This is a genomic window from Pseudomonas sp. GW821-FHT03C07, assembly GCF_059420925.1.
Genome location: NZ_JBWKUQ010000005.1, coordinates 113,422 through 170,705 on the forward strand (window position 1 = coordinate 113,422; position 57,284 = coordinate 170,705).

Consider the following 57,284-nt stretch of genomic DNA (forward strand, 5'->3'; position numbering starts at 1 on the left):
GATACCCATCCGCTACGTGAAGGCGTGCGCGACAACACCAACCACTACGTCACCGGCCGAGATGGGGGGCGCGATATCGACCTGCGCACTTTTGCTCGCGAAGGTATGGAATTATTTGGTCGTCTTGAGGGGTTGGAAGGCAATCGCTTGCAGTTTTCCTGCAACCTGGGCGAGAGCCTGGACAGCGCTGACGCGGTCTACAACCGGATCAACGCATCGATCGATAAATACATCGAGCAACACTCGATTGTCGCTCCAGCCGGTGAGCGTTATGAGCCGGTCTGGACGCCCGAGCAGGAGCGCAGTGAACTGGACCTGCAAGTGCAGGGCATCACCAGCATCATCTGGTGCATTGGCTTCACCCCAGATTTCACTTGGGTAGAAGCCCCTGTGTTCAACGGTCGTGGTCATCCGGGCCACCAGCGTGGGGTCACGGCGTAGACGGGTTTGTACTTCCTCGGGTTGCCGTGGCTGTACACCTGGGGCTCCGGGCGTTTTTCCGGGGTCGCGCGGGATGCGCAGTATCTGGTTGAGCATATTGTCGATTCTCGGGCTGAATTGACTGCGCAGTTGCGGCGCTCCGCTTCCAGGTAGGCGAACCTGATACGTGTGGCTATTTCTGATCGGAATAGTGATAAGTCAGGTGTTGCTTGCACCTGACTTATCAACTCTCAGCGCCTGTAAATGCTGATAAGAATGGCTACTGTGATTGGAGCATCAAAAGCGGGCTTTTACCTGTATCTGATATGTATTTTTTAACCCTATCTGACGCTGTTATGCAGCCCAGTTTTAGAGGATATTCTCCGATAAAGGAATGCCCTGCTCGAGAGGCGCGTATCGCTCGATCAGAAGCTTTGACCCGGGAAGGTCGAAACGACGCAGCCTATGGTGTGCCTCTCATGGGTTGTGATGAAGCAGTATTTCGCCACTTAACATCCCCTGTTCCTCGTGTGCATAACTTCAATAAACAGTATCCCGGTTGGGGGCCGATGGCACTGGTATTCCGGTGGCCGCTTTATCAGTCTGAGGATGTTCTATGTCAGCCCTAGAGGCGATTGATCTCGCCCGAATCCAATTCGCCTTTACCGTTTCCTTCCATATCATCTTTCCCGCCATCACTATTGGCCTGGCCAGTTATTTGGCGGTGCTCGAAGGCCTGTGGCTGAAGACTCGTGACGATACCTACCGTGACCTGTACCACTTCTGGTCGAAGATATTCGCGGTCAATTTCGGTATGGGCGTGGTCTCCGGCTTGGTCATGGCCTATCAGTTTGGTACCAACTGGAGTCGTTTCTCTGATTTTGCCGGTTCCATCACCGGGCCGTTGCTGACCTATGAGGTGCTGACCGCGTTCTTCCTGGAAGCAGGTTTCCTCGGGGTTATGCTGTTTGGTTGGAATCGTGTCGGGCGCAGGTTGCATTTTTTTGCCACGGTAATGGTGGCCATCGGTACCCTTATTTCAACTTTCTGGATCCTGGCTTCCAACAGCTGGATGCAGACACCGCAAGGTTATGAGGTGGTCAATGGCCAGGTGGTTCCGGTCGATTGGTTCGCTGTGATCTTCAATCCTTCATTTCCTTATCGTTTGATGCATATGGCGACAGCTGCATTTGTCGCTACAGCCTTTTTTGTGGGTGCCTCTGCTGCCTGGCATCTGCTGCGCGGACGAAACAATCCGGCGATCCGCAGAATGTTGTCGATGGCGATGTGGATGGCGCTGATCGTCGCGCCATTGCAGGTTGTGATTGGCGATATGCACGGACTCAATACCTTGAAGTATCAACCGGCGAAAATTGCCGCGATAGAAGGGCATTGGGAAAACGAAGGGAATGAACCAACGCCGCTGATCCTGTTCGGTCTGCCTGATATGAAAGCAGAAAAAACCCGTTTTGCGCTGGAAGTTCCTTACCTGGGTAGCTTGATTCTGACCCATAGCCTCGACAGACAAATCCCGGCATTGAAGTCATTCCCGCCTGAAGATCGTCCCAACGCCATGATCGTCTTCTGGACTTTCAGAGTGATGGCGGGTCTGGGAATGCTAATGATCGCAGTAGGCCTTTGGAGCCTGTGGCTGCGCAGCCGTGGCACGCTCTATCAGTGCCGCCCGTTCCTGTATCTGGCTTTGTGGATGGGGCCGTCGGGCTTGATCGCGTTGTTGGCAGGCTGGATCACCACTGAAGCGGGCCGTCAGCCGTGGGTGGTTTATGGCGTGATGCGTACCACCGATGCGGTCGCCATACACAGTGTCCAGCAACTGACTGCGACCCTGCTGATATTCGTGGTGGTTTATTTTGCGCTGTTCGGTACGGGGCTTGGCTACATGATGCGTCTGGTACGCAAAGGTCCTCAGGTTTATGCCGATCATGCGTCTCATGGAGGTCCAGGGCAGTCACAGACACCCGCTCGGCCGCTGTCTGCCGCCGATGAGGAGAACTGAGTCATGGGAATTGATCTACCGCTCATTTGGGCAATTATCATTATCTTCGGAATCATGATGTACGTGGTCATGGATGGTTTTGATCTGGGGATAGGGATTCTGTTTCCCTTTATCAAAAGCGAGAAAGACCGTGATGTCATGATGAACACGGTCGCCCCGGTATGGGACGGTAACGAGACCTGGCTGGTGCTCGGAGGTGCGGCGCTGTTTGGCGCCTTCCCACTGGCTTACGCGGTGGTTCTGTCGGCATTGTATCTGCCCTTGGTACTGATGCTGGTGGGCTTGATATTTCGTGGTGTCGCCTTTGAGTTTCGTTTCAAGGCACGTGCCGAAAAACGCCATATTTGGAACAAGGCTTTCATCGGCGGCTCGATGGTCGCGAGTTTTTTCCAAGGTGTCGCCCTGGGCGCCTTCATCGATGGTTTTCCGCTGATAAACCGCACATATGCTGGCGGTGAACTGGATTGGCTGACGCCATTCAGTCTGTTCTGTGGCTTGGGGCTGGTGGTGGCTTATGCATTGCTCGGGTGTACATGGCTGATCATGAAGACCGAAGGCCGGCTGCAAGAGCGCATGCAGATGCTGGCCCGCCCTTTGGTTCTGGTCCTGCTAGTAGTGATTGCTGTGGTGAGTATCTGGACGCCGTTAGTGCACAGTGAGATCGCAGGACGTTGGTTCTCGATGCCCAACCTGTTGTGGTTTGCACCGGTACCGATGCTGGTACTGGCGACGGTCGGCGTGCTTCTGCGCGCCGTATCTCGCAAAGCGCACTATGCACCGTTCCTCTTGACCCTGGCCCTGGTCTTCCTGGGCTATAGCGGATTGGGTATCAGCCTGTGGCCAAATATTATTCCGCCTTCTATCTCTATCGTTGAGGCCTCTGCACCCGCGCAAAGCCAAGGCTTTATGCTGGTGGGAGCGTTGTTCATCCTGCCATTCATTCTGGGATACACATTCTGGAGCTACTACGTATTCCGCGGCAAAGTCCGCCATGAGGATGGTTACCACTAAACCAAAAGTGCTCGGCGAACAGAGGTTCGGTGAGCTTGAAAAGGCTGTGATGAACAATCAAAACCGTTCGGTATCACGGCCATACAGGAGCAATAGTATGAAGACGAGTATTCTGCTGATCCATGGCGCCTGGCAGGGGGCCTGGGTCTGGGAAGAGGTAACGGGCCTGTTGGAGCGTCGAGGGATCCGAACGCGCGCACTTGATCTGCCCGGTAGCGGCAATGACCGAACCCCCATAACAGAGGTGACGCTCGCGGGCTATGCCGAAGCAATTGTCGCTGAGGCTCGAGCAATGCAGTCAGAAAGATTGGTATTGGTCGGGCATAGCATGGGTGGTGCTGCCATTACTGCCGCTGCGTCGCTTGCACCTGAGCTGTTCGCGCGGTTGATATATGTTTGTGCCTTCCTGCCGCGCTCCGGCGAGTCAGTGGCTACTTTGGCCTCTGAGGGTCATGTACCCAACGGCGGCGGTCCCCAAATGGAAATGGTTGACAACGGATTAGCATCCCGACTGATTCCGAGTAATATCGCAGATACCTTTCTGAATGATTGTACGCCGGACGTTATTCGCCAGGCCGTTCCGCGATTTCGTCCTCAGGCTCTCGAGCCGATCATCACCCCTGCGGCTTTGACAGCGGACTTCGAGCAGCTATCGAAGGACTATATCCAATGCCGCAAGGACCGGGTACTTCACCCTGAGCTTCAGGTTCTCATGGCCAAGCGTGCCGGAATCAGCAATGTCTTTTCCCTGGAGAGCGGCCACGAACCATTTCTTTCTGTGCCAGGGGAGCTCGTTGATTTGCTGGTGTTGAGGGCTGCTCCCGACGCGCACTAAGAGGGGCGACACTCCCAGACTGAGCACCTAGCTTATCTTGCGCTGCTCATGTGTAGATCGAGGTCTGGAAGGCGTGAAACCTATCGTGATGCAGGTTACTCAACTCTGGTGATTTGCCCCCAGCTTCTTGTACAGCGTGGTCCTGGAAATACCGAGTTGGCTGGCAGTTGCGGAGATATTTCCAGCATTGGCCTGCAGCGCTGATTCGACGGTGCGGCGCACGGTATCCTGCAAGTCGCACCGTCTTTGCTGCTTACCCTCGACTTGCATAGCGGCTGGCAGGTGTTCCAGCAGTATCATCGGCTCGTCACTGGCCAGCGCCGCCGCAAGGCGCAATGTCTGTTCCAGTTGACGAATATTCCCTGGCCAAGTCTGGCGGTGCAGAGCCAGTAACGCCTGGTGCTCCAGCGGTGGCGCAGCGTAGCGTTGACGCAGGCGGTCGATCAAAGTGTTCAGGTCCTGACGCTCACGCAAGGCCGGCAAACTGATTTGCAGGCCATTGAGGCGGTAATAGAGGTCTTCACGAAAACGCTGTTCAACTATGCATTGCTGCAGATCGCAATGGGTGGCACTGATCACCCGCACGTCCAAAGCGTGCCGTGTCGTACTGCCCAGACGAGTGATTTCGCGCTCTTGGAGCACCCGCAATAAACGGGTTTGCAGCGCTGCAGGCATATCACCGATTTCATCGAGTAACAGGGTTCCGCCATGTGCAGCTTCCAGCTGTCCACTGGCCCCACCTTTGCGCGCACCAGTGAAGGTGCCTTCCACATAACCGAAAAGCTCAGCCTCTATCAGGCTTTCCGGGATCGCCGAGCAGTTGATCGCAACGAAGGGCGCTTGGGCGTTCCATTGATCATGTAAAGCACGGGCGAATACCTCTTTACCGGTTCCCGTTTCACCCTGAAGCAAAATGGGAACGCCCGCAGCGAAGGCCTTGCGGGCGTTATCCAACTGACGATTGAGCTGAGGGTCGGCGCCCAGTACGGATACGGAAAGGAGCGGGGGGGAGATGTGTTGTGCAGTTGATTCTCGACGTTGCTCGATCACCTGTGCATACAACCGAGTGCCGTCGCTGAGGGTCAATTGCTGTGGTGTTCGGTGCAGATCGATTGCGCTGCTCTCTTCGAACAGGTGATCCAGGCGCTTGCCGACGGGTCGAAATTGTTCAAGTCCCAACAATCGCTGGGCAGCACGATTGGCGTTTTGAATGCAGCCTGTATGGTCAACTGCCAGGAGGCCTTGTAACGGCGTCCCCAACAGTCGTGGGTCATGCTGCAGCGATAGGATCCGGTAATCGCCCAGAGTGGTAAACAAGCGATTTTCGGCTGCCATCGCCGCGTGACTTAATTGTTCCAATACAGCACCGGCCTGACGGTCGCCGATCCCGGTGATGTCCAGCGCGCCAATCACTTTCCCCTGCAAACCCCGGATGGGCACGCTCACGCAAAAGAAATGCTCGAAATCGCTGAGATAATGCTGGTTGCCGATCAGTACCATCGGAACGCCTTCGGCCAATGTGCAGCTGGGCGCGGTGGTACCAATGTCGGCCTCCTGAATACGGCGTCCAATTTGCAACGGCAGCAGTGGCCCGCCGAGTGTGTGCGTCTGACGAGCATGGACGATGACACCTCGCGGGTTAACGCAGAAAATTGTCCATGAGGCGCCGCCGATCTGTTGCCAAAGTCGGTCGATTTCTGGTTGCACGCATTGCGCAAGTTGTTGGTCGGTCTCATCAAGCGGCAGCAGACTCTCATCCTGCTCTGCCAGCCAGGATTGCCAGGGCAGCAGGCCCGCTTCACGTGATCGTTCCCAGGAGTTAGCGATGGTGTTTGGCAGAAGATTGGAGGGCAGGGCGACACCTTCGACGAAACGCTGGCGGGCAATTACCAGGCGTTGTTGATCGTGCAGGGTGTGGGCATCCATCGAGACACCTTTTCATTGGTTGGAGTCGTGCCGTTGGTAGCTACAGGCTGGTCACGGCACACTCTGATCTATACCTTCGCTAAATCAACGTCAAGGTCAAAACAGCAGCAGTGCCCTCAGGTTGACGCCTACATCCTCCTGAAAACCGCCTACCACATTGATGTCATGGGTTAGCTGCGCACTGAGCTGCACAGTACGCCCGACCATTTGCTGGTACTCAGCGCGCACTTGCTGCACCTCGGTTTTTTGCCCGGTGTACTGACCATCCAGATACTGTTTGCCACCGGTACTGACGCTATAACCCAGGGCTATGCGTTGGGTCGGATTGAAGTCGTAGCGCAAGTTGCCTTGCAGCTGATAAGTGGGGTCTTGTTTGAGCGTCTGGTTGTCGGTGCCTGCATCATCGTTATGCCCATACGCCACGGCATCACCGTACAGCTCCATGGACACTTTACCCCACAGTGGCTCCACCCAACCCAACTGCAAATCGCCCTTAAAACGGTTCTCGCCAAGGTTCAGTGTGTCGTGTTTGTCATAGTGGCCCCAGGGCAGGTATAGCAGCGGGGTAATTCCGAAGTAGCGGCCACTAACCCCGGCGGCTGGCTGATTGACCAGCCAGAAGGTGGCGCCGATGATCGGGTCGGCCAGACCATTGGCGCTACCCAATGACTGGCCTGCAATGCGTGCGTCATACACATGGCCAAAGGGCAGCAGTATTTGCGGATCGATGGTCATACCGCCGATATCCATAAAGTGGATCAATCGCAGGATACTGATGTTCGACTTCAGACTGGTATCCCGCCGGTTATCGGGCGCACCATCAGCGTTGAAACGATCCGCATGGCTATATTGCTGATACCAGGCCGCGACATTCGTACCGGCGGGCAGGGCGGTGTAGTCGCCAGCATTAACGTCGACGGCCAGAGCTTTTGTCGAACTTAGCGCGAGCGCCAGCATACCCAAGGTCTTTGGGGAGAGGATACGCACGAAGAGATTCCTTTTTTTCTTGTTATTAGAGAAACCCCGGAGTGCCATGCGCTCCGGGGCTGTTACTCAGTTGCCGATGCGAATGATCGGTTTGAGAGTGATGCCTTTTTCGCTGTCTTCAGCCGCCTGGTTGATGTCTTTAAAACTGTAGAACTTCACCAGCTTGTCGAAAGGGAAACGCCCTTGCAGGTAAAGGGAGACGAGCTCGGGAATGAACTTCTGCGGCACACTGTCACCTTCAACGATGCCCCGAATTGTCTTGCCTCCCAAGAGCAGGTCATTGACGTCAAACTCCGCGGTGGTACCTAGCGCCGGTGCACCCACCACCCCCAGGCTACCGCGGCTACCCAGTGCATCGACGGCTTGGCGCAGTACTGTCGGGTGCCCCGTGGACTCAAGGGCGAAATTGACACCGCCACCGGTGACTTCGCGTATAAATGCCACCGGATCGGCGTCCTTGCTGTTGACCACGTGAGTCGCGCCTAACTCGGTAGCCAGCGCCAGACGCGAAGGGACGACATCGACCACAACGATCGTGGTGGCCCCCGCGACCCGGGCTGCCAACACTGCACTTAGTCCCACCGCGCCACCGCCGAAGACGGCGAAGCTGCTACCGGGAGTCACCTTGAGTGAGTTGATCACTGCTCCTGCCCCCGTCTGGATACCGCAGCCCAGTGGCCCCAGCAACTCCAACGGTGCTTCGCGGCTCACCTTAACTGCGTTGTTCTCCCGACTCAGGGCCAGCGTGGCGAAGGAGGACTGGGCAAAGAAGTGATCATTCAGGCGCGCTCCTTCCTTGTCCTGCAAGGCACTTTCACCCTGTGGATCGGCCCCGCTGAAATTACGCCCGAAAAAGTCCTGGCAATACGCGGTGTGGCCACTGCCACAGGACAAGCAATGGCCGCAATAACCATAACTCATCACCACGTGATCACCCACTTGAAGCCCCTTGACCAGTGGGCCGATGGCTTCCACGACTCCAGCGCCCTCATGGCCCAGTACTGCAGGCAGCGGCACCGGGTAGTATTGATCCCGGACGATCATATCGGTGTGGCACATGCCGGTGGCGACGATACGCACCAATACTTCATCGCCCCGTGGATTGCGGATCTGTGCAGGCTCCAGCGTGAAGGGGGCACCTTTTCCACGAGTGACCGCGGCGGTAATAGGACGGTAGACAGTTGTGCTCATTATTATTGTTCTCCAGGTTTTACAACGGGTAGGCTGGAGCTTCACCCTTGACGGTGAGCCATTGCCATTGTGTGAACTCTTCCCAGTTGGCTGCGCCGCCGATGCTGGTGCCATTGCCTGATGCGCCCACACCACCGAACGGATTGATGACTTCGTCGTTAACCGTCTGATCATTGATGTGCAGCAGCCCTACGCGCAGTTGTTCGCCGAGCTTGAGTGCGCGACCAACATCCCGGGACAGCACCGCGGCAGACAGGCCATATTCCGTGTCGTTGGCCAGAGCAACAGCCTCTTCGTCGGTATCGAAAGGCACGAGCACGGCAACAGGGCCAAAAATTTCGTCGTTGAAGGCCGGATTTTCACGGGTAACGCCGCCGAGCACAGTCGGCTCAAAAAACAGCCCTTCATAACCACCACCTGCTTCCAGCGTCGCACCGGCTTGTAGCGCGGCTTGTACTACGCGGTGAGCGTGATCACGCTGCTGGGCGTTGATCAGCGGCCCCAGGTGTACTTCGCTGGTGGCGGGGTCGCCGACCGTCAGGCTCTTGGCCTTGACCACCAGGCGTTCGAGGAAGTGGTCATAGATGCCACGTTGTACAAGCAGCCGACCGGTGGACATGCAAATTTGTCCTTGGTGCAGGTAAACGCCCCACGTGGCGTTGGCCAGGGCCAGATCGATATCGGCGTCATCAAGCACGATCAATGAGTTTTTACCGCCCAACTCCAACGAAACTTTTTTCAAATGACGACCTGCGGCTTCGCCAACCTTGCGCCCGGCAGCGGTCGAGCCGGTGAACTGGATCATTGCCACGTGAGGATCACTAGTCAGCGTGGCCCCGGCATCGACACCGCCAGGCAATACGTGCAGCAAGCCTGCAGGCAACCCCGCCAGTTCAAACAACCGGGCAATCACAAATCCGCCGCATACCGCCGTGCGTGGATCTGGTTTGAGTACGACGGCGTTACCTGTTGCCAGTGCCGGAGCAACCGCCCGAATGGCCAGATACAGAGGGAAGTTGAATGGCGAGATCACTCCCACCACACCCAGTGGGCGGCGGCGCGCAAGGCTCAGACGGCCCGGTGTCGAAGGCAACACTTCACCTTGGTTGCGCGAGGGCAGACCAGCGCTTTCGTGCAGAACTTTGATGCTGATGCTGGTTTCGAACGCTGCCTTGGCGCGGGTTGAACCGCTTTCGCGCACCAGCCAGTCAACAATAGCCGCGAAGTGTTGTTCGGCGATTTGTGCGGTTTTACGGAACAACGCCGCGCGCTCGTCGTAAGGCAGCTGGTACCAGGAGATCTGTGCAGCGCTAGCGGCTTTGGCCGAAGCAGCCACTCGAGCGGCATTGGCATTGGCGACGTAACCCAAGAGGTTGCCGGTGGCAGGTTCGAGTACTTGCGTGGCTGCGACGGGGCCAGCCTCCCAAGTGCCGGTGAACAGGCGCTCGTTCCAGAGTTCAGTGGGTAAAAATTTGGCAGGCAAGGATGTGTTACTCATCGTGTGTATCCCTCTTTTTTGATCTTCTGATTTTGGGCCAGTCGTCATCGACTGCGATGGAAAGCACATAGCAGAGGTCGTGCCAGCTTCTTGCGAGCTACGGACATCGGTATTTGAAGTGTTTTTCGAGGTGCTCGAAGGGCGATTGTTCAGATTCTGGACAGAGGAGGGGGAGGACAGTGGTCAGTATCTGGACAATGGATACGACTCGTTGGGCAATGAAAGTGATTGCCTCAGTCACCCAAGTCGATCCCACCGCTTCTTCGGCAACGACTGACTCATATGAGGCGTCCCCGAGTGCCACCAGGGGCCGCGACCATTGAGCACTGACTTGCAGGTCCGTGCTTCGTTAGCACCAGGTGCGTCAGGTTGCGCGCCCTCGAACGTGTTGGTTTGCTTGGCTGCGATGGTCAGTAGGTGCAAATAATCTGAGTCATCCATAGGCCAAGCTTAGCGTCCGAATGCGATCGCAAAACAGACAGTTTGTCGGTGAAGAACACTCTCTGCCGAGTCTTCCTCACGGCAAGCGTTCAGCAATTTTCCTCCAAAACCCGATTCAGGGCACTGCACAAAACGGATAGCGATCTGCGCAAATCGGATATCGACGCGTGCCCGGCGTCCCTACCCTCAGCTGTACGGACGTTTACCGCGTTACCGATGCTCTTAAAAAAACAACAACAAGAGAAAGATGCCATGCGCACGATCGACGTACATGAGGTTATCGACAACGCACGCTTCAACCGCTTTCACTGGATGGTGCTGTTCTGGTGTGCCCTGATCATCATCTTCGATGGTTACGACCTGGTGATCTACGGCGTGGTGTTGCCGATGCTGATGAAGGACTGGGGGTTGAGTCCTTTGCAGGCCGGGGCGTTGGGCAGCTATGCACTGTTCGGCATGATGTTCGGGGCGCTGTTTTTCGGCCCGCTGTCGGACAAGATAGGCCGCAAAAAAGCCATCACCCTATGCGTGATGCTCTTCAGTGGTTTTACCGTGCTCAACGGTTTTGCCAGCAACCCCACCGAGTTTGGCTTTTGCCGGTTCATCGCCGGGTTGGGGATTGGCGGGGTGATGCCCAACGTCGTGGCGCTGATGAACGAGTACGCACCGAAGAAAATCCGCAGCACACTGGTGGCAATCATGTTCAGCGGTTATTCGGTGGGCGGTATGCTTTCGGCCGGGCTGGGTATCGTGCTGATTCCGAGTTTTGGCTGGCAGGCGGTGTTTTACGTGGCGATTCTGCCGTTGCTCTTGTTGCCGCTGATCATGTACTGCCTGCCTGAGTCGGTGGGTTTCATGCTGCGTCAGGGTCGCGATGAAGAGGCGCGTAGCGTTCTCCAGCGCGTTGACCCGGCGTATATCGCGCAAGCCAGCGACCAACTGCATATGACGGCAGTGAAGGGCTCTGGCACCCCGGTTCTGCAACTGTTCCGTGAAGGCCGGGCGGTGCGCACGCTGATGCTGTGGCTGGCGTTCTTCTGCTGCCTATTGATGGTCTACGCCTTGAGTTCCTGGCTGCCGAAACTGATGGCCAACGCCGGTTATAGCCTGGGTTCGAGTCTGTCGTTCCTGCTGGTGCTGAACTTCGGCGCAATATTCGGCGCGGTTGGTGGCGGGGTCTTGGGTGACAAACTCAACCTGCCGCGGGTCTTGGCGGTGTTCTTCGCCATCGCCGCCGTGTCGATCACCTTGCTCGGCTTCAACAGCCCGACGCCAGTGCTGTATCTGCTGATCGCTATTGCCGGCGCCACCACGATCGGCTCGCAGATCCTGTTGTACGCCTGCGCCGCGCAGTTCTATTCCATGGCCATTCGTTCCACCGGTTTGGGCTGGGCTTCGGGTATTGGCCGTAACGGGGCCATCGTCGGCCCGCTGCTGGGCGGTGCGTTGCTGGGGATCAGTCTGCCGCTGCCACTGAACTTCATGGCGTTTGCCTTGCCGGGGGCGGTCGCCGCCATCGCCATGAGCGTGTTCGCCATCAGCAGTCAGCGCAGCAGCAAACGTGTTGCCCAGGCGCTGGCGCCGACCAACGCCTGAACCTCTCCCTGCTGCCGAGCGTCCGGCTTCACCACTCGCGCCGAAACGCTGCGAGTGGCGCACACCAACCTGTCGATCAATAAAAATAAGAGAACAACGATGAAACAGATTTTCCCCACAAGCGGTTCGGTGGTGTCCCTGGCGGTCGTCTGGGGTTTTTCCAGTGGCTTGATGGCTGCGGAAGGTGGCTTTATCGAAGGCACCAGCGCCACCTTGCAGGCGCGCAATTACTACTTCAGCCGGGATTTCTCCGACATCGTCGGGGCCAACAAACAGTCGAAGGCCGAGGAGTGGGCCCAAGGTTTTATCCTAAATGTCAAATCCGGTTACACCCAAGGCACAGTTGGTGTCGGTGTGGATGTCATCGGGCTGCTCGGTCTCAAGCTCGACAGCAGTCCGGACCGGGTCAATACCGGATTGTTGCCGGTCCAGCGCAATGGGCGCGCAGCGGATGATTACAGTCGTCTGGCTGGGGCCTTGAAGCTGCGTTACTCCAGGACGGTGTTGAAAGTCGGTGAGTTGCAACCTGACATGCCGGTGCTGGCCTTCAGCGACATACGTTTGCTGCCGCCCGGTTACCAGGGCGCGAGTATCAGCTCCAGCGAGATCAATGGTCTGACGTTGCAGGCCGGGCATTTGAGTTCGACCAGCCTGCGTAACGAATCCGGCGAGCAAAAGATGCAGGCCATGCTCGGTCATGTGCCGCAACTCCAGGTCAGCAGTGACGGCTTCAACTTTGCGGGCGCCGATTACGCCTTCAACGACAAACGCACCTCGGTCAGCGCCTGGTACGGGCAACTGGAAGATATCTACAATCAGCGCTTCCTCGGCCTCAAGCACAGTGAACCGTTGGGCGACTGGGTCCTGGGTGCCAACCTGGGCTACTACGACTCCCACGAAGACGGTAAAAAATTGCTCGGCAACATCGACAACCGGGCGTTCTTTTCCTTGCTGTCGGCCAAGCGTGGCGGTCACACGTTCTATGCCGGTTATCAGGGCATGTACGGCGACAGCGCCTTCCCACGAGTCTTCGCCAACATCTCGCCGCTGGGTAACGAGGTGCCGACCTACGAGTTTGCCTACACCGATGAACGCTCCTGGCAGGTGCGCTACGACTACGATTTCGCCGCCCTCGGCGTGCCGGGGCTGACCAGCACCGTGCGTTACATCACTGGCAACAACGTCGATACCGGCAAGGGCTACGAGGGCAAGGACCGCGAGCGCGATCTCGATCTTGGCTATGTGCTCCAGAGCGGTACTCTCAAAGGTCTGGGGATACGCGTGCGCAACGCGATGGCGCGTTCCAACTACCGCAGTGATATCGACGAAAATCGCTTGATCCTCAGTTACACATGGACTCTGCTATGACTGACGTGCAAAAACGTAAACCACGCAAGATCGGCGCGGGTTTGTTGCTGATGATCGCCGGTGTGGGAGCGCTGGTGTTGGCCGGCGGCGATAGCGGACGGCTGCTGCTGGCCGCTGGGATCAACCTTGCGTTGCTGTTCGCCGCCGCGCTTTACCATCGCCAACCGACGGCGGTATTGGCGCCTATACATGCGCCTGAGTGGACGGCTCCCGAAGCGGATGTGGCGCTGATTGAAATCCCAGCACTTCCAGTGCAACCGGAGCGCGAATGGCCGGGCGCGGTCATGCAGCTCACGCTGGAGCAGTTGACCGAGTCCGTGCTGCAAACCGAGGAGGATATGCGTTTCGCCAATCAACTGGCACGCACGGCGGGCGAACGGGTAAAGGCGAGTGCGCTGAGCATGCAGTCTTCGGCGAGCGTGCTGGGGGACTTGAACCTGTACATGCAGCGTCTGGATCAAGTGTTCGACGAACTCGGCAGCCAGTCGATGCGCATCGGTGCGATTGTCGGCAGCATTCAGGACATCTCCCGTCAGACCAATCTGTTGGCGTTGAACGCAGCCATCGAGGCGGCTCGGGCAGGTAGCCATGGCCGGGGCTTTGCGGTGGTGGCGGATGAGGTGCGCACCCTGTCGCGTCAGGCGGCCGACTCCAGTGCGCAGATCAGGCAGATCGCGACGGGTCTGGAGCAGTCAGCCGAGCACGCTCGTCAGGGTATCGAGCAATTGTCCGGTTCAACGCGTCTGGGCCTGGAAAAAGCCGAGGTGGCGCTGCAGTCAATGGGCGAACTGCAAAGCGGTGCGGTGGCCAGGGTCGAGGTAGTCGAGCGCATCATGGCGCGCTTGGCCGGCCTGCATGATCTGGCCGTGCAGGCAAAACGAATGGTCGTCTGAGTTGTGCGCTGCGCGATTGATCACAGATCACTCGTGCAGTTGCCCATGACCTGATAGGTCACACGGTGGGTTTGCCCCTGATGATCGACATAGACCATGGTCGCCGGCACGACTTCGCAGGCGGTTGCGGTGTTTGTCACTGAAACCACCTTGGCGATGTCCAGTGGCTGCGCCGGGTTGTACGCGCTGGCTGCGGCGGGCTCGTTGCCGGCGGCCAGGGCAGAGCTGGCGACAACAGTCAGAAACAGGCTGATCAAGGTTTTCATTTGAGTGTGCTCCGTGTGTGTGCTGATGCTTGAAGTCTATTCCTTGCCCGCTACCGATAAAGGGGCGAACACCTGATGCAGCCTTACATGAAACGCAACAGTCAGCGCCCGAGGAGGGCTTATGGATCTGCTCAATAACTTGCGGGTGTTCGTCCGCGTGGTGGACTGCGGCAGCTTTACCGCTGCTGCCGACGCGCTCGATCTTTCGACTGCGCAGGTGTCCCGATTGGTCGCGGATCTGGAGCAGCATGTGCAGGCGCGCCTACTGCAACGCACCACCCGGCGGTTGAGCCTGACCGAGGCCGGTGAGCGCTTTTTGCTGCGCAGTCGGCAAATCCTTGAAGAGATGGCGGAGGCCACTGCCGAAGCTCGTGGCGCTCATCTCAAACCCAGCGGTCGGCTGCGGGTTCACAGCATGCATGGCCTGGGTGTGTTGATCACCCCGCTGATCGCCCGATACTCCGAGCGCTACCCCGACGTGGTGTTCGAGCTGAGCTTGTCGCAGCGCAATCCAGATCCACTGGAAGGAGGCCATGACGTGGTGATTTCGATTGCTCATGAATTGGCCGACTCGCAATTTGTCGCCCAGGTCATCGGGCAGATTTACAGCGTGCCCTGCGCCGCCCCGGATTACCTGCAACGCCACGGTGTGCCAGGTAGTCCGCTGGCGCTGAACGATCATCGCTGTTTGCGCATGCTCGATCCGTTGTACAGCGATCAATGGGTGTTCCATGACGTGCAGGGTGAACAGCGCGTCAGCCCGGCCAAGACCTTTCAGTGTAATGTCGCCGAGTCGATGGTCAAGGCTTGCGAGGCCAGCATGGGCGTGAGTCTGCTGCCGTTCTATACCGCGACGCGGTCGTTGAGTGACGGCACGCTGCTGCGCTTGCTGCCGGCTTATCGTCCGCGTGAGCGCAATGTCTATGCACTGTACCCGTCGCGGCGCTTTCTCGATGCCAAGGTCCGGACCTGGGTGGACTTTCTCAAGGCCGAGTTACCGCGATTGTTCGCCGAGCACGAGGCGGTGATGAGCGATCCACGGCACTGGGCTTGAGGTCGAAGCCTAAAGCTTCGCACTGATTCGACCTGGGATGGCCGCGAGCATGAGCAAAAGTCTGTTGCAAATAGCTTAATAACAGCATCACCAAACCTTTTAAAAGAAGATCAGATTGAGTTCTCGTACCTACCAACGCACTGGATTTGTTCTGCTCTGATCTGATCTGGTTTTTTATGCTTGACCTGAATCTGTTACACGTATCACCGGGAGCGCATATTGGTGCCCATCGAAGTTGCCCCGTGCGAGAGGGCAAGCACTGATGAGGTCCCGAGCATGTATCAATACGACGACTACGACCGTGCACTGGTGCTCGAGCGTGTGGAGCAGTTCCGCGATCAGGTCGAACGCTTTCAATCGGGCGATTTGAGCGAAGAAGAATTTTTGCCTCTGCGTTTGCAAAACGGCCTGTATATGCAGAAGCATGCCTATATGCTACGGGTCGCAATTCCCTACGGCACCCTGGCAGCGCGGCAGTTGCGGACCCTGGCGCGAATCGCTCGCGCCTATGATCGTGGTTATGGACACTTCACCACTAGGCAGAACCTGCAATACAACTGGATCGAACTGCATCAGGTGCCTGAGATTCTGCAGCACTTGGCCGAAGTGGATATGCATGCGATCCAGACCTCAGGTAATTGCGTGCGCAACATCACCACCGAGGCCTTCGCCGGGGTTGCGGCCGATGAACTGATGGATCCGCGACCGTTGGCCGAAATCTTGCGCCAGTGGTCGACGATCAACCCGGAGTTTTTGTACCTGCCGCGCAAGTTCAAGATTGCTATCTGTTCTGCAAAACAGGATCGTGCGGCTATCATGATGCACGACATCGGCCTGTACCTGTATGCCGATGAAACGGGCCATATGCGCCTACGGGTGATGGTCGGCGGTGGGTTGGGGCGCACCCCCATTTTGTCTCAGCAGATTCGTGAGGACCTACCCTGGGAGCATTTGTTGTCTTATGTCGAAGCGGTGCTGCGTGTCTACAATCGCCACGGCCGACGCGACAACAAGTACAAGGCGCGGATCAAGATTCTGGTCAAGGCCCTGGGCATAGACGCCTTTGCCAAGGAAGTGGAGGAGGAATGGCAGCACCTCAAGGACGGCCCGGCACAATTGACTGAGGCCGAGTACCAGCGCGTCGCCCGCGCCTTTGTCGCACCGGCGTATCAATCCCTGAGTGATACCGAACTGGATTTTGGCAGTCAGTTGATGGCTTTCCCTGACTTTGCCCGCTGGGTCTCGCGTAATACCCAGGCGCATAAAGTTCCCGGCTACGTGAGTGTAGTGCTGTCGACAAAGCCTGGTGCGGACACACCGCCCGGCGACCTGACGGCTGCGCAGATGGAGGCGGTGGCCGACTGGTCAGAGCTGTTTGGTTTCGGTGAGATACGTATCGCTCATGAGCAGAACCTGATTTTACCGGATTTGCGCAAAAGCGACTTGCTAGCGCTGTGGACGCTGGCCTGCGAGCATGGACTGGGGGTGGCCAATGCCGGCTTGTTGACTGACATCATTGCCTGCCCTGGCGGGGACTTTTGCGCCTTGGCCAATGCACGTTCACTACCCATTACCGCAGCGATCCAGGCGCGCTTCAATGACCTGGACTTCCTGCATGATCTGGGCGATTTCAGCCTGAACATTTCCGGTTGCATGAATGCCTGTGGCCACCACCACATCGGCAATATTGGCATCCTTGGTGTCGATAAAAATGGCATGGAGTGGTACCAGATCACCCTCGGCGGGGCTCAGGGAAAAGCCGCGACACTGGGCAAAGTGATCGGCCCCTCGTTCAGCGCCGAGCAAATCCCGGATGTCATCGAGTGCATCGTCGACACTTTCGTCGATTATCGCGAAGTCGAGGAAAACTTTATCGACACCTTCTCCCGCATCGGTATCGAGCCGTTTAAGGAGCGGGTCTACCCCAAGCATTCGGAGACCCTGGCATGAACAACTTGCTGAAATGGTGCGAAGGCGGTGCGCGACATGTCCTGGATGATCAATGGACTTTGATCCGTGATAATGAGGGTGAGCTTCCGGCCGGTCCGTTGATTCTGCCACTGGCTCGCTGGCGTCAGCAGCGTGAGGAGAACCAGCAGCAGGCAATGAGCCGGGATGGCATATGGCTCGAACCCGATGATGATTTGGAAAGTCTCGAATTGTGGCTGGATGTATTGCCACTTATCGCCCTGGATTTCCCCAGCTTTCGCGACGGACGTGGCTACAGTCAAGCTTATCTGCTGCGTACGCGGCTGGGCTGGCAGGGTGAATTGCGTGCCATTGGGGACGTGCTGCGAGATCAGCTCAGTCATATGCGCCAGTGCGGCTTCAACAGTTTTGCTGTGCGTGAAGACAAATCCCCTGAAGATGCCCTTAAAGGGCTGACCGGAATGAGCGTGATGTATGGGCGTTCCGTGATCGAACCCCGGCCGCTGTTTCGGCGCCGCTGAACCTTGATGCGCCCGATTCCCTGGTTTGAAATGGCATGACCGATGATGCCAACCTGCTGCATGCAAGTTTTCGGGGAAAGGGCACCGCTGTGCGTCGATGCCGGTTCACCTGCCAGAGTACATCTGTGGTTTCTGGCTTTGTCATGGCCAAAGAGTTCGGCACCCACTAGAACGGATTTTCGTAGTTCACCGGACCAGTCACTGGATCGTTGCTAACTTACGAAATTGTGCCGATGCTGTACTGTCTGGACACTCGGCCAACAGACGCCGCAAAATCGCGACTGCCTCCGTACTCTTGGCCATGGCCCATTTCCATAGCCAGCTCTTTATTCAGCGCCTTGATCTGTCCATTGAAATAGATGAAGTGATCATGCAGGCGCTGCAACAATACCGTCATTCGAATGGGCAACTCATGCTCGGCCAATACTTCGGTCAAACGCCTCATGATCGCCAGGCCTTTGGGCCGGCTGATGCTTAACTCCAATAGGAAACCATGCATTTGATTGGCGGTTTTGGTTCGATCACGTACCAGTGACTCACGCATGCGATGCAGGACGGAAAGGGTTTGCTGCGCTTCGGTTTTAGGTGAGAGGAAGCTTATCGATGGGCGCAAAGCCGCCTCGCAAATGGCTTCGGCATCTACAAAGTCATTCTTGTTAGCTTGACGAAGGGGCGTACGAACTACGGGGAAATCAGCTTGGTCGTATGCCCCATGACTGCCAGTTGGCGAGCGACGAAATGCGCGCCGGAGCAGGCTTCCATCTCCACGGTACAGGCTGGCAGATTGCCGAAGAACTGCATCATCTGCGCACGCGAGCATTTTTTGCGAAACACCTCTTGGCCCGATTGATCCTGGCTGTGCAGGTGGAAACTGTGTTCGCCGAGATCGATACCGATCAGTGCGGACTCGCTCATGATGATGGCCCCAAAAACAAAACACGCTGCAAAAGCGTAGCCCTCGCAGGGTGTGGGGGGGGCCATAGATTTTTGTGGCTGCCCGGGCCGCCTATTGGGGCCGGGTCACTGGGTCAGCCGATTCTTGCCGGCCACGTAGCTTTTTCGCCAGCGGGTGATCTGCACCTTGAGAAACAGCTCGGCCTGGTAGAACGGGTCGGCCTCAATAAATGCCTGTGCCTGTTCGCGGGTGTCCAATTCGACAATGTAGAGCCCGCCGCCCAGCTCGCTGGCATCGTCATCCAACTTGGCCCCGCAAGCGATCAACAGCGCCGCGTGGCGGTCTAGGTACTCTAGGTGGCTGGGCCGGTGTCGGCTCCGGACCGCCTGGCTGCCAGGCTTGTCCCATGTTTCGATTACAAATGGCATACGCAGACTCCTGAAAATGATGAGCCGGGATTCACGGGTGGCCCAGGTACCCCCACAGCAGGACAGTGCAGATGTAGATGGCACCGACCCAGAACATACAGATCACGGTGTAGCCCATCACATCCTTGAGTTTCAGCCTGGACAGGGCTAGGGCCGGGAGGATCCAGAACGGCTGCACCAGGTCGTTCCAGGCGTTGCCCAGCATCACCGCCATGGAGGTCTGGGCCAGCGAGCTGTCCAGGGCTCGGGCAGCCTCGATCATGAAGGGTCCCTGAATCGCCCAGTGGCCGCCGCCGGAAGGGGCGAAGAAGTTGATCAGGAACGAGCTGATCAAGCCCCAGAAAGGCAAGGTCTGCTGGTTGGCCACGTCGACAAAGACTTTGGAGACACTGTCCACCAGACCCGAACCGGCCATGATCGCCATGATCCCGGCATAGAAGGGGTACTGGAGTATGATCCCAGTGATGGTCTTGATACCCTCATTGAGCTTGGCTATGTACTGGGCCGGGGTGCGTAGCAGCAGGATGCCGAGGAACAGAATCAGAAAGTTGACCTTGTTCAGATCGAGGTTAGCCCCGCGGAAAAAGCTCAAGGCCACGTAGCCCAGACCCAGTAGGCCCACCGCCAAGCTCAGCAGTGTGCTGTTGTTGAGCCGGGTGGCCAGGGTGTTGTCGGCGAACAGCCCGTCCACGCCCTGACCACTTTCATCCTTGGCGGCGTACTGGCTGGCGTCGATCTGGGTCACCTGTTCCCCCTGCCGGGGGTGCAGCGCTGCATTCAGCAGAGGCAAGGTCACCAACACTACCAGGGCAGTGAGCAAGATTGGCCAGGAAAAGATCGTTTCGCCGAGGCCTATCAGGCCCATGCTTTTCTGCATCGGATGCCCAGGGGTGGAGATAAGCACCGGGATGGTCGCCGACAGCCCCAGGCCGTAAAGAGTGAAGCCGCTGTAGGCGGCGGCGATGATCAAGGGGTAATGCACCCCGCGGACGTGCAGCGCCAGTTTGCGCGCGACGATGCCGCCGACCACTAGGCCGAAGCCCCAGTTCAGGTAACTGCCAACCCCGCCCACCAGGGTCGCCACGATAATGGCCATTCGCGGCGTGCCGACCCGCACCACAATGGCATTGAGCAGGCGGTCTACCAGGGGCGAGGTGGCCAGCACATAACCCATGGCCAGGATCACCGCCATCTGGGTGGTGAACGCCAGCAGGTTCCAGAAGCCGTCGCCCCAGTGCATCAGGGAGTCCAGCGGGGCCACGTCTTCGACCACCACCGCGAGAAAGATCGCGAGAAAGGTCAGGGCGATGGCGAATACAAACGGATCGGGCAGATAACGCCGCATCAGTTCGGTAAAGAATGAAGTGATTCTGCTCATGGTTTTTCCTTATTGTTATGCAGGTTCGGAGCTTGTAAAGGGGACTTTCAGGGCGCGCTGAGGAACGCCAGCAGTTGCTCGTTGAAGGCGCTGGTGCATTCCCAATTGACTAGGTGGGCGCATTCGAAGTCGCTGAAGCGGGCCCCCGCAATGCCCTGTTGCAGCGCTTGGCCCTGTTCCAAGGTGGCCGCCAGGTCGTGGCGTCCGGAGATCACCCAGGTCCGCGCGCGGATCGCCTGGATACCGCGGCTCAGGTCGGTTTCCCGGAGGATCTGACAGCAGTCGATGTATCCCTGGAGATCACTGCGGCCCACCAGGTCCACCATCACCTGGCAACTGGCGGGGTGGGCCAGGGCCCACTCCGGACGCAGCCAGATTTGTGGCACCACCGTGGCCGCCAGTCGTGCCAGGCCCACATCGCGGACCTGGTCGATGCGCTTGCTCCAGCCCTCCCGGCTGCCGATGCGCGCCGAGGTATTGCACAGCACCAAGCGCTGCAGGCGTTGGGGATGGCGCAAGGCAAAGGACTGGCCTGTCATCCCGCCAAGGGACAGGCCGCAAAAGTGCGCGCTGCGGATGTCGAGGTGGTCGAGCAGCGCCGCGACGTCATCACTCAGGTCGTCGATAGAGGTCGCCCGCTGGTTGCTGGTGCTGGCGCCGTGTCCACGGGTGTCATAGCGCAACACCCGCAGGTGCGGAGCCAGGGCCTGGACCTGGGGCGCCCACATTTCCAGGCCGATGCCGATGGAGTTGGACAGCACCAGGACTGGCGCCTCGGCCGCTCCCTCCAGTTGGTAGTGCAGGCGATTGCCGGCGATTTGAGCGAAGGGCATAACATTCCTTAGGTGACGTTAGGTGTAGCGGGCGCCAGGGCGCTGGCGGTTTGTCGGGCGATGGCGAGACGGATCAGCCACAGCGCCAGCAGTTGGCACAACAGAATCAGCAGCGCGGCGGCGACCAGGGCCTGGGAGAGCCCGATAGCGCCGGGAAGGTGGTTCTTTACGGCGAAGAACGCCCCGCCGATGCTGGCGACGAAAAACGCCGAGCTGCATTGCAGGACGGTATTGATCAGCCCGGCGCTCATGCCCGCCTGGTGGCGGTTGAGGGTGTCGCTGACGACCCCGACCATGGCCGGCAGGGCGAAGCCTTGGCCGGCGCCAAGCAAGACCAGGGGCATGTACAGCAGATCTGGGCGTCCGCTGCCGACGCACAGGACCACTGTCAACATGCTTGCGGCCTGCAGGCTCAAGCCCAGCAGGGCCCCAGGTTTACCTTGGCGCTGGCCAAGAAAGGCGCTGCCCAGGGCGGCAAGGAAAAAGCCCGCGCCGAACGGCAGGATCCGCGCTCCCACCGCCGCTGGGCCAAGTTGGAAACCCGAATGCAGATAGTCGGCATAAATCAGAAAGAACGGCGAAATGGCGTAGAAGCAGAACAGCGCCAGAAAGCCGGGCAACAACGCCGGCAGGCAAAAGATCTCGAGGTCGACAAAAGGGGTGCCGCCGTTGCGCTTGAGCCGGGTTTCCCAGGTGACGAACAGGCCCAGGCTGAAGGCGCTGAGGGCCAGCCCCAGCCACGACCACCAGGGCCAGCCTCGGGGCACCGCTTCGATCAGGCAGGTCAGCAGCGGCAGCAGGAACCCCGCGAACAGCGCACAGCCGCCGATGTCCAGGGCCAGTGGCTGGTGGCGTGGGGATTCGTTGAGCAGGCGCGCCGCCGCCAGCAGGCAGAGCAAGACGATCGGTACATTGATCAGGAACAGGCTGCGCCAGCCCAGTCCGCCGATGTCGGCGGCAATCAGCAGGCCCCCTGCGCCCTGGCCCACCAGGCAGGCCAGGCCGAAAATCGAGGCATACAGAGAGAGGGCCAGCGTTTTGTCCTTGCCGTTGAAATTGGCATGGATCAGGGCCAGGGACTGAGGGGCCATGATGGCGGCGAACAGGCCCTGGACGAAGCGCGCCAGGACCAGCCCCAGATCGCTGCTGGCGGTGCCACAGGCCACCGAGGCGGCGGCAAAGCCGAGCATGCCAAGGATGAAAATCCGCCGAGGTCCGTACCTGTCCCCCAAGCGCCCGCCGAGGATCAGGAAGAGCGCAAAGGCTGCGGCATAGATCGACACCGACGCCTGCATCAGGCCATCGCTGGCCCTCAGGTCGGCCTTGATAAAGGGCAGGGCGATATTGACGATGAAGTAGTCCAGGGGCGGCAGGAACGATCCCACCAGAAGGATCGCCAGGCACAGCCAGCGTCTGGCCCCGGTCTGGGCCACGGCCTGCTCCGGTGTCAGCATTGGCGCACCTGCTGTCCGAAGTTTTCCCGCTCCCTTGCGCCCAGTTCAAGCAGGGCCTGAGCTAGCAGGCGTGGGTGGGTGAGCATGGCTAGGTGCCCGGTGGCCAGGCAGCGGCTGGCAAACACGCCGCTGCCCCGGGCCTGCTCCAGGGCGAGGTCGAAAGCGCTAAAGGGGAACTGGCTGCAGCGAATGTAGCTGTAGGCCAGGTCCCGGCTAAGGTCCACGGGCGTCAACGGCTCGAAGAACGCACGACCCGGATGGGCGCTCAGGCGTTGCTCGACTTCGATACGCAGGGCTGGGTCGTCCAGACCGAACCAGTCGGCGCTCCCCAGTTTGAGCGTCGCTCCCAGGCGCTCACGTTGCCACGTCATGAGCAGGGGCCTGAGGGCGGCGGGCAGGTGTTCCAGCAGCGGTCTGTTGTCCAGGGGCAGGAAAGCGTCGAGAAAAATCACCGAGCGTATCCGGTTGGACAGTTCAGGCAAGGCCGCTGCCGCTACGGCACCGCCGTAGCTCCAGCCCACCAGCACCAGATTTTCCAAGCGATTGTCCGTCACCGTGGCAACGATTTCCCTGGCGTGGCTGTAGAGACCTACCTCGGCGTCGATCGAGTCCTGGAGTTCGGCGACCCCGGCCAGGGTCGGGGTCAATACCCGATGGCCCTCTCCGCGCAGCAGGCTGGCGACCTCGCGCCAGACCCAGCCACCGAAGCCGGCGCCGGGTATCAGGACAAAATCCAGGGAGAATGCATCTGTCGTGCAGGCTATGTGCTTAGACGGCATGGATAAAACGCTCCGTGTTGCCCCACCAGGTGGCGCGTATGGTCCGGCGCTGAATCTTGCCCACGGCGCTGCGGGGCAAGGGCTCGTGTTGCAGGACGATGTGTTTCGGGGTCTTGAACTCGCCCAGGGCTTGGCGGCACAGCTCGCGCAAGACCTGGTCTTCGGTGTCGGCCCCCGGACGCAGGACGCAGATCGCCTGCAAGGCTTCACCGCTGCTGGCGTCGGGTACCCCGAATGCCACCGCCTCCAGGACCTGAGGATGGCCCATGAGCACGTTCTCCACCTCCACCGGATAGATGTTCATCCCCGCGCTGACGACCATTTCTTCCTTGCGATCGAGCAGGTAGAGGTAGTGCTGCTGATCGAGGCGGCCGAGGTCGCCAGTCAGCAGCCAACCCCTATGGAACTTGTCCGCGGTTTTCTGCGGATTATTCCAATAGCCAGGCATCACGCCCTGGCCGCGAATGGCAATCTCCCCAATCTGGCCGTGAGGCAGCACTTGGCCGGCGTCATCCAGCACGCAGACCTGCACGTCGTGACGAGGCCGGCCACAGGACAACAGGCGGCCATCGCCTGGGGCCAAGTCATGTAGGTTCGAGGCCAGCATCACGCTGATGATCCCGGCTTCGACCTGGCCGTAATACTGATACAGGACCTCGCCGAAACACTCGCGCAAACGGCGGATAGTAGCTTCAGCGAGTGGCGCGCCGCCGGTGATCAGGGCCTTGAGCCGGACCAGGGGCGGCTCGCTTGCGGCGGCGGCCAGGCGGGTCAACAGGTTGAGGTCGGCGGGGCCGATAAAACTGTGGGTGACTCGGTGTTCGGTGAGGCAGCGCAGGCAGTCGGCGGCGTCGAAAGCCGGCCTGACCAAGGTGCAGGCCCCGGCGATCCAGGTGGGTAGCAATAGGTAACCGGCACCGTGGGACAGCGGGCTGACCTGCAGGAACACGTCCCCGGCCTGCAGCGGCGGCAGGCCGTATGACCACTCGTAGATCGAATAGAGCCAGGTCCTGTGGCTGATGGGTACGCCTTTTGGCACCCCGGTGGTGCCGCCGCTGTGGCGGATGATGAACAGGTCCTCCTCTGCTACGTCGATGTTCGGCGCGTCGTCCGCCTCGCCCGCAAGCCAGGCCTCATAGCTGGCGCCATAGGTCAGCAACCGTAGGGTGGGGTCTTGCCGTTGCATCTCCCTGGCGGTGTCGACGTGGGCCGGCGAGGTGATCAGCAACTGGCAGTGGGTGTGTTGGACAATGTTCTGCTGGATCGCCAGGGCGCTGCCGGCATACAGCGGCACCCGGACGATTCCAGCGATGGCCAGCCCCACCAGTACGTCCAGGGATTCGACGCTGTTGTCTTCCAGCACCGCCACTCGGGTTCCCGGCTCGATGCCCCAGGCCAGCAGGCCGTTGGCCAAGCGGCAGGCGCGTTGCCAGACCTGCTGAAAGCTGTGGCTGCGCTGCCCATCGCTGACCGCCGGGCGCTTGCCGAAGGCCTGTGCCGCCTGTAGAAGGACATCTTTCACGTTCATAGGGTGAAGTCCTGGTGCTGGTGTGCGGGTTTGTTTCCCGCCAGGACAAACAGCGGCCACTGGAAGTCCAGGTATTCCCGGTCCTCGGGCCAGGCTGCGGCCAAGCGCTCGGACAGTTCGGGGCAAGGGTCGATGCCGTGCTGATCGATGTAGAGCTGGGTCGCGGACCAGGTCCTGATGTAGTTGACGTAGTCCTCCAGGTTCCAGCTGCGCTGGATATGCAGTTCCGGGGTCGGCAAGCGCGGGTAAGGAAAGGGCAGGTCCTTGAGTCCGGCGAACAGGACCTCGGTCTGGGCCGGCCAGAAGTCCTTGAGCAGGCCGAACTGGAAGTCGTTGATCACTTGGTCCAGGGCCGGGGTCAACGGCTCGTTGAAGGCATAGCCGATGATCAGCAGCAATCCCTCGCTGACCAGGCACTGGTCGACCTGGGCGTAAAAGCTCGGGGTGTCTATCCAGTGGATAGCCTGGGCCACACAGACCGCGTCGAACTGCAAGGGAGCGAAACGGGCGTCTTCGGCTGCCAGCACCTGGAAACTAATGTTGGCTACTCGGGGGGCTCGCTTGATTTGCTCTGCGCTGACGTCGGTGGCCGTCACATGCTCAAAGGTCGTCGCCAAGTTGATGGCCGCCTGGCCGTTGCCGGTTGCGCAATCCCACACCTGTTGCGTGCCAGGGCTGTGTGCTCGGATGAACTCATAGAGTTTGACAGGGTAGTCGAATCGAAAAGCCGCGTAATGATCAGATTGCTTGGAAAACAGCGTGTCAGTCTTTTTTGTATTTTTTAGGGCCATGTTCATCGTTACTTTCCCTCCTGGAAAATATTTCGTAGTAAGGCAAAATATAACGATGCTCCGGGGCGTCCAACCAATGGTATATTCCCATCAAACCCATCGATACCAGCGATTAATTATGATTGAGTTAAGACATCTGCGGTACTTTCTGGCCATAGCCAAGTTTCAGCATTTGACCAAAGCGGCGGAGTCCTTGTTTGTCACACAGTCAACACTTTCCCATCAGTTGAAACAGTTGGAGTCCTTCCTGGAGGTTCAACTCTTTGACCGGGTGGGTCGCGGTGTCGAACTCAGCGCTGCTGGAAAATCCTTCTTCGACTATGCCACTCGGGCCTTGAAAGAAGTAGAAGATGGCGCCCTGGCCTTGCGTAACATCGACTCCCTGGCCCAGGGGCAGTTACGCATCGGCGGTATCAGCACCTATATAAACAGCTTATTGCCTCCGGTACTTGCCGCCTTGGGGGAGCGTTACCCGAACATCAGTATCAGTGCGGAAGCCCTGTCCGCCGGTGAAATTTCCACGGCATTGCAAGAGGGGGAAATAGACTTGGGGGTTTCTTTTTTAGACTCCTTCAAAGGTGATTTCATTGCTGAGCCGTTATTCTCGGAAGCCTTGGTATTGACCGTGGCTGCCGCTCACCCCCTGGCCGGCCAGGGCACTATCGAAGCTGCCGAGTTGAGTGAGATTAATCTGTTGGTGCAAACTTCTCGTTATCATTCCCGGCACTTGATCGATGAGCTACTCGGGGCGCGGATCGCTGACAATATCCAGATGGAGTTAAGTTCTATTGAGTGCATGCTGGAGGTGGTGAAGTTGAACTCGTCGGTCGCCGCAGTGCACTTCGAACACAAACTAAGGGTGGATCCGCAACTGGTGCATCTACCCATCCTCAACCCCGGCGTCGCTCGCACGGCAGCCCTGATCTGGCATCGCCAACGCAGTGAAACAGCCTTGTTGCGCGAGGTCTCGAGGATGATCCAGGCTGCGGCCAACGCACACTGAATCGGCGGAGGTACTCTCAATGGCGGCTCAACCGCGTCAGTTGGCGTTCGTCGATCTCTACCCCCAGCCCGGGCCCGCTCGGTAACCAGAGTTTGAAGTCCCGATACTCAGGGCGCTGCAGCACCACATCCTCAACCAGCAACAGGGGCCCGAATAGTTCTGTGCCCCATTTCAGCTCGGGCAAGGTGGCAAAGGCGTGGGCGGAGGCGAGAGTACCGATGCTGCTTTCCAGCATGGTGCCGCCATACAGGTCGATTCCCGCCGCCCTGGCAATGGCCGCCGTGCGCAACACTGCGCAGGGCCCGCCGGTCTTGGCGATCTTAAGCGAGAAAATCGGCGCGGCGCCGTCACATGCGAGCGCGAAACTGTCGGCGACCGACTCGATTGCTTCGTCGGCCATCAGCGGGATCGGACTGCGCATGTTCAAGCGTGCCAGTGCTCGGTGCTCATGGCGCGGCAGCGGCTGCTCGATGAGTTCCACTCCAGCGTCGGCCAGTTGGGTGCATGCCCTGATACAGACCGCCTCACTCCACGACTGATTGATATCCACACGCACGCTGGCCCGGTGGCCCAAGGCCTGTGTGATGGCCACTGCGTGCTGGATGTCCAGGGTCGGCTCGCGAGCGCCCAGTTTGACCTTGAACTGACGGTGGCGACGGGCCTCGAGCATCTGCTCGGCTTCCTGGATATCCCGCCCGGTATCGCCGCTGGCTAAGACCCAAGCCACCTCCAGGCAACTTTGCACTGGGCCGCCCAGCACCTCGGCGACGCTCAATCCTAGGCGTTTGCCCTGGGCGTCGAGCAAGGAGCTTTCGACGGCCGAGCGGGCGAAGGTATTGCCCTTTATCAGACTGTCCAGGCGCTGCATTAGGGCGTTCAAGTTGTAGGGATTCTGACCGATCAACAGCGGCGCAAAGTAGCGGTCGATATTGGTCTTGATGCTTTCTGGGCTTTCACTCGCGTAGGACAGGCCACCGATGGTGGCGGCCTCGCCTAGGCCGTCGACGCCGTCGCTGCAGCGGATCCGCAGGATCACGGTGGATTGGGTTTCGATGGTATGCATCGCCAGCCGGTGTGGCCTGATGGTCGGCAGCCCGACGATATAAGCTTCGACCTGTTCAATTAAGGTGTGATGCATGGAGGCTGCTATTCCCTGAGCTGCGTACTGGTTGGATCCCGATGAGCCGCATGGTGGTGGTTTCGCTGGAGGACGTCAAATACCCAATAGGTGGTGATCAACACTTTATGGGTATGGCTCCCTGAGTACTACAACGCCCTGAGTTCCTCGGTAATCGTGCCCATCAGTGTCTATGACGAGTCTCACAACCTGATGCTCTCGGTGAAATACAGCTTCTGAGGACAGGATGAGCGGCTGGGCAGAACCAGTCACGCTACCGGACAACCGAGACGTTGTGTTCAGCCCTAGCACTCGAGGAAGTTCGGCCAAAATCGCCTCGCGTGAGCACATACTGTACTGGTTGCTCGCGCCTACTTGCGATGGCGCACGGCGCACGGCGCGCGACTGCTGATGTCCGCAGAGCACGTCTAAAACCCGCTTCACACGTTCGCGGTCTTGGCCTTGCGGCGCCGTGCGACGCACAATGGTACGCCGCATTCCCAACGCACTTCTCTGACTCACGGCCTTCACATACTGATCTCCGCGAAGCGCAGCCATGGTCCGGTTGACGCTGGACAAGCGATTCTGCGCGGTGGCGATGCCAATGTTGCCCTGATCAACCTGCTCTCGTATGTGTGCGGCGTACCGCATGAGGATCTCGCGGTCGATCCGTCGCGCGTCGTTTACCCTCGGTCCTTCATCGGATCGACACCACTGCACAAATGCCTGCCAGCGATCGCTATGGGCTTTGACGGTAGCAAAATGGCCGTCACCAAACAGATCTTTCAGGGCTTGCGGTCCGGCATAGCGGAGCTGGCGACCGAAGCCAAAATTACACCCAGCTCGCTTACCGACCCGAGCCATTTTTCAGTTCCTGATCGACTGCAGCGAGATCATGAAAAGGGCTCGCCAGTTCGTACTCACGATAGCGAACTGGGCCCAATCAGTCGGGCGAAAACACAGCGTGTTGTCGGCGACGTAGAGATGCGCGCCATCCTCTTTCAACCATTGAATGATGGCTGTCGTCGAGGTGATATGGAGCGAGCACGATCAATCGGGCTACCGTCCCAGAGCGACGATAGGGTCGTCACGGTTTTCAAATGGTTATCCCGATTCATGGTGCTGCTGCCGAGGAACTGCCCTCCGTCATCACAGAACAGGCCCATGCTCGGCAAGTCATGACAGAGCCCTTTGATCAGGGCCTCGATAGTCGGGTCCGTGGCGATCAGCCGAGGGGCCGAGGGCTTCTCTTCGAGCGGTACGTCGTTCGCGGATTTGGGATCGGAAGGATTGATATGCTGCGCCTGTCGCTGTGCGGTACGGTGCCGAGCAAGCTGTTCGTGGTAGCGCTGCCACTGTTCACGACCCCATTACCGCCATGGAGGTCTGGGCCAGTGAGCTGTCCAGGGCGCGGGCGGCCTCGATCGTGAGGGACCTCTGAATCGCCCAGTGACCGCCTTCGGAAGAGGCGAAGAAGTTGATCGGGAACGAGCTGATCAGACCCCAGAAGGGTAAGGTCTGCTGGTTGGCCACGTCGACAAAGACCTTGGAGACGCTGTCCACCAGACCCGAGCCGGCCATGATCGCCATGATCCCGCATAGAAGGGGTACTGGAGAGTGATCCCGGTGATGGTCTTGATGCCCTCATTGAGCTTGGAAACGTATGGATGCAACAGAGCGGCCGCTGCTGCGTCTGCTTCAAGCCGGTGACCAAAGACACACCGTGGCATAGTCGCCATATTGTGAAGCTAGGTCATGGCGGAATGGGCGCAGCGGCTAATCTTGAGATCTACCACCTACGCAGCCCGAGGGATGTGCAATTTTCCTATGCTGATGATGTACAACCGGGTGCCTAAAGGTGCATTAGCAGAGGCTTGAGTCGTGTGCTGGGAAACTCGCATGCACGGTTCTTAGGGGGGCGCGCGGGCAACCGCGTCTGACTACCCGACAACCAGATACGGCCGTGGGCACTTGGGCGCTCTAACTGGTTGTTTGCCAGCTCGCTGCGCTGCGGAAAATGGGCGGCGGCGATCATGAGTTGATCCAGTCTGCGCGGATGAATGGACACGATCCGCATGCTTATCTGAAGGACGTTCTAACTCGTCTAACGCGCAGCGTTACCGAAGCTGGGCGTAGAACTGGCGTGTCTTCATCGGCCGTTGGCAAGGCGGTCGCACGGCTGTAGGAAGAGCTTGGCGTGAGGCTGTTTCATCGGCCCAAGCGTGCCATCACGGTAATGTCCGAGGGCCGCGTGTTTCTGGAACGCTGCCATCGGATTTTTGCGGAGTACGAGGTTGCCAGACGGGCGTTCAGCCAGGGGAGCGGCAAGCACCAGGGGAAGTTGCGCCGTGGTTTGCCGCAGCCGGGCATGAGGTTGAAGACTCTTGTTTGATGATGCGCAAGCTCAACAGCTACAGTCATCCCTTGGTCGCCTCGCCACACTACCTTTCAAGTCGGGGGGGGATCTGCACGGCCATCGGAACTGTCCAACCACTCATGCCTGCGTTACCGATCCCCCACCAGTGGTAAACTCAACGTTTGGCCTCTGGTGTCAAGAAAGGGGCAGGGCAATATTGAACTGGGCAATCAGCTACCGCCAATGCGATTGAACACTTGCTGGCAATGGCCTAGGCAGGGCAGGGAATCGCCTGCCACCCTAACTTTGTCGAGGGCACCATCGCTGACGGGCGGTTGGTACCTGTATTGGATCGCTACGTTCGCGACCATCGTCTCTTCAGTATTCTCTGGCCATCCAGTCGCCAGCCATTGCCCAAGATAAAGGCCTTTGTGGGCTTTATGACGTCGCGCCTGACATGAACCGTTACGCTAGACCCAAACGCAAAACTGCCGATGCCCCAGAGCCTTCCGGAGCATCTGCAGGCTGTGAGTCTGCAGTGATTTACGCTTTGTTGGATGCCTTCACCGCAAAGGCGCCATCACCCAGCAACGCTACGACCAGTGCCGTCACGGACAGGTAGACAGGATATTCCCAGCCGCCATGGGCGTTGGTGAAGCTCCAGCCATTACCGAAGTGGACCGTCGCGGCAACGAACAACTGAATCACCGCCAGAGCTGCCACCCAGCGCGCATAGACACCCAGCACCAGCATCAAACCGCCGATGACTTCAAAGGCCATGACCGGATACGCCAGGAAGCCCGGGAAGCCAATCGATTCAAAAAAGCCCGCGGTACCTGCTGGGGTAAACACAAGGACTTTGGTCAGGCCGTGGGCAATGAACATGATGCCGAGGGCCAAGCGCATAACAAAGGCGGCGTATGGTGCGGTACGTGAGTCGATCATGGTGCAGTTCCTTTGGTTTATTTGGAGAGTAGCAGCGAGTTGGTCAGCCATTTCGAGAAATCTGCCAGTTCTTCAGCGACAATCTCGTGGGCCATGTCGTAGAAATGTGTTTCGTGGGCGACGCCGATTCGTGCCAGCCAGTCGTCCGCTTCTTTCGCCCAAGCCACCGGTAGAACGTTGTCCTGATAACCATGGGCAATGAAGGCAGAGACCGACTTGAGCCGTTCTGCGGAAGCGATCCGAGGATCAAGTTCGCGCAGCATCCTGCCGCTCAATATCGCGAAACCGGCAACCAGTTCGGGCTCGGTCACCCCAAGGCTCGCACTCATGATGCCGCCCTGGCTGAAGCCGGCAATCACGGTCGGCAACTTGGGCAGCGCTTCGATGAAACGGTGCAACTGTTGCCGGCTGGACTCGGCCTGCTCCTGATTGAACGACGGGCCGTTGCTGGTGAAGTTCACCTGATACCAGGCGAAGCCTTGTGGGCCGACCTGCAGCGGACCGCGCAGCAGAATGACTTCCAGCTCCTCGGGTAGCGATGCGGCCAATGATGCGAGATTTGCTTCATTTGAACCAACGCCATGTAGCAGGAGCAGGCGCCCCTTGGGTGTAGCAGTACTGCACCCTTTGCGGAAAAGCAGGCCCGTTTGCGGCTCGCGAGCGGCTTCGGAAAAAGAGGTGTCACGCATGATCTGCAACGCCTTGGCTGAGGTGAGTGGAGTCGAATCCAACAGGGGTGTTCGAAGAAAACAGGTAGCTGTCCATCGCCAGTACGCCGTAGCTCACGCCACCTTCCAGGACACGTGTCGCATAGTGTTCTCCGGCCGCGCCGAGGGCGATGAGCAACGGTAAAAAATGCTCATCAGTCGGGTGGGCACGTTCGGCTGAAGGTGCGTGCTGCTTATAGTCCAGCAGGAAATCGGTATTGCCCGCCTGCAGGGTTTGGGCTGTCCAGGCCGCAAACGCTTTCACGTAATCGGCCCCTTGGCCGGCCGCCGCGCGAAACTCATACAAGTTATGGGTCAGGCTTCCGGAAGCCACGATCAGCACGTTCATATCCCGTAGCGGCTTGAGGGCTTGGCCGAACTTCCAGGCCTGGTGGGTATCGAGACTGGCAGGCATCGATACCTGAACAACTGGAATGTCCGCCTCAGGGGCCAGGTGCAGCAGCGGTACCCACGCGCCGTGGTCCAGACCGCGGCGGGCGTCAAGCCGGGACTTCCATCCCGCATTCTGCAGCAGATCCACGATATGCGCGGCCAGGGCCGGGGAGCCCGGTGCGGGGTAGCGCAACTGGTACAACGCCTCGGGAAAACCACCGAAGTCGTGAAGGGTTTCAGGGGCGGTGCTCGCCGTGACGCTGACCTCGCCGCGGGTCATCCAGTGTGGCGAGAGGATGACGATGGCATCAGGTCGTGGCAGTTCGCGACCGAGCTCGGCCAGGCGTTGACCCGCCAGGCCGGGCTCGATGGCAAACATCGGAGCACCATGAGACACAAACAACAGCGGGAACGAGGTGTTCATGGTGAATGCTCCCCAACGATTACTTGCCCAGCCAGGCAGGGGCGATGGAAGTGCCCAGGCCGGCGCCGTAGCCGAGGTAGATATTCAAACCTGCCAATGGCTCCAGGTAACGGGCATTGACCAGTGCGCCCGCGTCGACCGTGTTCCAACCCAGGCTCTGTGCCAAGGCAATCGCGGTCTGTTTGGCGCGCTCGCTGTCGCTGGCGACAAATACACTGCCGCGCTGGTCATTGGCGAAAAACGGGCCGTCGGCAAGCACTTGGGCGAACAGGGTATTGAACGCTTTTACGATATGGGCTTGCGGCACTGCTTTGGCAATTTCCTCGCTGGCGCTGGTCACGTGACCGATGGTCAGCGACATGTAATCGGCGCTCAGTGGGTTGGTGATATCGATAACCACCTTGCCCCCCAGATCGCCCAGGCTTTGCAGGGCTTTGACGGCGTCGTCATAGGCGGTTGCAACGACAACGACGTCGCTGTCACCCAGTGCCTCGGCAGCCGGGTAGGCGCTGACATTGTCAAACTGAGCGGCCAGGGCCTTGGCCTTGTCGATGTCGCGTCCGGTGATACGAACGATATGGCCGACGCTGGACAGTTGTTTTGCGAACGCCGAACCCATGTTGCCGGTACCCACTACGGTAATTTTCATAGCGACCTCATTTGCCTTGATGTGCGTTTCGATGAGCTCAGTTTATAGGTTGTGAATTTGAGATAAATAAGGTCGAATGTGATAAACCGTTCCACTTATCGAGACAATAATGGACAGAGCATTGGAGATGCAGGTCTTCTGCAGCGTCGTCGATAAAGGCAGCTTCGTAGGCGCGGCCGAATTGTTGGCGATGTCCAAGGCGGCCATCTCGCGCTATGTGAGCGGTCTTGAAGAACGCCTGGGTGTGCGACTTCTGCAGCGCACGACCCGGCGGCTTTCACTGACGGAGGAGGGGCGCCAGTTTTACCACCAGGCGCGTGAGGTACTGGCGCTCATGGATCAGGCCGAGGAGGCCGTATCGGCCACCGCACCGGAGCCCAGTGGTGTTTTGAGAGTGAATGCACCGGTCAGCTTCGGGGTGCTGCATCTGGCGCCGATCTGGGGCGACTTCATGAAGGCCTACCCCAATATCGAGTTGGACATCAGCTTGAATGACCGACTGGTGGATCTGGTGGAGGAGGGATTCGATGCCGCGGTTCGCATTTCCCGGATGGAAAGCTCTTCCCTGGTAGGACGCCGTCTGGCGGGCACGCGGATGTGCCTGTGTGCCTCGCCCGACTATCTGGCGAGCCATCCCCAGGTGCGTAGCTTGAAGGACCTGGCAGCGCACGGGGTGATTGCCTACACCCACTTCGCCAGCGGTAATGAATGGCAGTTCCAGGGTCCTGACGGCAGTGAAACGGTACGCACCCGTTCGATTGTTCGCTGCAACAATGGCGATACCTGTCGCAGTATCGTACTGGCGGGGGGCGGTATCGCCTTGCAGCCCAGCTTCATGGTGGCCGAGGATTTGCGAGCGGGGGACCTGGTGGAGATCCTGCCTGAGTACCAGTCGGTCGAACTGGGTATCCATGTGGTCTATCCCACACGCAAACACCTGGCGACCAAGGTCCGGGTGCTGATCAATTTTCTGGCCGAGCGATTTGCCCAGCCTCGATGGGAGCAATAATCGGCATTTTCCCTGGCAAGGTCTGACTCAGCACTTATCCAGAAAACCCCGCAGGTCGCGAGTGAACTTTTCCGGATTCTTCAATGCCAGGAAGTGTTCGCCTTGTTCGGCCTTGGTGTACACATGCAGCACGGAGCCCGCGACGACTGAATTCATCCCGCGTTGGCTATCCAGTCAGTCACTGTATTCGCCCGTGAAAATGGCGGTTGGAACATCAATTCGAGATTGGATGACATCCCGCCAATCGTTGGTGACGTGATCGAACAACACGCGCTCCAGGAACGTCATGTCGTCCTTCACAGCGGCCTGTGCCAGGCTGATCACGTTATGAAAGTAGGGCGAGTCCAGATCCATGGCCCGTTCGAGAACCCGAGTCGCGCTGATCAGTTGGTTGGTGGGCGTCCCATTGACGTAGGACGCAATCATGCACTCTGGTGAGGTGGTGAAGGCGCCGGCTTGCAGTCGCTCCGGTTCCGTCCAGTTCGCGTGGCAATAAACCGAGGGTACCTGGTCGATGATGCTCAGCGTGCGCATGCCTTGTGTACCGAACAGGTCGATATAGGCCCACAGGATCGACGCGCCCATCGACCAACCGCAGTAGTCGGCTTGGGGCACACCCAGGTGATCCGAAAACTCTTTCACGTCCATGGCGTAGCGGGAATCTCGATTGCCAAAAGTCACCGCGGACGTCACTTGAAGGTCTTCTGCATCATGGAAATGACCAGTGAGATACCGGCGACTACGATGACTGCCCAGAAGTACTCCAGGCTGGCGACCAGGGTTGATTGTTGATAGAGGTATTGTGCAAGCGTCGACACCGAAATCTGACTGGCTGGGCCCGCGCCCAGGGTCGGGGTGAGTGCCTGAGCCAGGCGCTGAGTTTGTTCCAGATAGAAGGGATCGCCTGAACTGAAATGCCCGTTCAGGTTGTTATATTGCAGCGTGGTGCGCCATTGCAGAAACAAGGTCGCAACGGCGGTACCCAGTGCTATTGCAATCTGCCCCAGCATGCTTTTGATCTGATAGGCATGGGCGAACAACGTGTCGTGGTGGGTCACATCACGAAAGGTCTGCATGGCCGCCGTGGCGAGCACCAGCATCACGAAGCAGCCGTTAAGCACCAGCGCAGGCAAGATGTTTGTCCACATATTGGCTTCGGGGGTAAGGGATGACAACAGCACGGCAAAGCCGATCAGCGCACTGAATCCTGCTATGAAAAACTTCTTCGGCGCCGGGTACTTTGGAATGACGATAGCCATGACGACCCAGGTCAATAGTGCGCCGGCCAGGCCGAAGGCCTGGAACGTACCGATGGTATCCCAGGAGTAACCCAGTGCTGTTTGCAGGAAATACGGCAAGATGTAGTTGTTGCTGCCGAGCACAACGTAGGTGAAGCAGAACAACGCAACTCCGAGGATGTAGCGAGACTGCATCAAGTCTTTGACCTTGAGAAAAGGCGTCTCTTTACCGTGTTCGGCGTGGAAGAAAATATACACGCCCAGGGCGGCCAGCAGCGCGAAGGTCAGGAGGATGAACGTCTCGTTGTAAAAGTCGTAGTAGGAGCGCTGGAGCACATACAGCAGGAAGAAAGTGCTGACGGATAACAACAGGATGTTCGCCGGGCTGGAGGGTGTCCGCTCATCTTCGTGAATCGGTGTGTGGGGTAAAAAACGTGTGCAGAGTACGGCCGCCGCCGCCGCACCGGCAATCAGCAGCCAGAAGATGGCGTGCCACGTGTCCTCGACCACCACCAGTGATGACAGAAAGGGGGCTGCTGCCGTGCCGATGGCCAGACCCGTGGCGAATACCTTTACTCCAACGAATCGCCCAGGGCCCGGAGGTAGCAGGTTGACCATCAGGCGCGCGGAGGTCATGAATGAGGCGCCTCCCAACGCCATGATCACCCGGCCGGCGGTGAAGGTGCTCAGGTCACTGCTGACGCCGCATACGAACGCGCCCATCACGTAAATGCTGATGGAGCCAAGCATGAAGTTGCGCCAGCCGAGCCGTTCCACCAGCCAACGCTGTTTTGAGATGACCACCACCGCAATACAGGCATAGAGCGCTGCAACCAGGGTAAATTCTTCAGGGCTGGCGTCGATCTCACCGCGGATGGGGGCCGAGGCAAAGGCAATCATACCGGCCTGCAGATACTCCAGCGCGCACAGTAGCCCTACGGTCATCAACAAGGCGGCGTTTTTCCGATACATGAAATACCCCGTCAAGGTTTCAGAAGCTTGGCGTATTGGCCACGGTCTTCGTTGGCGCTGATCACCTGCTCTACCACTTCGTTGGCGTCCTTGAGCTCGTTTTCAAAGACGTTGGTACTGTAGGCCGGTTGCGCGGGTGTCTTCTTGTTGAGTACCTGGCCACTGGTGTTGGTGGTATTGACGGAGACACGCATGGATAGGCCAAGGCGCAGCGGGTTGTCGGCGACTTCCCGCGGTTGCAGGGCGATTCGCACCGGCACGCGCTGGGTCACCTTGATCCAGTTACCCGTAGCGTTCTGGGCAGGCATCAACGAAAACGCGCTTCCGGTGCCAGCATCCAGACCTGCGATGGAACCGTGAAACACCACCTTGCGGCTGTAGGCATCGGCATGCAGAACCACGGGTTGACCGATACGTAAATCCTGGATCTGTGATTCCTTGAAGTTGGCGCTCACCCACACCTGATCGATGGGGACCACCGACATCAGGGCTACGCCCGGATTGATCCGCTGGCCAACCTGCACGCTACGTTTGGTGATCAAGCCGGTAACCGGCGAGTCGATCTGGGTGCGATGCAGTGAAATACAGGCATCGCGCAAATTGGCGGCGGCTACCAGCACATCAGGGTGGCTGCGTAATGTCGTGTTATCGACCATGGCCAGGCGAACGGCCAGTGCATGCTGGGTGCCGTCCAGGCCCGCAAGGGCGTTTTTAAGCACCTCTTCGGCATGGCTGATTTCTTCGCGCGAAACAGCGCCGCTGGCGGCGAGCTGATTGCGCCGGCGTACGTCGTCCTGGGCCTTGCGTACGTCGTTTTGTCGCTGGCTGACTTCAGACTCCAGTTGTTGCACCTGGTAATACTGGGTACGGGCCTGGCGCACGGCGCGGGCAAGATTGGATTTGGCGCGCTCGAATTGAATCTCGGCATCCACGGCATTGAGTGTAACCAGTGGCGAGTGGGCATCGACATGGTCGGTGTTGTCGCCGCTGATCACCGTCACGGTGCCGCTGACTTGGGAGGTCACCTGAACGATGTTGCCGTCCACATAGGCATCGTCAGTAGATTCGGTACCGAGTCCCAGCAGGTACCAGACTCCCAAGGTTGCCATTAACAGCACAATACCCAGGATCAGCAGCAACTGCGGACGATAGGATGCTTGAGGTTGAGCGGGGTCGATGGGGGAGGGCGTTTGGGTGGTCATGATTTATCAGCTACGGTTGGGAGTGCGGGGGTGGTGGGGAGCTCGGGGCGGTAGCCGCCGCCCAGCGCCCGACTCAGGTTGGCTTGCAGAGAAAGTGCGCGGGACTGCAACGTGACCAATTGACGTTTCTGGATCAGTGTCGCGTTCTCCGTGGCCAGCACTTGCAGATAGGTGGCCAGCCCCGCGCCATAGCGCAGGTTGACCAGATCGGCCGCGGCTTGGGCTGTGTTGACCGCTTCGAGCTGCTGGGCCAGGCGCTCTTTCAACCAGCGCAGTGAGGACAATTGATCGGCGATGTCACGTAGTGCGTCGATGACGGTCTGGTTGTAGTTTTCAACGGCAAGGTCGTAAGCCGCATCCTGGGCATCCAGATTGCCGCGCAAGCGCCCACCCTCGAAGATCGGCAAGCTGATCGCCGGCGAAACCCCCAGAATTCGACTGCTGTGCTCGCTGAAGGTGTCGAACGCAAGGCTTTGCAGGCCGATAAAGGACGTGAGGTTCACGTTTGGGTAGAACCGGGCTTTGGCCACATCAATCTCATGCCCCGATGCCTCTACGCGCCAGCGTTGAGCGACCACGTCGGGACGGTGTCCGACCAGTTCGGCAGGAATCTGGCTGGGTAGCGCGAGGGTGCCGCTTGCCTGCATGTGGGGGCGGGTAATCGAGCGTCCACGGTCAGGCCCCTTGCCCAGTAAAGAGGCGAGCTTGTTCTGGTTCAGCTCAATTACTTCTTTGAGACCGGCAATATTGGCCCGGCTGGCGGGCAGCGAGGCTTGGGATTGCTTGATATCGATTTGCGTGCCTAATTCGGCGGTAAAGCGTTGCTGCGTCAGCTTTTCAATGTGGATTTGCTGGTCGAGTAACGCTTGAGCAACGTCAAGTTGCTCATAGGTGTCCTGCAAGGCGATATAGGTTTGCACGATAGCTGCCGACAGCATCAGCGCAGCCGCGTGACTGTCGACCTCAAGCGCATGTCGGCGCCCCACGGCGGCTTCAACGGCAGAGCGATTTTTGCCCCAGAAATCCAGTTCGTACCCGACATTCAGCGTCGCCTGGTCGACGTTTTGCCAGGTGCCTTTCACGGGCGCAGGTGTGGTGCCGTTGGCACTGAAGCGTTCGCGGGTGGTACTTGCCGTTGCGTCAATACGTGGCAGCAGCGAGGCATCTTCGATAGCCTCCAGGGCCCCGGCCTGGCGTACACGAGCGGCGGCGGAGCGTAAGGTTGGACTCTCTGCGAGCGCTTCTTCAACCAAGGTGTTGAGCTGTGCATCGTTGAAGCTGGTCCACCAGGTTTCGGTTGGCCAAGCAGCAGGCGATAACGCGATACCGCTATTGGCCAGGGTTTCACCGACATCCCCGGGTGAGAGCATTCTGGACTGGGGCTTCAAGTCGCTGAAAGAGCAACCGGCAAGCAGGAGCAGCAAGACTGCGGCTGACACGTTGGCGGCAAAGGGGCGTCCGGATCGCACGTCCGTAAACTCCTCACGTTTTCGACTATTCATGAACGGTACTCTCTGGCGTAAAGACTGACGTGCAGCGACGAACGGTGACCGGTTGGAAGCGCGATAAAGCTAATAAAAACTGTCAGTGTCGTTATGGGCGAAAAAAAACCTGGCCCCCTACCGGCTAGCGAACTCTCAGGCCTTTGACGATCACCGCGACCGAATTGTCGATGTCATCAAGATTCTCCAGGTTCGCGGTGACCAGATGCAGCCAGGACATGCCTGTGAGCATCGAGACGGCCACATTCACCGCAGGACCATCGACGATTTCCCCAGCGCTCACTGCTCTGGCGAATATCTTGCGTAACGTACGTTCACGGCGAGGCAGAAACTCTTCTCGGAATTCTGCAATGGCCTTTGAATCCAGCTGAATTTCAATGAAGAAACTGCGAAGGGTTTCCCCGGCGCTTGACGACCGCCACCAGCTCCAAAGTGAGCGCAAATGCTCAATCAAATCCTGTTCCAGATTCCCGGTGTCGGGGGAGGTGACGAAGGTCAACGCTGCGCGCTCGTAAACATCCCTCAACAAAGCGCCTTTGCTGCGCCACCACCGATAGATGGTCGGCTTGCTTGACCCGGCGCGCTCGACCAGTGCGTCCATGGTAAACGCCCGATACCCTTGTTCTTCAAGAATAGCGGCAGCCGCTTCCAGGATGGCTTCGGTGCTTTGTGGGCTACGCACCGCACCAATTGAGGATCGGCTGCGAGGTTTGGCAGGCGTGGACTTGCTGGTCTTTTGGGGCATGTGCTTGGTGCTGTTCGAAATTGGCTGTTCAGTGCCTTGTGGATTCTATAGAAACTAACAGTGTTTATACAATAGCATTTTTTCCAGGGTAACGTGGCTAGCTGATGATATGGGTTGGGGCTGCTTGCCGGTGGGGCGCAAGGGTGATGTCGCCCGATTGGCTGCATCTATCACCGTAAGGCCAACTTTAGATGGATCGGTATTCTGGACACTGGCATTGGTGATACCGAGAGCGACCAGTGCTACTGCTAGTGTGCTGTGCGTGCTTTTTGTTCTGGTTCAGCTTCCCTATCAAAATGAATACCCCAATTCCAGTCACAGGGAGAGCACTAAGCGGATGCGTTGGCCAACCCTCTCTCTCAGCAGTGCACTGATGGTAATACTCACACGATAGCGGTATATCGAGTCTCCGATGAGGTCTTGTCGACAACGGTCTCATCGCCTGAGTCGTTGCGCTTGAATTTATCTGCCCGGGCGCTGCTCCACATGCGCAAATAGAATTCGCTGGTACAGCGGTCATCGAGCAATTCACCGGGTTTGAGGAAGGTATGTGTCTGGGAAAATAAACGGATCTGGGTGTCGCTGATTCGTCGCACCAAGTGCTCGGCGGTTAGTTGCGAGGGATGCTCAATACCCGCGGAGGCGAGCATTTCGGCCAGTGTCATCAGGGTATTGCGGTGGAAGTTGTAGACGCGAGTGGCTTTGTCCTCGACCACCAGTGCTCCCTGGCGCAAAGGGTCCTGAGTGGCGACCCCGGTCGGACATTTGTTGGTGTGGCAGCTTTGGGACTGGATACAACCGATGGCAAACATGAAGCCGCGCGCCGAGTTGACCCAGTCGGCACCGATAGCCAGCACACTGGCAATATCAAATGCACTGACAATCTTGCCGCTGGCACCCAACCGGATGTTGTCTCGAAGGTTTAGGCCAACCAGGGTGTTGTGTACGAATAACAACCCTTCGCGCAGAGGCATGCCAATGTTGTCACTGAACTCCCTTGGTGCGGCGCCTGTGCCGCCTTCGGCGCCGTCGACGACGATGAAGTCGGGCAGGATTCCGGTCTTGAGCATCGCCTTGGCGATTCCCATAAACTCCCAGGGCTGGCCGATGCACAGTTTGAAGCCTACCGGTTTGCCATTGGACAGTTCACGGAGCTTATGAACGAACTGCAGCAGTTCGATCGGTGTAGAAAAGGCGCTGTGACGAGCCGGTGACACACAGTCTCGCTCCATGCTCACGCCCCGGGTCTCGGCGATTTCCGCAGTAACCTTATGCCTGGGCAGAATACCGCCGTGCCCGGGCTTGGCACCTTGACTGAGTTTGATCTCGATCATCCGCACCTGAGGGTTACAGACCTGTGCGGTGAAACGCTTGGGATCGAACCGTCCGTCCTGGTCGCGACAGCCAAAATAGCCACTACCCAATTCCCAGATCAGGTCGCCAGCATATTCACGGTGATAGGGGCTGATGCTACCTTCGCCGGTGTCATGGGCAAAGCCACCCAGTTTTGCTCCCTTGTTCAGAGCGCGGATGGCATTGGCGCTCAGGGCGCCGAAACTCATGGCCGAGATGTTAAAGATCGAAGCGCTGTAAGGCTGACGGCACTGCGGGCCACCGACCATAATTCGGAACTCCTTGGGGTCGAGCCCTTCGCTGGGAAGCATCGAGTGAACGATGAATTCAAAGCCGGGTTTGTAGACATCCTTCAGCGTGCCGAAGGCTTTCTCCGCACTCTGGTTCTTGGCACGGGCATAGACCAGCGAGCGTTGGGTACGGGAGAAGGGCAGTTCATCGTCGTCACCTTCAAACAGGTACTGGCGGATCTCTGGACGGATATGCTCGATCAGATAACGAAGGTTTCCGATCACGGGATAGTTGCGACGCACTGAGTGTTGGGTCTGATGCAGGTCATTCAGGCCGATAAGTGTCAGGATCGCGGTGATCAGAGTGAAGGGCCAGAGCCACTCGATGCGCTCGAACAGGCACAGACCGACGAGGGTAAAGACGAAGCAAAAGGCGAAGCATGAGTAACGACCCAGTAATGATAGTTTCATGCGTGTTGTTCCTTGTGGTGTTGCATCGACAGCGATCAGTTGGCCGCTCGGTTTCACGTGGATACGAGTACGTTCAAGCCTGGGCGACTTTTAGCGAGTCGTAACGAGCTTGCAGCTCCTGGCGTTGCAGGCGGCGCTGCTGAGCCTGGGCGTACCGGCGTTGTTCGGCGCAGGTATCCGGAACCAGAGAACGCACGGCTACGGGGCGATGGTTGTGGTCGACAGCGACCATAGTGAAGTAACAGCTGTTGGTGTGGCGTACGCTGCGCTCATGAATGTTTTCAGTCATGACCTTCACGCCGATTTCCATCGAGGAGCGACCGGTGTAGTTCACCGAAGCCAGAAAGGTCACCAGCTCACCGATGCGGATCGGCTCCTTGAAGATCACCTGGTCGACTGACAGGGTCACCACATAATTGCCGGCATAGCGCTTGGCGCAAGCAAAGGCCACTTCATCGAGCAACTTGAGCAAGGCTCCACCGTGAACATTGCCGGAGAAGTTGGCTTTGTCCGGGGTCATGAGCACACTCATGGTCAATTGATAGCTTCCTGGTTCCATTACTGCCTCATCAGGTCGGTCAATCATGTGGGCTCAACTCATCCGGATGTTGCTGCGGCCATGGGCGACTGGCGCGGTTGTGCGTCGCCGCAACGAGAAGGGCAGATTCCGGCCGATCGGGGCGTAACAGGATTGCAGGACACGAAGCACCGGGTGGATGAGCCATGGTGGTGGGGGAGTCTAACAATCGAAAAAATCGATAGCTAGCTAATCAAGTGAGAAGGTATGTTACATATTTTGTAACGGTTCGATATGGTTTGCGGGTATTCCGATATGCCCGGACAGTGTGGGAGCACATGAGACGTGCTCCCACAGATCGTTACAACATCAGATCGAGGAACGACGATAATCCCTATAACGCGCTTACCAGAAGTTGCTTTCGATCGCTAAGTGCAGACGCTCGTCACTGACCTCTAAAGCCTTGCCTTCCTCCTGAGCCTGTTTGGCCACGGCGAAGGCGATCTTCTTGCTCACCGCCTGTATCTCGCTCAACGGTGGCAACACCGCATCACCCTCTCCGGTGAGTAGTGGAGAGCAGTCGGCCAAGGCTCTGGAAGCGGCCATGACCGCCAAGACGCCCAGCCCGATACCGGGGAAGATGTAGGCGTTATTGCACTGGGCGATGTGAATCTTGCGCTCGCCCAGGCTGACCGGTGGAAACGGGCTGCCAGTGGCCACCAGAGCCTGGCCATTGGTCCAGGTGAGGATTTCCTGGGGGGTAGCCTCAATCTTGGAAGTCGGGTTGGACAGCGGCATGACGATCGGCTTAGAGCAGCCCGCATGCAAATTCATCTTTGGGCGACTCTCCCCGAGCGCCTTGAACCAGCTGTTCCCTCCTCACTGCAAGACGCTGGCTGAAGTGCCTCCGGTAAACCGGGGCATCTCGGTCGGCGAGTCCGTACCCGTCGTAAAACAACAATAAGATCCAATCGGGAGTGACCCTTCTACGTCGACTGCGATTTCAAGCAGGATAATGCGCCAAAATCTAAGATCGGCAGTTGGAGCCAGGGCTTCGACCTCAGATACCGTTCGGGCTACACCGACGGGCTGGTTCAGTTCGGCTTGGATACTTCCAGCCAGTTTGCCTACCGACTTGATGGAGGCGGCGGGCGAGGCCAGGATTCGGTGCTGCCCTACGATCCCAGCAAGGGCGAGCCGGTACATGAATACGGCCGCGCAGGCATGACCGGTAAAGTCCGTATCTCCAACACCGAGCTGCGCATCGGCGAACATCGCTCGTGGCTTACACCGATGACTCTCGGCAATTGACGACCACCTACGATGGCATCACCGTCGAGTCCAAAGAGTGGAGCCGCTTGACCCTCAATGCCGGTCGCTTTTGGACGATCGCCTCCCGCGAATCCACCAGCCGGGAACCGATCTACCTGTTTGGCGACAACCCCTCGCAGCACAGCAGTGGGCTCAATTTTGCCGGTGCGCGTTATGACTTCAGCCCGACGTTCAATGGCACGTACTACTTCGACCAACTCGAAGATATCTTCCAGCAGCATTATTTCGCCCTGGCCCAAACCTCCGACCTGGGGGGCGGCTATAGCCTCAAGAGCGATGTTCGCTATTACTCCAACACGCAGAAGGGCAGGCGGCTCTCCGGCAGCGTCGACAACCGTTCGTTGGGATTGATGAGTGCGCTGCGCAAGGGCGCCCATACGTTCACCGTAGGGTTTCAGCGCATGTTCGGCGAGGATGCCTTTCCGCTGCTCAATGGCTATGTGCCCGAGCAATATCTGGTCAATTGGTCGTCACTGGGTTTCTACAAGGCACAGGAGCGGTCCTGGCAGGCGCGATACGACTACGACTTCGTGGCGATGGACGTACCAGGCCTCAGGTTCATGATGCGTTACTTGCGCGGTACCAATATCGAGCGAGGTGCGGCCTGGCGGGCAACACTGAAAGCGAGCGCAATTTCACCGTCAACTATGTGCTGTAAAGCGGCCCGCTGCAGGGACTGGGGTTCGACGCCCGGCACATCGGCACGCAGGCCCGCTACGGCGCGGAGTTCGATGAGAACAGCCTGATCGCCACCTACACCTGGAAGCTGTTCTGATCTGCACAAAGTGGATAGCGGTCTGCACTCAACGGATATTGCCGACGCGCCAAGCCGGTGACACTGGCGCTACCAATAACAACAACGGAGGCGCAGACCATGTCCATTGGCGTCGAGTATCTCAATTCCTTGCTTGAAGAAAACCGTGAAGAAGGCATCTACCGCTGCAAACGCGAGATGTTTACCGACTCCCGCCTGTTCGACCTTGAAATGAAGCATATTTTTGAAGGCAACTGGCTCTATCTGGCGCACGAAAGCCAGATCCCCCAGAAAAACGATTACATCACCCTGCAAATGGGCCGCCAACCGATCTTCATCGCGCGCAACAAGGACGGTGTGCTTAACGCCTTCCTTAATGCCTGCAGCCATCGCGGTGCGATGCTTTGCCGGCACAAGCGTGGCAACAAGTCGTCCTATACCTGCCCGTTCCATGGCTGGACCTTCAATAACTCCGGCAAGCTGCTCAAGGTCAAAGACCCAAGCAACGCCGGCTACCCCACAAGCTTCAACTGCGAAGGCTCCCATGACCTGACCAAAGTGGCGCGCTTTGAGTCTTACCGGGGGTTCCTGTTTGGCAGTCTGAATGCGGATGTCGTGCCGTTGGCCGAGCACTTGGGCGAGTCGGCCAAAATCATCGACATGATCGTCGACCAATCCCCCGATGGCCTGGAAGTGCTGCGCGGCTCCTCTAGCTACATCTACGAGGGCAACTGGAAACTGACCGCTGAAAACGGCGCGGACGGTTACCACGTCAGCTCAGTGCACTGGAACTATGCCGCCACGCAAAACCAGCGCAAGGAGCGCCAGTCCGGCGATGCCAACCCGACCATGAGTGCCGGCGGCTGGGCCAAGAGCGGCGGCGGCTTCTACTCGTTTGACAAGGGCCACATGCTGCTCTGGACGCGCTGGGCAAACCCGGAGGACCGCCCCCTGTATGAGCGCCGTGATGAGCTAGTCAGTGACTTCGGCCAGGCTCGCGCCGACTGGATGATCGGTAATTCGCGCAATCTGTGCCTGTACCCCAATGTGTACTTGATGGACCAGTTCAGCTCGCAGATCCGGATTGCCCGGCCCATCTCGGTCAACCAGACCGAAATCACCATCTACTGCATCGCGCCGGTGGGCGAAAGCGCAGAAGCCCGTGCGCGACGCATTCGCCAGTACGAGGACTTCTTCAACGTCAGCGGCATGGCAACCCCAGACGACCTGGAGGAATTCCGTTCCTGCCAGGTCGGTTACCAAGGCAGTGCCACAGCCTGGAACGATATGTCGCGCGGTGCCGAACACTGGGTCGAAGGGCCGGACGACGCGGCACTGGAGATTGATCTGCATCCGTTGCTCAGTGGCGTTCGCACTGAAGACGAGGGGCTGTTCGTCGAGCAGCACAAGTACTGGAAGGACACCATGCTGCAAGCCGTGGCCACTGAACAGGCAGGCAAGATTCCTGCGCGGGAGGTCCAATGAGCATTGCCTACGACACCGTGCGCGACTTCCTGTTTCGCGAAGCCCGCCACCTTGACGACAAACAGTGGGATCAGTGGCTGGAACTCTACTCCGCCGACGCGACGTTCTGGATGCCATCGTGGGATGACGATGACGAGCTGACCGAAGACCCGCAAAGCGAAATCTCGCTGATCTGGTACGGCAGCCGTGAAGGTCTGGAAGACCGTATTTTCCGGATCAAGACCGAGCGTTCCAGCGCGAGCGTCCCGGACACGCGTACCTCCCATAACTTGAGCAATATCGAGATCACCGAGCAGAGCGAGGGTCAGTGCGTCGTGCGTTTTAACTGGCACACCCTGAGCTTTCGCTATAAGACGGTCGACAGTTATTTCGGCACCAGCTTCTACACCTTGGACACCCGCGGTGAACAACCGCTGATCAAGGCAAAGAAAGTCGTGCTGAAAAACGATTATGTCCGCCAAGTCATCGATATTTACCACCTGTGAATCGGGCTGCATTGCGCCGCCCGCCGAACAGGTGGAGGCGTGCAGCCATGCGAGGTATGCCATGAGCCACAAAATTGCCCTGAATTTCGAAGACGGCGTGACCCGTTTTATCGACGCGACCGACAGCGAAACCGTCGCTGATGCGGCGTACCGCCAAGGGATCAACATTCCCCTGGACTGTCGTGATGGCGCCTGCGGAACCTGTAAATGCTTTGCTGAGTCCGGAGAGTACGACCTGGGTAGGGAATACATCGATGACGCCCTGACTGCCGAAGAGGCGCTCGAAGGTTTTGTGCTGACCTGCCAGATGCGCGCCAAGAGCGACTGTGTGGTGCGCATTCCAGCGTCGTCCGATGTGTGCAAAGCCCAGCAGTCCACGTACGAAGGCGAGATCCAGGAGGTACGCCGTTTGTCTGACAGCACCCTGTCACTCTCCATCCAGGGCGAAGCGCTGGCTGGCCTGACGTTCCTGCCGGGCCAGTATGTCAACCTGCAAGTGCCGGGCAGCGATCAAACCCGTGCGTACTCGTTCAGTTCCGTGCAGAAGGACGGGCGCGTCAGCTTCCTGATCCGCAATGTTCCCGGTGGCCTGATGAGCCAATTTCTCACCGAACTGGCCAAGGTCGGTGACCACATGAGCCTGGCAGGCCCCTTGGGCAGTTTTTACCTGCGCCCGATCAAGCGGCCGCTGCTGTTGCTGGCGGGCGGGACTGGCCTGGCGCCGTTTACGGCGATGCTTGAAACCATTGCCGAGAAGGGCAGTGACCATCCCCTGCACCTGATCTACGGCGTTACCAACGATTTTGACCTGGTGGAAATGGACCGCCTGAACGCGATGGCCGCGAGCATTCCCAACTTCACCTTCAGCGCCTGTGTTGCCAACCCGCAAAGCGCATGGCCGCAAAAGGGTTACGTCACCCAGCATATTGCGCCAGAGCATTTGAATGGTGGTGACGTGGACATCTACCTGTGCGGCCCGCCGCCGATGGTGGAAGCCGTGAGTCATTACATCCGCGAGCAGGGCATTTCCCCCGCCAACTTCTACTACGAAAAATTCGCCGCCAGCGCCGCGTGAATATGCGGCTACAGCATAGGTTTTCGAGGTCGCCATGAGCATGAGATTCAACGATAAAGTCGCACTGGTCACCGGCGCGGCGCAAGGCATTGGGCGTGGTGTAGTCGAGCGTATGTTGCTTGAAGGCGCCAAGGTGGTTGCGGTTGACCGCAGCGAACTGGTGCACGAACTGCCGCCGGAAGTCTTTGCCCTGACCGCAGACCTAGAGCGCTACGAAGATTGCCTGCGTGTGGTTGGCCAGGCTGTGGAACACTTCGGCCGGCTGGACATTCTGATCAACAACGTCGGCGGCACCATCTGGGCCAAACCCTTCGAGCATTATTTGCCCGAGGAGGTCGAGGCTGAGGTGCGTCGCTCGCTGTTCCCCACCCTGTGGTGCTGCCACAACGCTCTGCCGTACATGTTGGCGCAAGGCAGCGGGGTGATCGTCAACGTGTCCTCAATCGCCACCCGAGGGGTCAACCGTGTGCCCTATGGTGCGGCCAAAGGCGGGGTCAACGCGCTGACGGCCTGCCTGGCCTTTGAAACTGCCGGACGCGGTATACGCGTCAATGCCACCGCGCCGGGCGGTACGGATGCGCCGCCGCGACGCATCCCGCGCAACACCGCCACGGCCACCGCGCAAGAGCAGCAGTGGTACTCGCAGATCGTCGAGCAGACCAAGGACAGCAGCTTGATGAAGCGCTATGGGACGGTGGACGAACAGGTAGGCGCCATTTTGTTCCTGGCCTCTGACGAAGCTTCCTATATCACCGGTGTCACCTTGCCGGTGGGCGGCGGTGACCTGGGCTGAGCTGCACGCAATCGCGGTACCCGAATACAAGGTGCTTCCTAAGTGTGACGTGATTGGCTGTGTGCACACTAAATCAATAAAAAAGGTGATCGACATGACCGTGAAAATTTCTCAAACCCCTGAACTCCAAGCCTTTTTCAAAGAGGTCAGCGGCTGCGGCAGTGACCAGGGTAGCCCGCGTGCCAAGCAATTGCTGTTTCGTCTGGTCAACGATGTGGCGCGCATCGTTGAAGATCTTGAGGTGACTGACGACGAGTTCTGGGCGGCGGTGGACTATCTCAACCGCCTGGGTGCACGTAACGAAGCGGGGCTGCTGGTTGCCGGGCTTGGCGTGGAGCACTTCCTCGACTTGTTGCAGGACGCCAAGGACGCCCTGGCGGGACACGTCGGCGGAACGCCACGGACCATCGAAGGGCCGCTGTACGTCGCCGGCGCACCGCTGAGTCAAGGTCAAGCCAGGCTGGACGATGGCAGCGAAGAGGGCGTTGCGACGACGCTGTTCCTGGAAGGCGTGGTGCGCGACACCGATGGGAATCCGGTCCCGGGCGCGATAGTCGATCTGTGGCATGCCAACACCCAAGGTACATATTCGTACTTCGACGCCAACCAATCGGAGTACAACCTGCGTCGACGTATCGTCACCGATGCCCAGGGCCGTTACCGCGCGCGCTCCATCGTGCCGTCCGGTTATGGCTGCAACCAGGCCGGGCCGACCCAGGAATGCCTCAACCTGCTCGGGCGCCATGGCCAACGACCCGCGCACATCCATTACTTCATTTCGGCGCCTGGCTACCGTCACCTGACGACCCAGATCAACCTGTCCGATGACAAGTACTTGTGGGATGACTTTGCGTTCGCTACCCGCGACGGCTTGGTAGGCCAGGTGGTGTTCATCAATGACCAGGCGGCTGCCAGCGCCCGGGGTGTCGAAGGTCGCCACGCCGAGCTTGAGTTCGACTTCCAGTTGCAACCAGCCGCCCGCCCTGCAGCGCAGCAGCGCAGCCGTCGCCCACGGGTCTTGCAGGATAGCTGAGGCCACGCCGACTGTTTTACTCAGCCGGGGAGCGCGCGCAGCTCCCGGCTGATGTCGAGGTACACATGGAAACTCTGTTTCGCGACCTGTCCTTGTCGGCGGTGATCGCCGGTTTCATTGCTACGTTGATTTCCTTCGCGGGGCCGCTGGTCATCATTTTCCATGCCGCGGAGCAGGGGCATCTGTCCGAGATCCAGCTGTCGTCTTGGGTCTGGGCTATCTCCATCGGTTCTTCCGTGCTCGGCGCCGGGCTTTCCCTCAGGTATAAAGTGCCCATCGTGGTGGCGTGGTCGATTCCAGGTTCAGCATTGTTGGTCACCGCGTTGCCTGAGATCGGCCTTAATCAGGCAGTCGGCGCCTATCTGGTGGCCAACCTGTTGCTCTGGGTGATTGGTTTCACCGGCGTCTTCGATAAATTGCTGGTCCACCTGCCAGGGTCGATTGCGGCCGGGATGCAGGCCGGGATCCTGTTCAGCTTCGGCATTCAAACATTCCGCTCGGCACCTGAAGCCCCGGCGCTGATCGGTGCTATGTTTCTGACCTACATCGGCTTTCGCAAACTGTGGCCTCGCTATGCGGTGGCGGCGGTGTTGGTGGTGGGGACGGGCATCACACTGGTCACCGGGGAGTTTCAGCAAGAGGCATTGGTATTTGCCTGGGCGACCCCGCAGTGGATCGTGCCTGAATTCAGCTTGCCTGCCATGTTGAGCCTGGCCTTGCCAATGCTGCTGGTGGCCTTGACCGGGCAATTCATGCCCGGGATTGCCGTGTTGCGCGGCGCCGGGTATTCCACGCCCGCCAGCCCGATCATCAGCGCCAGCGCCTTGGTCGGTGCAGTGCTTGCGCCGTTTGGTTGCCATGGGCTGAACCTTGCTGCCGTGACGGCCAGCCTGTGTACCGGGCGCGAAGCCCACGAGAACCCTCGACGACGTTACGTCGCCGCGCTTTCGGGCAGTGTGTTGTATTTGCTGCTGGGGTTGGCCGGCGCGACGCTGGTGTCGTTGTTTGCCGCGTTCCCGCATGCGTTGATCGCGGCATTGGCGGGGTTGGCATTGTATGGTGCTATCAACGATGCGCTGGTACGCAGCGTGTCCGATGCCCATGACCGCGATGCGGGGCTGTTCACGTTTCTGGTGACCGCGTCGGGGGTTTCCTTTCTCGGTTTGTCAGCACCATTCTGGGGGCTGTTGCTCGGTTTGGCGGCGCATTGGGTGATGGGCAAACGCCGATCCGTCTCTGTGCGCGTGGCACCGACTGAGCGCTAGGGGTGTTGTAAAGCGGTATCTGCGTGTGTTCGATGCCCGTGCCGGGCCCATCGCGAGACGGCTGAAGCCAGGCGGTTAGATACCTGCCAGGTATGGTTCCCAACCCAATTTGTATTGGTATTCGCGGGGGGCGTGATCGACAATCGGGTAGCCTGCATGTCATTGCACTACTGCTCCAAGCTTGATTGATAAAAATAATATAAGAGTGACCACCATGAATATGCCCCTGCTAAGCGAGCGGAGCGAGGTGTTCAAGAACGCCGACCCCCATGCTGTATCCAGCTATGTGAACCAGTATGTCGGTAGTCATTGTATTCAACTGCCGCGCAAGGCCAACGCCCATGCGCAGTTGAACCACCGCAAGTTTGCCAGCCTAGACCTGTGCCGTATCAGCTACGGCTCCAGCGTACGGGTGGTCTCCGATGCATTGGAGGACATCTTTCATTTGCAAGTCCTGCTGCGCGGTGACTGCCTATGGCGGGGCCCCGCCGGCGTGCATCATCTGGTCCCGGGGGAGCTGCTGCTGATCAATCCCGATGATCCGGTGGACCTGACGTATTCCCGTGACTGCGAAAAATTCATTCTCAAAGTGCCGACAAGGCTGCTTGAGTCGATCTGCCAGGAGCAGCGCTGGCTGTACCCGCGCGAAGGCATCCGCTTCCTGCAACGACGCTATGCGCTGGACCAGTTGCAAACATTTGTACCGTTGTTGGCGACCATCTGTACCGAGGCCGAGGACGGTGCTGCGTTGGCGCGTGTCCAGGAGCATTACGCGCAAATCGTCGCCAGTAAAATGTTGACCCTGATGCGCAACAACGTGCGGCGCGAACACTTGGCGTGTTCCAACAGCACCTTTGAGCGCCTGGTGGATTACATCACGCGTAACCTGCAACAAGACATCAGCGTCCAAAGCCTGGCCGACCAGGCGCAACTGAGCGTGCGCTCGCTGTACGCCTTGTTTGAAAAACACATGGACACCACGCCGCAACGTTTTATTCGTGAGCAAAAATTGTCACGCATCCAGGCATGTCTGGCCGACCCCAGTTGCAATGTACGCAGTGTCACTGAACTGGCGCTTGATTACGGTTTTGTCCACTTGGGCAGATTCGCCGAACAATACCGTCGGCGGTTTACCGAGTTGCCTTCGGACACGTTGAAGCGCCGCGTGCAGGAGAGGGGCGTTGGTTGAGTCGCGCTACGAATGGGGTGAGTTTGTCGCCCACTTAAGGAAAATCATGCTTTGTCGTAACCGGAAACGTTCGACTGCTCTCCGCTGCTTCAAGCATCAAGCAGTGAAGCTCCATCTTGTGCTCATTCGTGGTCATTGAGATTCTCCCTGCTTGGACACGGTTACCCAAATTGACCAACGAGCTGTCTGCCGCCGATCGTAGCAGCCGGTTCCGCTCGCCAATCATCAGCCGGGTAGAAACCGGCGTACCCTGGCCTGCAACAGTTCGATCAGCTCAGGCGCCATGTAGTCAAACTCATCCGGGATATCGAGACAAATCACGCGTTTGCTGGCCAGCTCAGAGCGGAATCGGGCTGCGAGCTTTCTGCGATGGACGGGCTCCATGACAAAGATAAGATCGGCCCATGCCAGAAGCTCGGCATCCACAAGGACATCAGCGTCATTGCCAACACCGGCCGATGCCGTTTCCGCGCCCGGCCAGGACGCAAACACATGCTCGGCGGTCGGACTACGGAGCCGATTTTTACCGCAGACAAACAGCACATTCACCTTGGGCACTCTCCTTGGCATCAATATCAACACAGCGGTCAGACTGGGCGTCAGTTCCTTGCGCCAATGTCGGCGTACGTTGTACAGCTTACAGGCTGTTGCGATCGTACTGAATGACACCCACCCCACGGTCGTGAGTACGACCATGGGGTGGTTGCTAGGTCCTACCTACGGCTGAGCCACTGACCCCATCAGACGAAACGGGTGCCAGCGGCCTTCCATCACCTTGCTCTGAACGAGCTCCCGATAGGCTTGCGGCGGCAGAGCGACCTTGCCCTGATGCCGACGTACGTTACACACCTTGCAGGCTGCGGCGATGTTTGAGGGGCGGTTTGAGCCACCCTCACACTTGGCCACCAGGTGCTCGGCCGTGCATTGCATCTGCAGGGCCTGCTGGCGCGAGCAGCCATAGAGCTGCGCGTATTTTCGGGGCGAGGTGACATACATGGGGTAGTCGCAGTAATAGCAGCGACCTTCCTGGCGGTAGAACGCAAAGGCGCGTGCTCTTGCTACGGAACTGGGCATTGAAGACCTCCTGGTTTCAGAGGAAGTCCGCGGTGCTGTGAGATGCCTTGCACCGTCTTCACGGATCAAGGCATCAGGGTAAATGGCGTCCGATGCGAGGGCCGCACCGCCATTCAAACAACACCTCGGATTCACAACGTGCAGCAAGGGGAAACCGTCTGCTCACCCGTGAAGGTGAGCAGACGGTTGATGGGCCTCAGTCAAGCTGGGGCAGGGGAAATGAGTCAGTACTCGTAGGGCAGCAGCACGGTAGTGGCGCTTCTGTCTGCCTCGGTGATGATGTAGAGCCTTTTGTTGTCTCCAGCGTCAATGTCGTAGGCCGAGAACAGCCAGGTGCCGTTGTGCAACGCCTGTTCGTTGCTCAGTTTGTCGTCTTCGTCCAGCTCGCCCCAGTCACCGGCAAGGTGCCGGCCCAGGTACGGGGCTATGTCCAGCAGCCCTTGTTGCTCGAGCTGACTGACACTTTGGGTCTTCAACAGTCGACCGGGTTCAAAGAGCATGCTTTGAGTTCGCCCGGTCGATTGACTGGTTTCGCTCCTGAGCATGATCCGTAGCAGCGTTGGAACGTCTTGCTCTCGCTCGACGATCAGGCGCAGGTCCAACCAGTGAAACTGATCCTGCAGATGCTTAGGTGGCAAGCGAAAGAAGCCAAAGTCGTAGGTGTAACTGCAAAGGACCGATACCTCGGGCCGTTGCAGAATGGCCCGATAGCTGGCCCTGATGACCTCAGTCAGGCGTTGCTCAAAGTCCTCCCACTCAAAGGGGTGCTCGGTGTAAACGGCTTCCTGCCAGGTGCGCGCACTGAGCACGATCGGCAGTTTGATCAGTTGCTGTTGCAGCGGGGTAAGGGCATTCAGTTGCATGGGATCTCTCCAGAAAAGCCCAACACGGAGAGACACCGCACCCGTACGGGGGAGTGTTCCCCGCATGGGCTGAATAGGTGGTGAATCAGGACGCGGCGGGTGCCGACGCCTTGTTACGAATGGGCCACCGGTGAAGGTCGGGCGGCTGAAGATTGATACCGTGGCTCAAACCAAGAAGACCTGGTCTACACCCCGAGCGTGTTGCGGATAAAGGGTGCCGCCACACAGAGAAGCGTCAAACCGTTCCCCCATTGTAGGAGCCGAATGGATGATCGGTGGTCAGCCCGTTGCTCCTTGAGTTCTGCCCTCAGCTCAACGCCTAGGTTTGTGATGGACTGTGTCAAATGAGTCTCGACCTGTTTGAGGTCAGCCTTTGTAGCCAGCTTTTCCACTTCGGCCTCCCAAGCGTGTACCACCGCTTTGGCTTTGTCAGGGGTAACGTTGGCGGTCGTCAACGCGTCGTAGATCGTTATCGCAAGTGTCATGTTGTCTCCTGTTCGGAAAGTCGATCAGGAGACCCACCTGACGGTGGATTTCCGTCACGATGGGGTTGATGCATTCGGTCGTCGAGAGACTCGACGATTGTTCGCGCTTCCGAATGCTGAGCGAACTACAGATGACCCATGGGCTTGAAAACCCATCGTAGCCTTAAAGGTCCTGGCTACCGGGGAAGGTGCTGCCAACGACAGCGAACCAGCCCAGATAGTCGATCCAAACCCACTGGTTGAGATAGTCAGACGTTTCCTTGCGTTGCGTGGGTCTATGCCTGGTGTTTTGAGGGGCAGTGATCCTGGGCGCTGGGAGGCGTGGCTTCCGGCGTTAGCGGCGGGCCGAGAGGTATCCGGTTAGTCCCTTTCATTCAGTGACAACTTTGGCCTTTGACACCCATGTGCACTCGAACATGATGAAGGGCCCAGCGCGTCTGGGTGATGTCGATGTCAAGTGGTGGGCAGACTGCATGAGACAGCCTTTATGGATTTGCCCACACTCTGATCGCGAACACTGACAGGTAGGACAAAGGCCCAGCGCGAAGGGCCTGCACAAGGAGAGTGTTTCCATGCTCAATGAGCGCTTCACGGTCGTGATCGACGGCCAGTCCTTCTCTAAACCCTTTCAAACGGAAGATCAGTTCGCCAAGGGCTGGAAGTCCGTACTGGAAAAGGCCTACGGTCGCACTCACGCCACGTGCCGCTGCCCAGGCAACGGTGAGCGCAAGCTGGCGATCAAACGCCGGGAAACGACCGATGACTTCCACTTGGCCCGGTTCGCCGGCACAGGCCCCGAGCACGCCAACGAATGCCGCTTTTACGCACCAGCACCTGAGCGCTCAGGCATGCAGGGCTATGAGCAGGGAGTGGTCGAGGAGGGCGATGACGGAACCTTGCGTGTACGCCTGGCGCGTGGCCTGCTTGAGCAAGCGGCAAAGGGGGAGCGTGCCGATAAAGGCATTGTCATTCATGCGCCGACCGCGGGCACCCGTAAACCAGCGATGACCCTGCTGGGGCTGCTCCACCTGCTGTGGCAAGAGGCGCGGCTGAACGTCTGGTACCCGGCAATGGAGGGCAAGCGCAACAGTGGATTGATCCATAGCGCCCTCCGTCAAACCGCGAGCCGGATCAAGGTCGGGCGCATGACGTTGAGCGACGTCTTACTGGTCAGTGCCACCCCTCGCTCCAAAGCTGAAGTCACCAACGAAGGTGTGGTGTTGGACGCGATCCAGCGCAACCGACGAGCGATAGCGGTTTCGCCATTGGCGCGCTTCGACAAGAACAAGCATGACGGGGCGGTCCTCAAGCTGCCGTTGGCGGGCCCCTTTGGCATGCCATACCTGAGCATGCCTACCGAGGTCTGGGCGGACACCGGGAGGCGATTCAAGCAGGAGATTGCGGCCTGGAAGTGCAGGGAACGGGTCATGGTAATTGCTCAGCTCAATGTGGAGACGGGCAACACCAGTGCTCGCGCCCAGGTGCTGGACCTGGCCCTGATGCACGTCAGTGAGCGCTGGATACCGCTGGACTCCGATTACGAATCCACCCTGGAAGCCAAGCTGTTCGCCGCTGGACGACGCTTTGAGAAACCGCTTCGCTATGACGCCGACGAGTGCGAGTTTTTCCCGGACTTCTGGCTCCTGGACATGAAGCAGGATTTTCCCTTGGAGGTCTTCGGGATGAGCACACCCGAATACCTGGCGCAGAAGGCCCGGAAAACCCAGTGGTACGACCGCGTCTACGGAGTTGAGGGCTGGTGGAGCTGGAACGCTGCAGAGGATCCGGATGGGCCGAGGATGCGTGAATTGCCCTGTCTGCCAGTAGGCACCGCTGACGATTCGAATGGATTCCGATAGCACACGGCGCAGTGAATGGCACCCACGAGGTACTCGCTGTTCGCTGCGATCTGCACGTCTCCGGGGCAAGGCTCGATCCATGAGGCAGATGAATGCCCCCGGGGTTGAGTACGCAGGCGAATGCAAGCAAACTCTTCGGCCGAGATTTGCCTGAATACATCGCGGCAAACCCATTTCGTCGGAAGCCAATTGCTAAGGAAGGCCCATTGCACGACTCCAACTATCTGGAAGATCTCCGCTCCCGCTTCAACGCTGGAGAGGCGCTTGAGTACGTCTTTTTCTGGGGGCACCAGCGAAGCAAGCGTGGCATCACGTCTTCGTGTTTCAGCCAGTGGTACAACGCTGAGTTCGTCGTGGAGGGGGAGCGTTACCCAACCGCCGAGCATTTCATGATGGCCGAGAAGGCCGCCTTATTCGATGATCAGGAAGTTCGTGCTCAAGTGCTCCTGGCGCCTACTCCGAACGCAGCCAAGGCGCTTGGCCGTAATGTGCGTGGGTTCAGCGATGAGGTTTGGCTGCAACATCGGTATGAAATTGTCGTTCGCGCGAACCAAGCCAAGTTCTCCCAAAACCCGGAACTGAGCGCCTTCCTCAAGGAGACCGGATCTCACATCATCGTTGAGGCCAGTCCAGTGGATAGCATCTGGGGTATTGGACTCGCCCAAGACGATGAAAGCGCGAACGATCCCAACCTGTGGTGTGGTCTAAATCTATTGGGGT

At 58.6% G+C, this 57,284-nt stretch carries 48 protein-coding genes and 10 pseudogenes (2 of these 58 only partly in view); 24 read left to right on the forward strand and 34 right to left on the reverse strand.

Features of this window, described 5'->3' with window-relative positions; genetic code table 11:
• From AC07VG_RS12215 to AC07VG_RS12230, 4 genes and pseudogenes are all read left to right on the forward strand, one after another.
• Positions 1-594, forward strand: a pseudogene (locus AC07VG_RS12215) (MSMEG_0569 family flavin-dependent oxidoreductase); it begins 708 nt to the left of the window's first position.
• 442 nt (positions 595-1,036) lie between these two features.
• Positions 1,037-2,437, forward strand: coding sequence for a cytochrome ubiquinol oxidase subunit I (locus AC07VG_RS12220; protein WP_495021218.1), 1,401 nt, complete (start codon positions 1,037-1,039; stop codon positions 2,435-2,437).
• 3 nt (positions 2,438-2,440) lie between these two features.
• The gene (gene cydB / locus AC07VG_RS12225; RefSeq protein ID WP_495021219.1) at positions 2,441-3,448 is read left to right on the forward strand and encodes a cytochrome d ubiquinol oxidase subunit II; all 1,008 of its coding nucleotides are present in this window, start codon (positions 2,441-2,443) and stop codon (positions 3,446-3,448) included.
• Between the two features lie 97 nt (positions 3,449-3,545).
• Positions 3,546-4,283, forward strand: a complete 738-nt coding sequence (locus AC07VG_RS12230) for an alpha/beta fold hydrolase (protein ID WP_495021220.1) — start codon at positions 3,546-3,548, stop codon at positions 4,281-4,283.
• Between the two features lie 99 nt (positions 4,284-4,382).
• Here the strand turns inward: AC07VG_RS12230 and AC07VG_RS12235 are convergent, their stop codons facing one another.
• From AC07VG_RS12235 to AC07VG_RS12250, 4 genes are all read right to left on the reverse strand, one after another.
• A complete protein-coding gene (locus tag AC07VG_RS12235) occupies positions 4,383-6,209 on the reverse strand; it encodes a sigma-54-dependent Fis family transcriptional regulator (RefSeq protein ID WP_495021221.1) in 1,827 nt (608 codons plus the stop codon).
• A 96-nt stretch (positions 6,210-6,305) separates the two neighbouring features.
• Positions 6,306-7,196 (reverse strand): transporter, encoded by an 891-nt coding sequence (locus AC07VG_RS12240; protein ID WP_495021222.1) that lies wholly within the window; start codon positions 7,194-7,196, stop codon positions 6,306-6,308.
• 66 nt (positions 7,197-7,262) lie between these two features.
• Positions 7,263-8,387, reverse strand: coding sequence for an NAD(P)-dependent alcohol dehydrogenase (locus AC07VG_RS12245; protein WP_495021223.1), 1,125 nt, complete (start codon positions 8,385-8,387; stop codon positions 7,263-7,265).
• Between the two features lie 19 nt (positions 8,388-8,406).
• Positions 8,407-9,885, reverse strand: coding sequence for a benzaldehyde dehydrogenase (locus AC07VG_RS12250; protein WP_495021224.1), 1,479 nt, complete (start codon positions 9,883-9,885; stop codon positions 8,407-8,409).
• Between the two features lie 693 nt (positions 9,886-10,578).
• Between AC07VG_RS12250 and AC07VG_RS12255 the strand changes: the two genes are divergently transcribed.
• The 3 genes and pseudogenes from AC07VG_RS12255 to AC07VG_RS12265 form a co-directional block, all read left to right on the forward strand.
• Positions 10,579-11,922, forward strand: a complete 1,344-nt coding sequence (locus tag AC07VG_RS12255) for an aromatic acid/H+ symport family MFS transporter (RefSeq protein ID WP_495021225.1) — start codon at positions 10,579-10,581, stop codon at positions 11,920-11,922.
• 99 nt (positions 11,923-12,021) lie between these two features.
• Entirely contained in the window at positions 12,022-13,290 is a 1,269-nt protein-coding gene (locus AC07VG_RS12260) for an OprD family porin (RefSeq protein WP_495021226.1), read from the forward strand.
• A gap of 500 nt (positions 13,291-13,790) precedes the next feature.
• A pseudogene (locus AC07VG_RS12265) lies at positions 13,791-14,183 on the forward strand (methyl-accepting chemotaxis protein); the annotation flags it as partial.
• A gap of 20 nt (positions 14,184-14,203) precedes the next feature.
• On the opposite strand, the gene AC07VG_RS12270 reads toward AC07VG_RS12265, so the two are convergent.
• On the reverse strand, positions 14,204-14,449 hold the full coding sequence (locus AC07VG_RS12270; RefSeq protein WP_495021227.1) for a DUF2790 domain-containing protein: 246 nt from the start codon (positions 14,447-14,449) through the stop codon (positions 14,204-14,206).
• 121 nt (positions 14,450-14,570) lie between these two features.
• On the opposite strand from AC07VG_RS12270, the gene AC07VG_RS12275 reads away from it, so the two are divergent.
• The 3 genes from AC07VG_RS12275 to AC07VG_RS12285 all read left to right on the forward strand — a co-directional run bounded on the left by AC07VG_RS12275 (position 14,571) and on the right by AC07VG_RS12285 (position 17,953).
• On the forward strand, positions 14,571-15,503 hold the full coding sequence (locus tag AC07VG_RS12275) for a LysR family transcriptional regulator (protein ID WP_495021228.1): 933 nt from the start codon (positions 14,571-14,573) through the stop codon (positions 15,501-15,503).
• Between the two features lie 276 nt (positions 15,504-15,779).
• Positions 15,780-17,453, forward strand: coding sequence for a nitrite/sulfite reductase (locus AC07VG_RS12280; protein ID WP_495021229.1), 1,674 nt, complete (start codon positions 15,780-15,782; stop codon positions 17,451-17,453).
• The gene (locus AC07VG_RS12285; protein ID WP_495021230.1) at positions 17,450-17,953 is read left to right on the forward strand and encodes a DUF934 domain-containing protein; all 504 of its coding nucleotides are present in this window, start codon (positions 17,450-17,452) and stop codon (positions 17,951-17,953) included. Before AC07VG_RS12280 ends, AC07VG_RS12285 begins: the two co-directional genes overlap by 4 nt.
• Before the next feature lie 229 nt (positions 17,954-18,182).
• Here AC07VG_RS12285 and AC07VG_RS12290 read toward each other — a convergent pair.
• The 8 genes and pseudogenes from AC07VG_RS12290 to AC07VG_RS12325 all read right to left on the reverse strand — a co-directional run.
• Positions 18,183-18,868, reverse strand: a pseudogene (locus AC07VG_RS12290) (IS110 family RNA-guided transposase); the annotation flags it as partial.
• 105 nt (positions 18,869-18,973) lie between these two features.
• Positions 18,974-19,276, reverse strand: a complete 303-nt coding sequence (locus AC07VG_RS12295; protein WP_495021231.1) for a YciI family protein — start codon at positions 19,274-19,276, stop codon at positions 18,974-18,976.
• 31 nt (positions 19,277-19,307) lie between these two features.
• Positions 19,308-20,654: a short-chain fatty acid transporter gene (locus AC07VG_RS12300; RefSeq protein WP_495021232.1), complete on the reverse strand. Its 1,347-nt coding sequence runs from the start codon at positions 20,652-20,654 to the stop codon at positions 19,308-19,310.
• A gap of 47 nt (positions 20,655-20,701) precedes the next feature.
• Entirely contained in the window at positions 20,702-21,487 is a 786-nt protein-coding gene (pcaD, locus tag AC07VG_RS12305; RefSeq protein ID WP_495021233.1) for a 3-oxoadipate enol-lactonase, read from the reverse strand.
• A gap of 8 nt (positions 21,488-21,495) precedes the next feature.
• Entirely contained in the window at positions 21,496-22,941 is a 1,446-nt protein-coding gene (locus AC07VG_RS12310) for an MFS transporter (RefSeq protein WP_495021234.1), read from the reverse strand.
• Complete coding sequence (locus AC07VG_RS12315; protein ID WP_495021235.1) at positions 22,935-23,720, reverse strand: alpha/beta fold hydrolase; 786 nt, start codon at positions 23,718-23,720, stop codon at positions 22,935-22,937. The genes AC07VG_RS12310 and AC07VG_RS12315 overlap by 7 nt, the downstream gene beginning before the upstream one ends.
• Complete coding sequence (locus tag AC07VG_RS12320) at positions 23,710-25,248, reverse strand: class I adenylate-forming enzyme family protein (RefSeq protein WP_495021236.1); 1,539 nt, start codon at positions 25,246-25,248, stop codon at positions 23,710-23,712. The genes AC07VG_RS12315 and AC07VG_RS12320 overlap by 11 nt, the downstream gene beginning before the upstream one ends.
• Entirely contained in the window at positions 25,245-25,907 is a 663-nt protein-coding gene (locus AC07VG_RS12325) for a class I SAM-dependent methyltransferase (RefSeq protein ID WP_495021237.1), read from the reverse strand. The genes AC07VG_RS12320 and AC07VG_RS12325 overlap by 4 nt, the downstream gene beginning before the upstream one ends.
• Positions 25,908-25,995: 88 nt before the next feature.
• Here AC07VG_RS12325 and AC07VG_RS12330 point away from each other — a divergent pair, with 88 nt between their 5' ends.
• Positions 25,996-27,042 carry a LysR substrate-binding domain-containing protein gene (locus AC07VG_RS12330; RefSeq protein WP_495021238.1) on the forward strand — a complete coding sequence of 349 codons (1,047 nt, stop codon included), beginning with the start codon at positions 25,996-25,998 and terminating at the stop codon, positions 27,040-27,042.
• A gap of 16 nt (positions 27,043-27,058) precedes the next feature.
• Here the strand turns inward: AC07VG_RS12330 and AC07VG_RS12335 are convergent, their stop codons facing one another.
• The 5 genes and pseudogenes from AC07VG_RS12335 to AC07VG_RS12355 form a co-directional block, all read right to left on the reverse strand.
• Complete coding sequence (locus tag AC07VG_RS12335) at positions 27,059-28,180, reverse strand: muconate cycloisomerase family protein (protein ID WP_495021239.1); 1,122 nt, start codon at positions 28,178-28,180, stop codon at positions 27,059-27,061.
• Between the two features lie 231 nt (positions 28,181-28,411).
• Positions 28,412-29,023: pseudogene (locus AC07VG_RS12340) on the reverse strand (integrase domain-containing protein); the annotation flags it as partial.
• Positions 29,007-29,194, reverse strand: a pseudogene (locus AC07VG_RS12345) (hypothetical protein); the annotation flags it as partial. The pseudogenes AC07VG_RS12345 and AC07VG_RS12340, both read right to left, overlap by 17 nt.
• Positions 29,191-29,529: pseudogene (locus tag AC07VG_RS12350) on the reverse strand (DUF3987 domain-containing protein); the annotation flags it as partial. The pseudogenes AC07VG_RS12345 and AC07VG_RS12350, both read right to left, overlap by 4 nt.
• Positions 29,519-29,755: pseudogene (locus AC07VG_RS12355) on the reverse strand (TIGR00366 family protein); the annotation flags it as partial. The pseudogenes AC07VG_RS12350 and AC07VG_RS12355, both read right to left, overlap by 11 nt.
• Positions 29,756-30,105: 350 nt before the next feature.
• On the opposite strand from AC07VG_RS12355, the pseudogene AC07VG_RS12360 reads away from it, so the two are divergent.
• Positions 30,106-30,344, forward strand: a pseudogene (locus AC07VG_RS12360) (transposase domain-containing protein); the annotation flags it as partial.
• Between the two features lie 714 nt (positions 30,345-31,058).
• Here the strand turns inward: AC07VG_RS12360 and AC07VG_RS12365 are convergent.
• The 4 genes from AC07VG_RS12365 to AC07VG_RS12380 are packed head-to-tail and all read right to left on the reverse strand — an operon-like array spanning position 31,059 to position 33,633.
• Entirely contained in the window at positions 31,059-31,460 is a 402-nt protein-coding gene (locus AC07VG_RS12365) for a DoxX family protein (protein WP_248796440.1), read from the reverse strand.
• A 17-nt stretch (positions 31,461-31,477) separates the two neighbouring features.
• Positions 31,478-32,149, reverse strand: coding sequence for an alpha/beta hydrolase (locus tag AC07VG_RS12370; protein ID WP_495021240.1), 672 nt, complete (start codon positions 32,147-32,149; stop codon positions 31,478-31,480).
• Positions 32,142-32,984, reverse strand: coding sequence for a DODA-type extradiol aromatic ring-opening family dioxygenase (locus AC07VG_RS12375; RefSeq protein ID WP_495021241.1), 843 nt, complete (start codon positions 32,982-32,984; stop codon positions 32,142-32,144). Before AC07VG_RS12375 ends, AC07VG_RS12370 begins: the two co-directional genes overlap by 8 nt.
• Before the next feature lie 19 nt (positions 32,985-33,003).
• Positions 33,004-33,633 carry an NADPH-dependent F420 reductase gene (locus AC07VG_RS12380; protein ID WP_495021242.1) on the reverse strand — a complete coding sequence of 210 codons (630 nt, stop codon included), beginning with the start codon at positions 33,631-33,633 and terminating at the stop codon, positions 33,004-33,006.
• A gap of 109 nt (positions 33,634-33,742) precedes the next feature.
• On the opposite strand from AC07VG_RS12380, the gene AC07VG_RS12385 reads away from it, so the two are divergent.
• A complete protein-coding gene (locus AC07VG_RS12385) occupies positions 33,743-34,642 on the forward strand; it encodes a LysR family transcriptional regulator (protein ID WP_495021243.1) in 900 nt (299 codons plus the stop codon).
• Positions 34,643-34,669: 27 nt separating this feature from the next.
• On the opposite strand, the pseudogene AC07VG_RS12390 reads toward AC07VG_RS12385, so the two are convergent.
• From AC07VG_RS12390 to AC07VG_RS12425, 8 genes and pseudogenes are all read right to left on the reverse strand, one after another.
• Positions 34,670-35,323, reverse strand: a pseudogene (locus tag AC07VG_RS12390) (alpha/beta fold hydrolase); the annotation flags it as partial.
• An 8-nt stretch (positions 35,324-35,331) separates the two neighbouring features.
• Entirely contained in the window at positions 35,332-36,852 is a 1,521-nt protein-coding gene (locus tag AC07VG_RS12395) for an MFS transporter (protein WP_495021244.1), read from the reverse strand.
• A gap of 11 nt (positions 36,853-36,863) precedes the next feature.
• The gene (locus tag AC07VG_RS12400) at positions 36,864-38,054 is read right to left on the reverse strand and encodes an HlyD family secretion protein (protein ID WP_495021245.1); all 1,191 of its coding nucleotides are present in this window, start codon (positions 38,052-38,054) and stop codon (positions 36,864-36,866) included.
• Positions 38,051-39,556 (reverse strand): efflux transporter outer membrane subunit, encoded by a 1,506-nt coding sequence (locus AC07VG_RS12405; RefSeq protein WP_495021246.1) that lies wholly within the window; start codon positions 39,554-39,556, stop codon positions 38,051-38,053. The genes AC07VG_RS12400 and AC07VG_RS12405 overlap by 4 nt, the downstream gene beginning before the upstream one ends.
• Before the next feature lie 124 nt (positions 39,557-39,680).
• Positions 39,681-40,301 carry a TetR/AcrR family transcriptional regulator gene (locus AC07VG_RS12410; protein WP_495021247.1) on the reverse strand — a complete coding sequence of 207 codons (621 nt, stop codon included), beginning with the start codon at positions 40,299-40,301 and terminating at the stop codon, positions 39,681-39,683.
• Between the two features lie 383 nt (positions 40,302-40,684).
• Positions 40,685-42,355, reverse strand: coding sequence for an FMN-binding glutamate synthase family protein (locus tag AC07VG_RS12415; RefSeq protein ID WP_495021346.1), 1,671 nt, complete (start codon positions 42,353-42,355; stop codon positions 40,685-40,687).
• Between the two features lie 73 nt (positions 42,356-42,428).
• The gene (locus AC07VG_RS12420; protein ID WP_495021248.1) at positions 42,429-42,914 is read right to left on the reverse strand and encodes an acyl-CoA thioesterase; all 486 of its coding nucleotides are present in this window, start codon (positions 42,912-42,914) and stop codon (positions 42,429-42,431) included.
• Positions 42,915-43,277: 363 nt separating this feature from the next.
• A pseudogene (locus tag AC07VG_RS12425) lies at positions 43,278-43,700 on the reverse strand (malic enzyme-like NAD(P)-binding protein); the annotation flags it as partial.
• 204 nt (positions 43,701-43,904) lie between these two features.
• Here AC07VG_RS12425 and AC07VG_RS12430 point away from each other — a divergent pair.
• From AC07VG_RS12430 to AC07VG_RS12470, 9 genes are all read left to right on the forward strand, one after another.
• On the forward strand, positions 43,905-44,183 hold the full coding sequence (locus tag AC07VG_RS12430; RefSeq protein ID WP_495021347.1) for an OprD family outer membrane porin: 279 nt from the start codon (positions 43,905-43,907) through the stop codon (positions 44,181-44,183).
• Positions 44,180-44,950, forward strand: coding sequence for an OprD family outer membrane porin (locus AC07VG_RS12435; RefSeq protein WP_495021249.1), 771 nt, complete (start codon positions 44,180-44,182; stop codon positions 44,948-44,950). Before AC07VG_RS12430 ends, AC07VG_RS12435 begins: the two co-directional genes overlap by 4 nt.
• A 128-nt stretch (positions 44,951-45,078) precedes the next feature.
• On the forward strand, positions 45,079-46,443 hold the full coding sequence (gene benA, locus AC07VG_RS12440) for a benzoate 1,2-dioxygenase large subunit (protein ID WP_495021250.1): 1,365 nt from the start codon (positions 45,079-45,081) through the stop codon (positions 46,441-46,443).
• Positions 46,440-46,928, forward strand: coding sequence for a benzoate 1,2-dioxygenase small subunit (benB, locus tag AC07VG_RS12445; RefSeq protein ID WP_495021251.1), 489 nt, complete (start codon positions 46,440-46,442; stop codon positions 46,926-46,928). Before benA ends, benB begins: the two co-directional genes overlap by 4 nt.
• 61 nt (positions 46,929-46,989) lie before the next feature.
• A complete protein-coding gene (gene benC, locus AC07VG_RS12450) occupies positions 46,990-48,003 on the forward strand; it encodes a benzoate 1,2-dioxygenase electron transfer component BenC (RefSeq protein WP_495021252.1) in 1,014 nt (337 codons plus the stop codon).
• A gap of 34 nt (positions 48,004-48,037) precedes the next feature.
• Positions 48,038-48,796, forward strand: coding sequence for a 1,6-dihydroxycyclohexa-2,4-diene-1-carboxylate dehydrogenase (locus AC07VG_RS12455; RefSeq protein ID WP_495021253.1), 759 nt, complete (start codon positions 48,038-48,040; stop codon positions 48,794-48,796).
• Positions 48,797-48,890: 94 nt separating this feature from the next.
• The gene (gene catA, locus AC07VG_RS12460; protein WP_495021254.1) at positions 48,891-49,829 is read left to right on the forward strand and encodes a catechol 1,2-dioxygenase; all 939 of its coding nucleotides are present in this window, start codon (positions 48,891-48,893) and stop codon (positions 49,827-49,829) included.
• A 65-nt stretch (positions 49,830-49,894) separates the two neighbouring features.
• Positions 49,895-51,094 (forward strand): benzoate/H(+) symporter BenE family transporter, encoded by a 1,200-nt coding sequence (locus tag AC07VG_RS12465; RefSeq protein ID WP_495021255.1) that lies wholly within the window; start codon positions 49,895-49,897, stop codon positions 51,092-51,094.
• 214 nt (positions 51,095-51,308) lie between these two features.
• Positions 51,309-52,283: an AraC family transcriptional regulator gene (locus tag AC07VG_RS12470; RefSeq protein WP_495021256.1), complete on the forward strand. Its 975-nt coding sequence runs from the start codon at positions 51,309-51,311 to the stop codon at positions 52,281-52,283.
• Between the two features lie 225 nt (positions 52,284-52,508).
• On the opposite strand, the gene AC07VG_RS12475 is transcribed toward AC07VG_RS12470, so the two are convergent.
• The 4 genes from AC07VG_RS12475 to AC07VG_RS12490 all read right to left on the reverse strand — a co-directional run bounded on the left by AC07VG_RS12475 (position 52,509) and on the right by AC07VG_RS12490 (position 54,705).
• Positions 52,509-52,832, reverse strand: a complete 324-nt coding sequence (locus AC07VG_RS12475; protein WP_495021257.1) for a low molecular weight protein tyrosine phosphatase family protein — start codon at positions 52,830-52,832, stop codon at positions 52,509-52,511.
• Between the two features lie 168 nt (positions 52,833-53,000).
• A complete protein-coding gene (locus AC07VG_RS12480) occupies positions 53,001-53,357 on the reverse strand; it encodes an HNH endonuclease (protein WP_495021258.1) in 357 nt (118 codons plus the stop codon).
• A 224-nt stretch (positions 53,358-53,581) separates the two neighbouring features.
• Positions 53,582-54,220, reverse strand: a complete 639-nt coding sequence (locus tag AC07VG_RS12485) for a hypothetical protein (protein ID WP_495021259.1) — start codon at positions 54,218-54,220, stop codon at positions 53,582-53,584.
• A gap of 185 nt (positions 54,221-54,405) precedes the next feature.
• The gene (locus AC07VG_RS12490) at positions 54,406-54,705 is read right to left on the reverse strand and encodes a DUF1640 domain-containing protein (protein ID WP_495021260.1); all 300 of its coding nucleotides are present in this window, start codon (positions 54,703-54,705) and stop codon (positions 54,406-54,408) included.
• A 572-nt stretch (positions 54,706-55,277) separates the two neighbouring features.
• Here AC07VG_RS12490 and AC07VG_RS12495 point away from each other — a divergent pair.
• Both AC07VG_RS12495 and ybiA read left to right on the forward strand, forming a co-directional pair.
• Complete coding sequence (locus tag AC07VG_RS12495) at positions 55,278-56,564, forward strand: DUF1173 family protein (protein ID WP_495021261.1); 1,287 nt, start codon at positions 55,278-55,280, stop codon at positions 56,562-56,564.
• Positions 56,565-56,770: 206 nt separating this feature from the next.
• Positions 56,771-57,284 carry the 5' portion of a riboflavin biosynthesis intermediates N-glycosidase gene (gene ybiA, locus AC07VG_RS12500; RefSeq protein WP_495021262.1) on the forward strand. The gene runs 32 nt beyond the window's last position, so the window shows 514 of its 546 coding nt (coding positions 1-514); its start codon is at positions 56,771-56,773; its stop codon lies beyond the right edge, outside the window.

Coding starts and splice junctions, on each gene's coding strand:
- AC07VG_RS12455 (WP_495021253.1), top strand. CDS start 48,038: ATGAGCATGAGATTCAACGATAAAGTCGCACTGGTCACCGGCGCGGCG.
- AC07VG_RS12220 (WP_495021218.1), top strand. CDS start 1,037: ATGTCAGCCCTAGAGGCGATTGATCTCGCCCGAATCCAATTCGCCTTT.
- AC07VG_RS12300 (WP_495021232.1), bottom strand. CDS start 20,654: ATGAGCAGAATCACTTCATTCTTTACCGAACTGATGCGGCGTTATCTG.
- AC07VG_RS12270 (WP_495021227.1), bottom strand. CDS start 14,449: ATGAAAACCTTGATCAGCCTGTTTCTGACTGTTGTCGCCAGCTCTGCC.
- pcaD (WP_495021233.1), bottom strand. CDS start 21,487: ATGCCCTTCGCTCAAATCGCCGGCAATCGCCTGCACTACCAACTGGAG.
- AC07VG_RS12415 (WP_495021346.1), bottom strand. CDS start 42,355: ATGAAACTATCATTACTGGGTCGTTACTCATGCTTCGCCTTTTGCTTC.
- AC07VG_RS12230 (WP_495021220.1), top strand. CDS start 3,546: ATGAAGACGAGTATTCTGCTGATCCATGGCGCCTGGCAGGGGGCCTGG.
- AC07VG_RS12485 (WP_495021259.1), bottom strand. CDS start 54,220: ATGCAACTGAATGCCCTTACCCCGCTGCAACAGCAACTGATCAAACTG.
- AC07VG_RS12490 (WP_495021260.1), bottom strand. CDS start 54,705: ATGACACTTGCGATAACGATCTACGACGCGTTGACGACCGCCAACGTT.
- AC07VG_RS12295 (WP_495021231.1), bottom strand. CDS start 19,276: ATGCCATTTGTAATCGAAACATGGGACAAGCCTGGCAGCCAGGCGGTC.
- catA (WP_495021254.1), top strand. CDS start 48,891: ATGACCGTGAAAATTTCTCAAACCCCTGAACTCCAAGCCTTTTTCAAA.
- AC07VG_RS12315 (WP_495021235.1), bottom strand. CDS start 23,720: ATGCCGTCTAAGCACATAGCCTGCACGACAGATGCATTCTCCCTGGAT.
- AC07VG_RS12480 (WP_495021258.1), bottom strand. CDS start 53,357: ATGCCCAGTTCCGTAGCAAGAGCACGCGCCTTTGCGTTCTACCGCCAG.
- AC07VG_RS12250 (WP_495021224.1), bottom strand. CDS start 9,885: ATGAGTAACACATCCTTGCCTGCCAAATTTTTACCCACTGAACTCTGG.
- AC07VG_RS12465 (WP_495021255.1), top strand. CDS start 49,895: ATGGAAACTCTGTTTCGCGACCTGTCCTTGTCGGCGGTGATCGCCGGT.
- AC07VG_RS12255 (WP_495021225.1), top strand. CDS start 10,579: ATGCGCACGATCGACGTACATGAGGTTATCGACAACGCACGCTTCAAC.
- benB (WP_495021251.1), top strand. CDS start 46,440: ATGAGCATTGCCTACGACACCGTGCGCGACTTCCTGTTTCGCGAAGCC.
- AC07VG_RS12395 (WP_495021244.1), bottom strand. CDS start 36,852: ATGTATCGGAAAAACGCCGCCTTGTTGATGACCGTAGGGCTACTGTGC.
- AC07VG_RS12375 (WP_495021241.1), bottom strand. CDS start 32,984: ATGAACACCTCGTTCCCGCTGTTGTTTGTGTCTCATGGTGCTCCGATG.
- AC07VG_RS12370 (WP_495021240.1), bottom strand. CDS start 32,149: ATGCGTGACACCTCTTTTTCCGAAGCCGCTCGCGAGCCGCAAACGGGC.
- AC07VG_RS12385 (WP_495021243.1), top strand. CDS start 33,743: ATGGACAGAGCATTGGAGATGCAGGTCTTCTGCAGCGTCGTCGATAAA.
- AC07VG_RS12280 (WP_495021229.1), top strand. CDS start 15,780: ATGTATCAATACGACGACTACGACCGTGCACTGGTGCTCGAGCGTGTG.
- AC07VG_RS12260 (WP_495021226.1), top strand. CDS start 12,022: ATGAAACAGATTTTCCCCACAAGCGGTTCGGTGGTGTCCCTGGCGGTC.
- benA (WP_495021250.1), top strand. CDS start 45,079: ATGTCCATTGGCGTCGAGTATCTCAATTCCTTGCTTGAAGAAAACCGT.
- AC07VG_RS12410 (WP_495021247.1), bottom strand. CDS start 40,301: ATGCCCCAAAAGACCAGCAAGTCCACGCCTGCCAAACCTCGCAGCCGA.
- AC07VG_RS12245 (WP_495021223.1), bottom strand. CDS start 8,387: ATGAGCACAACTGTCTACCGTCCTATTACCGCCGCGGTCACTCGTGGA.
- AC07VG_RS12320 (WP_495021236.1), bottom strand. CDS start 25,248: ATGAACGTGAAAGATGTCCTTCTACAGGCGGCACAGGCCTTCGGCAAG.
- cydB (WP_495021219.1), top strand. CDS start 2,441: ATGGGAATTGATCTACCGCTCATTTGGGCAATTATCATTATCTTCGGA.
- AC07VG_RS12275 (WP_495021228.1), top strand. CDS start 14,571: ATGGATCTGCTCAATAACTTGCGGGTGTTCGTCCGCGTGGTGGACTGC.
- AC07VG_RS12380 (WP_495021242.1), bottom strand. CDS start 33,633: ATGAAAATTACCGTAGTGGGTACCGGCAACATGGGTTCGGCGTTCGCA.
- AC07VG_RS12335 (WP_495021239.1), bottom strand. CDS start 28,180: ATGCATCACACCTTAATTGAACAGGTCGAAGCTTATATCGTCGGGCTG.
- AC07VG_RS12470 (WP_495021256.1), top strand. CDS start 51,309: ATGAATATGCCCCTGCTAAGCGAGCGGAGCGAGGTGTTCAAGAACGCC.
- benC (WP_495021252.1), top strand. CDS start 46,990: ATGAGCCACAAAATTGCCCTGAATTTCGAAGACGGCGTGACCCGTTTT.
- AC07VG_RS12420 (WP_495021248.1), bottom strand. CDS start 42,914: ATGGAACCAGGAAGCTATCAATTGACCATGAGTGTGCTCATGACCCCG.
- AC07VG_RS12400 (WP_495021245.1), bottom strand. CDS start 38,054: ATGACCACCCAAACGCCCTCCCCCATCGACCCCGCTCAACCTCAAGCA.
- AC07VG_RS12235 (WP_495021221.1), bottom strand. CDS start 6,209: ATGGATGCCCACACCCTGCACGATCAACAACGCCTGGTAATTGCCCGC.
- AC07VG_RS12495 (WP_495021261.1), top strand. CDS start 55,278: ATGCTCAATGAGCGCTTCACGGTCGTGATCGACGGCCAGTCCTTCTCT.
- AC07VG_RS12285 (WP_495021230.1), top strand. CDS start 17,450: ATGAACAACTTGCTGAAATGGTGCGAAGGCGGTGCGCGACATGTCCTG.
- AC07VG_RS12310 (WP_495021234.1), bottom strand. CDS start 22,941: ATGCTGACACCGGAGCAGGCCGTGGCCCAGACCGGGGCCAGACGCTGG.
- AC07VG_RS12405 (WP_495021246.1), bottom strand. CDS start 39,556: ATGAATAGTCGAAAACGTGAGGAGTTTACGGACGTGCGATCCGGACGC.
- AC07VG_RS12365 (WP_248796440.1), bottom strand. CDS start 31,460: ATGATCGACTCACGTACCGCACCATACGCCGCCTTTGTTATGCGCTTG.